Origin of the sequence: Photobacterium sp. 53610, from assembly GCF_036409375.1 — a bacterium.
In the GTDB taxonomy this organism is placed as follows: domain Bacteria; phylum Pseudomonadota; class Gammaproteobacteria; order Enterobacterales; family Vibrionaceae; genus Photobacterium.
This window is the reverse complement of the sequence record NZ_JAXOFS010000005.1, coordinates 115,344-173,014: the sequence shown is the minus strand read 5'-3', so window position 1 is coordinate 173,014 and position 57,671 is coordinate 115,344. Positions and strand designations below refer to the sequence as shown.

Sequence of the window (57,671 nt, the reverse complement as noted above, 5' to 3'; positions counted from 1 at the left end):
CAACCGGAGAAACGCCCATGCCCTCCTTGTCAGGGCACGGACATTTGGATACATTGCAATTTCAGCTCATTTGAGCCAACATCTTAAGGTCATATGGACTCAGACGTGGAGAATGACAATGGCGACTGCTGAATTGAAAAGTTTCAAACCCACACGCGGCCACAAAACGAATTTTTGGGTGAACCTTGGAATTGAAGATGCCAAAACAGCCCGAACTGAGGCCGTTCATCAAGGGTTTAAGCCGCAGGTATACCGAAATATCATCGATATGACACAGCTCTCACAAAGCGAGTTTCATCACGTCACGCATATTCCTGTCAGTACGATCAAACGCAGACTGAAAAACGGAGAGCGTTTCAGTACTCAAGAAAGTGACGCAATCTATCGGCTGGCAATGCTCATAAAATTAGCCACTGAATTATTTAAAGATGAAAAACGCGCGCTGGAATGGATGCGTGAAAGTGTTTACGGTCTCGGTGGAAAACGTCCGCTTGATATGGTTTCCACGACGGTTGATTTTGAAATTGTCAAAGACCTGATTGGAAGAGTTGAGCACGGCGTTTTCTCATAATGAAACTGTACCGTCTGGCTCAGAAAAAATTTGCTGACACACCGTTTAGCCCTGTTGGTGCAAAACTGTATGGTGGCCGATGGAATTCTAAGGGCACAGAAGCCTTATACTTTGCTGAGTCTGAATCTCTCTGCGCCTTAGAGGTTTTTGTTCACGTGAATAATGACCCAAACATCATCGATCAGTATGACCTCTATCGTATCGACATTCCTGAGGACTTGATCGCCAAACTGGAAAAGGAAGATTTACCTCAAACATGGCGGGATATTCCAGCAAATGAGGAAACCCAAAATATTGGCGATGAATTCCTGAATGACGCAGAACCTCAATTTGCGGCATTACAAGTGCCATCGATAATCTCACCGCGAGACAACAACTATGTTGTCAATCCAAACCACCCTGCAATGGAAAAAATTTTCGAAGCACATGAAAAACTCGACTTTGAGTTTGACCCAAGAATTTTCAAATAATCCCATGAGCCATAATGGCTAAAAGCCATCCCTCCAAACACCCGACTCTTCTGATCGTCGCTGAAAAAACACTAGGGATTAATCGATATGAAAACGTCAATGTCACTCCTCATCGTCACAACAATTTTTCTTTGGATTGGTATCCTAGAAAACCCTGAATTCTTCAGCTACGCGTCATTTATCAAAGCCAGACCTTGTCCAAAGTTTATTTTTTATTCACCTGTCGGCATGCAAGATCCTGAAGATGTTCATCTCACTGAAAAGGAAAAGTATGAAGAATTGATATTTGAACAATATTTTGGGGTAAATGGCATTCAAGCAAATAGTTTTCGTTTATCCTTCTGTGCCATGTCACTTCCCGAGCATGACTGAAGCGTAGCCTGAAGTTCATTTATAGAGTAACCGAGGCAAGAGCAGATGCATATAATACTCTAGGGCAAACAGAAAAGAATAGTAGGTTTGCCCCAGCAGCATTATTAGCAACTTGTTTTTTGCCACGCAGACGCAGCACCTCTTCTTCCGGGTATAGGTTCTATCAGCCCTCTATCTTTAAGCCTTAAAAAAACATTTTTCATAGTGTTCTCACTCTTAATCCCGGTTATATCCCGAGCAAGCCGATTAGTAATTTCCACATGCGTTTTCAAGAAGTCCATGACAAGCTCCTCTGGGGACGCTAAAGATTCATGTGGTATTACTACTAATACGGAGCTTTCCTTTTCATGAATTACCGGCGGCTTTAGCCTTAGAGCTTCCATTGCACTAAAAGCGGTATTCAAACCCTCCCCTACATCCTGATTTGGCGGATTTGGGAACTTGTTAATTAATCTAACTATAGTTGGATTTCTAGCGCTTTGAGTATCAAGAATATTCTCCCTAGTTACATGACCTGGGAGTTTCCCTGGGCTTTCGACTTCAATTCTATTGTCAAATATTCTAATTTGAATATCTGCAATTACACTGTAATCACGGTGTAAAATAGCATTCGTTATAATTTCATGAAGAGTTTCATGAGGGTATGTAATTGTTTCCAAACCATCAGAACCAAGCTTCTGAATAGTTTCTATTATTTCTATTGTTTTATCAACCGCATTATAAATAACATTATAAGCATCACCCTCGATAGTTAGAGGTACTCCATCTAAAAACTCTCGTCCAATATCATCATCTTTTGTCCTATAGCGCATAATTTTTACACTGCATCTTTTGGGAAGATAGATTGCAGGCTCATCACAAAACAATAAAACTCCAGACACTTTACACTGGCCGTCTTTAATAAGCTCCTGATTATTTAAATAAGTAAGTGGCTCGGCATTTGGAATGACATTGACCAGAAAGTTTATTACAGAAAGACTATTTTCAACCTTATCAATTGTTACATTTACCCATTCATCTTCAAATGTAACAATACCCTTATCAAATTCAAGGCGTTTGACTTTTTCATCTGTATCAAGCTTTACCTTTCCCGCATTGACTCGGATGAAAACCTCACCTTTCGTAGACCGAACTATCTCTTTAACTTTTTTTACGGTGATATGTAATACATAACCTGAAAAATCGTCGCATTTGAGAAACTCAAAAATAAGATGATTCCCAAAGGAATGAGCCTGAAAAAGAATTTGAGCTATATCATTTGCTTCTTCTACATCCTGAAATCCTTCCCATGCACGCTGCTTATCAGTGCCATTTTCAGAAATACCTATATATATATCACCGCCACCGGCATTGGAAAAAGCAGAAACTGTCTCAGACAATTTTGATGGCTTAATTTCTTTTGCCTTGACATCATTAAGATAGTTTTCTTCAACATTTATAATTTTTTCAGCTTGCTCTCTGTTAATTTCATATATAGGGTACATGAATACCTCCAATGTAAAATGACGCTGAGGTTTTATAGCTAATTATTTATCCAACACCGCAGTGCCATACCCACCTCTCGCTCACATTCAGCTGAATCTATTAATGAATTTAACTATTAAGGTGTATTGTCAAACAAATCAGTAATTCTTACTAAACTATTTGATGTATCTTACTCCAACATCATATACCATCAAACAGTTCTGCTTTATTTTTATCGCATATCATGACTCACTCACAAAAATCAGAGACAAACATTCTGATAAAAAGGCAGCATCACAATGTTTTTATTAGCCGAGCGTCACCAGCGTGATCTGCAAACCAATCTTTCATGGCTTGTCGTGACACTTTGATGCCCGCCTGCGGCAACTTGGGCATGGGGTAGAATGCATCCGGGATTTTGAAGCAGTCGAGTTGATTAGCCAGCCAGTGCGGCAGGTTCAAAGTGGACGGGTCTTCAGCGGCGTCGATCAGGGCGATCGGACGTGCGCCGTATTCGTCGCATGCAACCGGAATGACGATACTTTGATGAATCGCAGGGTGGCGATTCAGCACAGCTTCAATTTCTTCGCAGTGGATATTTTCGCCGCCGGAGATGAACTGATTATCGGCCCGGCCAATGATACGGAGTTCGCCGTCGACCCACAGCCCCAGATCCTTCGTATCAAACCAGCCCTGTGCATCGTTCAGCGGAGTAAGTTGGCCCTGATGATAATAGCCACTGGCGAGTGTCTGGCCGCCAATATAAATCCGGTTGTGTCTCAGTTGCACCAGCCGGTTTGGCAAAACCCGTCCGGCACTTGCAACCGCATCGACTTGCTTGGCGGTAACGGTGGAAGCGGCTTCTGTCATGCCATAGCCCAGCCAGGTCTCAATGCCCCGTTGCGCGGCCTGCTGACACAGAGGCAGAGGAACATCACTCCCGCCCAGCAGCACATGGCTGAGTTTCAGTCGCTTGGGCTGCGGCTGCTCCAACTGATCCAGCAGCCGTTTGAGCTGCGTCGCCACCAGTGAGGCATGGGTAACGCCCTGAATATCATCCTCCAGCTTTCCGCAGCCGATTTTCAGACAGGCACCGGCACTCAGCCAGCGATAGAGAATCGATAATCCGGAGGCGTGATACATCGGCAGGCTCAGCAGCCAGCAGTCTGTTTGCTGAAACGAAAACACATCCAGCAAACCACGGGCAGAAGCCAGATGCTGCGCCTGCGTATGCGCGACCGCCTTCGGGGCACCGGAAGAGCCGGAAGTGAAAATAATGGACGCGATGGCGTTCACATCCGAAAGGCTGAGAGCACAGTCGGCTTCAGGCTGAATCGCCAGATCCAGCAGTGTGGCGTCTGTCGTCAGCGCTTGCCAATCCGGCTCAGAAAAACGATGACGGGCCTGCTCGCTGAACCACAAAAACCGTACCCGTGCTTTTAGATTTGGCCCTTTTTGATCCAGCTCTTTTGGATTCAGCCCTTTTGGATTCGGTTCAGTTGCATACAGGACATCCAGCTTCTCCCGCAGGGGCAACACAGGCTGTGGCATGGTCAGCGCGGTGATGGCGCCCAATTGCAGGCAGGCCAGATGCAGCAGCACCAGTTCCGGGGCATTCTTTCCGACCGCCGTCACCACAGTGCCGGGTTGCACGCCCTGCTGCGACAAACTGTTTGCCAGCGCATGAATCCGCACCGTCAGTGTCTGCCAGCTATATGCCGTATCCGGCGTGATCAGTGCGATCTGATCGGGCTGAACAGTTGCCCATGTCTGCCAGAGAAAATGCTCACTCATGACTGCCACACCAAGGTTTGATCATCCAAGCCCTGAAGGGGTAACGGGCTGCCCGGCCAGGAAATTTCAAGTTGTGCCTGAAACAGGTGCAGGGTATCCAGTCCCGGCGTGCTGTCGGGTAACAGCCAGTGCGATAAACGGGCAAGCTGGGTTAAGCCAAGGCTGGACTCGAGACTCGAACTGATGACGGCATCCATCCCCAGTGTTTTCGCCTCACGAATGATCGCGGCGCACTGCTGCACCGAACCGATCAGACTCGGTTTCAATACGATGGCAGCCGCACCGGACAAATCTTCCAAGCGGAAATCCGGTTGTCTCACTACGTGCTGCAAAGTTTCATCCCAGGCCAATGGCAGACCGCTGTCTGACGTAAATGCCAGACTGTCTTGCGGCTGTCGGCAAGGTTCTTCGATGAAAACAATATGAGCAGCAGAAAATGGCGTCAGATGGCTGGCAAACTGCCGTGCCTGTTCCGGCAGCCAGGCACGGTTGGCATCCAGACGTAACGTCAGATTCGGATAAGTTGCCAGCAGCTGATTCACCCGGACTGCGTCCTGAGCCGGAGACTCCCGACCCACTTTCATTTTGGCAACCCGGTGTTCCGGTGTCGGGCAGGCATCGGTTTGTCCACTCAGCAAAGGCGCAGTCCTGAACTGGCCTTGTGCAGGCAGCTGCCCCGCACAGGTCAGTTCAGCCATCGACAAGCCAAAAGCTACCGAAGGAAAAAGTCCGGAATCCAGCAAAGGCAATCCACGGACCCAGCCAGCCAGTGCACCTTTCGCCTGTTGGGCCGCCTGATCCGGTGACTCCGCACTCAAGCCGGACAGCGGGGCGATTTCCCCGAGGCCGCTGCATTCCCCCTCTTGCAGCGCGACAACATACCCACGTCGTTCAGTCAGATGTTTACCCCGGAGCACGACCCCGCTGTCCATCGGCAGTTGATAACGGTAAAGTTTTGCCGAGCGCTTCATCATGTCTTCTTCCCGTGCAGTTACGGGTTTCGTTTAAATTTGTTGAAATCCGGCTGACGCTTTTCATTAAAAGCGTTCCGACCTTCCTGACCTTCTTCCGTCATGTAGAACATCATGGTGGCATTCCCGGCCAGCTCCTGTAACCCGGCCTGACCATCGCAGTCGGCGTTCAGCGCTGCTTTCAGGCAGCGCAGCGCCATCGGGCTGTGCTGAAGCATTTCGCGGCACCAGCGAACGGTTTCTCTTTCCAGTTCAGCAAGCGGAACCACGGTATTGACCAGGCCCATATCCAGCGCTTCCTGCGCATCATAGAAACGACACAGGAACCAGATTTCACGTGCTTTTTTCTGGCCGACGATCCGGGCCATGTAAGACGCGCCCCAGCCACCGTCAAAAGAACCGACTTTCGGGCCCGTCTGGCCGAATTTGGCATTCTCCGCCGCAATGGTCAGGTCACACATCATGTGCAGTACATGACCGCCGCCCACGGCCCAGCCTGCCACGGACGCCACAACCGGTTTCGGACAGGTGCGGATCTGACGCTGAAAATCCAGCACATTCAGATGATGCGTGCCTGCGTCATCCTGATAACCGCCGTAATCGCCCCGCACTTTCTGATCGCCGCCGGAACAGAACGCATCTTCACCCAATCCCGTCAGAATGATCGCCCCGACTTTGTCGTCATACCGGGCATCTGCCAGTGCATGCATCATTTCTTTCACGGTCTGGGGCCGGAAGGCATTGCGTACCTGTGGCCGGGCAATCGTGATCCTGGCAATCCCATCGTCAGATTTGTGGTACTGGATATCCGCATACTCATGACCACAGTTGATCCATTCAATCGGTGCATACAAGGCTTGTTCTGAAATGCCTGTGGTGATTGTCATATGTACTCCAAAAACAAAGAAAATTTTTAAATTCGCCTGTCCCTGTACGGCGATACTGGTGGTGAGCATAGCACTGCCACCAATCCCCAAACTTTGTTTTTGCGCATAGTTAGAACCAGTTCGTAAGTCTGACTGTATCCACCACATCTTTTTCTGCCTGTTCCAATTAAGGCACAGCCTTTGTACGAGTTTTGTGATCGGCCTGATAAGCGCCCTTCGCATACTCAACTACACTCACTTTGTGGTGCATTCTGCTCTCTGTATCAACAGGTTCACACTCTGTCCCGCCGCAGGATGAATCACATTGCGGGTTCAATCTGGTCTTGCCGGAAGACACAGGTTCAACGGTCGCAATTTCAGCAAACAGAACCTGCCGATGATGCCGTTCGGTAACACGCACAATCTGATGAAGGCGTGAACAGCATGAACCCCGAACGCCGACGGAGAACATTCAGGATGAACCGCATCTCACTTCCGAATACTCAACTGAAAGAAAAGCACCGTTATCAAGTCATCGTCATTGGTTCTGGTTATGGCGGTGCAATTTCTGCCTCACGACTCGCCCGGGCCGGCATGTCGGTCTGCCTGCTGGAACGCGGTAAAGAAATACTTCCGGGAGAGTTTCCCGAGACCAGAGAACAAGCACTCGAAGCATTACAGTTTGATACCCCGGACGGCAAAATAGGCTCCGCAACCGGCCTGTACAACATCCATGTGAATCGGGAGCAGAATGTCGTGGTGGGGTGCGGATTGGGCGGCACCTCACTGATCAATGCCAACGTGTCATTGGAACCTCAGCCGGAAATTTTCGACGATCCCAGATGGCCGCAAGCCCTCAGAGCCGACAAAGACACGCGCTTAAAAGAAGGCTTCGATTTAGCCAGAGACATGCTGAAACCAACGGTTTATCCGGACGATTACCCGAAGCTCAGGAAAATGACTGCACATCAAAAGAGTGCCGACGCGATGGCTCAGCAGTTCTACCGCGCGCCGATTAATGTCACCTTTGCCACACCGGAAAACGGCACCAATCACGTCGGGGTTCCCCAGCAAGCCTGCAACAATTGCGGAGACTGTGTTTCAGGCTGTAATACCGGCGCCAAAAATACAACGCAAATGAATTACCTGCCCGATGCTTTCAACCATCAAGCAGACATTTACTGTGAGATTTCCGTCAGCCATATCGAGAAAAGCGAACAAGGCTGGCTCGTGCACTATCATCTGCTTGAAAACAACAAAGACAAATTTGAACCGGAAACCCGCACCATCGGAGCGGATATCGTGATTGTTGCAGCGGGTACCATGGGCAGCAACGAAATCATGCTGCGCAGCAAACACCGGGGACTCAGTGTTTCCGGTCACTTAGGCAAAGGTTTTTCCGGCAACGGCGATATTCTGGGATTCGGTTATAACTGCGATGACATCATCAATGGTATCGGCTTTGGCGACCGCGACCCCAGCGAGATGGCTCCGGTGGGCCCTTGTATTACCAGTGTCATCGACATGCGTCACGGCGATGACAGGACAAGCCGGATGGTGATTGAAGAAGGTTCAATCCCGGGGGCACTCGGCAAATTCATGACGCCGGTTTTAGCGGGTGCGGATGTATTTATGGGCAAAGACCCGCACCGGAGCGTGGCGGAGTGGCTGAAGAAAGAAGGACAAAAACTGAACAGCCAGCTGTTCGGCCCGTACCGGGGAGCGATGAACCGGTTGCAGACCTATCTGATCATGAGCCATGACAATGCCGCCGGTGAACTCCGGCTGAAAGACAACAGACTGCGCATCAAGTGGAAAAATGTGGGTGAACAGCCCAACGTCCTCAAAGGGAATCAGAACTTGCATCAGGCCACCCAAGCCCTGGGAGGCGATTACATTCAGAACCCGATCTGGACCAAATTACTGCGCCACAGTCTGGTGACCGTGCATCCGCTGGGCGGATGCAACATGGCGGATTCGGCTGAACAGGGTGTGGTCAATCATAAAGGGCAAGTCTTTGACTCAAGCCACGGCACTTCCGTGCACCGCGGCCTGTACATCTCCGATGGTTCAGTGATCCCCATGTCGATTGCCGTGAACCCGCTGCTGACCATTTCTGCGATCACAGAGCGTTGCTGTCAGTACATTGCCGCGGACTACGGCCAGAGCATTCAATATGACTTTTCAGATCAGCCACAGCGCCCGCCCGTTTCGCGGGATTTCCCAACTGCGGCACAAACCCCAGGCATCGAATTTACTGAGACCATGAAAGGGTACCTCTCCGCCGAAATATCCGGTGACATAGATGAGGAAAACACATCGCTCTACCACGATGCTTATCAGCTTGGAAAACAGCAACAACAGCCCATCACGTTTACCCTCACCATTCGCTCGGACAACCTGAAGGAAATGATTGCCACTTCAGCACACAAAGCTGGCATCACCGGGACGGTCATCATACCTCTCTTATCAGAGAACCCCCTGACGGTGGAGCAGGGCTCCTTCCAGCTGTTCGTGACTTATCCGAAAATGCCGAATGCCAAACACATGGTGTATTCAATGATCATGTGCAGCGAAACAGAGGAGCGTTTTCTCTTCAGCGGCTACAAAATGATCCGAGATGACCCGGACTCGCTGGACATCTGGCAGGACACCTCCACCCTGTACGTCACCATCCGGCGGGGGACACAGAAGGATTCCCCGGTGATCGCGACAGGCGTCATGCAACTTGAAGCCGCCGATTTTCTGAAACAGATGACGACGATGAAAGTGCTCAATGCCCCGGACAAGCAGTCCCGGCTCCGTGCACTGACGAAATTTGGCAAGCATTTCGCAGGCGCCTTATGGGAAAGTTACGGCAGCATTTTTGCGAAACCATATCGGTTTAACCCCGAAGCACCCCCGCGACAAAAACGGCCGCTGAACGCGCCGGCACCTCAGGTGCATTTCTTCAACACGGAAGATAACGTCACCCTGCGCCTGACCCGTTACCCTGCAGGCAGCAAAGGACCGGTCATGCTGGTGCATGGACTGGGAGTGAGTTCAGACATTTTTTCGACCGATCTGATCGACACCAACCTGTTAGAGTTCCTCTGTGCGCATCAATACGATGTGTGGTTACTGGATTTCAGGGTCAGTATTGATCTTCCGGCCGCCCGTCAGCAATCGAATGGTGATCAGGTCGCGCAGTATGACTTTCCGGCCGCAGTGCGAAAAATTCAGGAAGAGACCGGCAAAGATTCCATTCAGGCCGTTGTGCATTGCTGGGGCGCTTCAACCTTTTTCATGGCTTTACTCAGCGGGTTAACCGGCATTCGCTCCGTTGTTTGCTCGCAAATTGCAACCGACGTCGTGGTTCCCACGGCCACACAGGTCAAAACGGGGCTGCATATCCCTGCATTTCTGGAAAAACTCGGAGTGGATTCGCTCACCGCCTATGTCGACAGTCACGAAGGGTGGAGCGAGCGGCTCTGGGATAAAGCGCTGGCGGTTTATGCGCTGGCTGAAGCTCAGGGGCAATGCAGCAATCCGGTCTGCCACCGGGTGACCTTCAACTATGCCCCTTTGTACAGACACGCTCAATTAAACGAAGCACTGCACCGCAATCTGCATGAATTGTTTGCCGAGGCCAATATCGGCGCGTTTCAGCATCTCGCCGAATGCTGCCGGGCCGGTTTCCTGACGGATGCCGAAGGACATAATCGTTACCTCCCTCATCTGGAGCGGCTCCGGCTGCCGATCTGTTTTATTCACGGGGCCATGAACGAATGCTACCTGCCCGAAAGTACGGCGCTCACCTATCAGACGCTGGTGAACCGGTTCGGACCGGAGCACTACACACGGCATGTAATTCCCGATTACGGACACATTGATTGTATTTTCGGGCGCAATGCCAGCCGGGATGTCTACCCGCTCATCGTGAAACACCTGGATCAGACCGCATGAAAGCTGTCTGAACATACTTTATTCAGCACTCATAACGGGGACAATGATGGACGAATCAGCATTAAAGCAGCGCCTGAAAACCGCTTATCAGAACTTTAAAAATCGGGTCTCGGTTGAAGTTCATGATGCAGTCATGCAAAAACTGAACGACATCCACATGCAAGCACAGAGACTGGTTGATGGCCAGGACGGAAAACTTGAGGGGCATGAGTTCGCACATGTCCTGAGTTTGCTGGATCTGGTGCCGGAAGGGGGGCACAAGCTGCCAACCGACAAAAGTCTGTTCCCGACACGAGTCGAATCCGATGGTGAACTGCTCGGAGTCGGTCAATGGGAATTACTGGATCCGGACTGGGCTATTTCATTCGAACAATGGCTGATCCACATTGACGACAAAGCCTCATTTCAAGACCAGCCCCAAAGAATTCCTATTCCCGATGATATTGATATTGCGATTTGCGGCGACTGGGGAACCGGGCCATGGAAACCGGATGCCCCGAGTACAAAAGTTGCCACACAAATCGTGAAATGTGCCCCGCAGCTCACGATCCATCTGGGCGATGTTTATTACGCCGGTACAGCTCAGGAAGAAACGGACAACTTAGTTGAATGCTGGCCCATGGGCAGCATGGGCGGCTTCACGCTCAATTCAAATCACGAAATGTACAATGGCGCACATTCTTATTTTGAAATCGCTTTGCAAAAGAAATTTGTACAGCAACGCGGCTGCAGCTTTTTCTGTCTGGAGAACAGCCACTGGCTGATTGTTGGTCTGGATACAGCGTATGACGCCGATACCTTTGATTTCTACCTGAAAGGCAAAGTCAACCAAACTCAGCTGACCTGGCTGGCACAGCTGCCCAAAGATAAAAAGGTCATTGTGCTATCGCACCATGAAGGACTGGCGATTGATGGCCGGAATCACGGCTCCTGTTACCAGCCGGTGGTCGATGCACTGGGACGTGCTCCCACCTTCTGGTTCTGGGGACACCTGCACAACGGGATTGTTTATCAGTCGCAGGCTGGCATGCTGGGTCGTTGTGTCGGCCATGGCGCAATTCCCTACGGAAACGCCAGAATGCTGCAAGGGAATCCGGACATTGCCTGGTACGAAACCCGGAATGCCAACGACCCGAACATCCCGCTGCGCGTGAAAAACGGATTTGCGTTGGTGCAGTTACAGGCCGCACAACTGACTGAATCCATGATTGATGAAGACGGCGGAGTGCCCTTCCATCAGGTCCATGCCTGACCATACGTACGCGTGACTATTTGTATGCATGACCATTTGTATGAATGGCAAAGCGGCCATCATGTGTCGTGACATCACCCCCAAACGGGTGCATGTCACGACACCTCTGGCTTATGCCTGTTCAGATTTAGGCAGCAGAATCCGCCGGTCGATAAGGTCCCGGAGCACCCGGGCAAACACCTGCGGCTGTTCATGATGGGCATTGTGCCCCGCCTCTGGAATCCGGGTCGACGGTAACCCGCTCTCCAGCGCCAGCCGGGTAAATTTACGGTCCTGCGCGCCAAACAGGTAATGTACCGGCACCGGCTGTGCTTTCAGCAGTGCCAGCAGGTCATCCTGCCGGGCCAGAGAGGTTGCCAGCAGCATGTGCGCAACGCTGTCACCACGATTCTCACTTCGCTGAATCACCAGATGCTGTTTTTGTGTCGCCTGAAGAGAAGTAAACACGGGCTGCTGATACCAGTCCTTTAATACCGTACTCACGGGCTCCCGCCTGAAACGGCGTGCCCAGCGTTGATCATGCCGCCAGCGTAAGGCTCTGCAACCCGCTGAAGCCAGCCCGAAGTGCCCGCCTTCGACCACCAGCCCCCGGATATCCAGCGGCGCAAACAGCCCGTTGGCGACCCCGTGCATCGCAATCCGGCCCCCCAGTGAATAGCCGACCAGCACGACAGGACGGCCCGATAAATTGCCCGCAAGCAGCGTTTCCCTGACCTGAAGGACTGCCTCATCGAACGAGCCACACCACACGCCATGGCTCTGACCATGACCGGGTAAATCCACCGCCACACACGTGTGCGTCTGCAGATACGCCGTGCAGGAACGCCAGTCATCGCCATTTCCCAGCAGACCATGCAGAAATACCAGAACCGGCTGTTCCGGGTCACTGCCTTCAGCATGAAAACGGCTAAAGAGCATGCAGCCTCCGGATCAACTGACTGAGCTGTCCGGCTGCCTGTCCCGGCAGCGTTTGCACCTCGACCAGCAAAGCCCCTGTTCCTGAACTGCCTGTCCCCGAACTGAGGTGTTCGCTGACAACCGACTGGTACTCCGCCAGCGTCTCTGCTTTGCAGTAACCTAAACCAAACTGGCGGGCAGCATGCCCAAATGCATAGCCATGGGGCATCTGATATAACCGCTGCTTGTCGTCTTCCGGTACCGGCAGCAAATCAAAAATTGCCCCTCCGTCATTGTTGGTAACCACAATCACGACAGGAACCGTACAATGGCTCAGTAATGCCAGTGAGTTGAGATCGTGCAGCAGCGCGGTATCTCCCAGCATCAGCATCAGGGGCGTACCGGTGGCCCGCTGCACACCAGCCGCTGTGGCGACCAGCCCGTCGATCCCTGATGCACCGCGATTGGAATAAACCGCGCGTCCCCCGAAAACGGTCAGCATGTCCACCAGCCGGGCGATCAGGCTGTTGCCGAGAAACAGACTGGCTTGCTGCCCGCGCTGACTCAGATCCATCGCCAGTGCCATTTCAGTGAGACCCGGCTGTTCTGTACGATCCTCATCCAGCAGCGAGCGGATTTTCCGGGCAGCACTTTGGGTCAGCCCGCTCCAGCTGTTTCGGGCGGCATTTGTGTGTTGTGAAGACATATCCGCCGGTAATACCGCCAGAGCTGCGCGGATCCAGTCGGAGATCTCCGCAACCATCTGTCGCTGCGGCAGGTGACTCTGATTATTCCTGTTGCTATCCGGCGACACATACCAGTAATCACAGGTGCCTTTTCTCACCTGACCGGCCAGCCACTGATTCAGACGCTTGGAAATCAGCCGCGGACCAAATTGCAGGATCAGCCGGCAATCATTCAGCGGCGCTGCCAGCTCAGGGTGCTGCAGCCAGAGATCGTAATGGGCCCAGTCACTGCTGATCCCGGATTGCGGATCACACAGCAGCGGACAACCCAGTTTTTGTGCCAGTTCCGCCACAGCCCGGGCATCACTGGCGGACAAATCACCGGCAATCATCACCACATTTCCGTCCGCCAGTGCAGAGCAATCCGGCGGCAACGCAGGCGCGGCTTTGCCCATGTCATACTGCACATAAGGCGCGGCCTGTGTCAGCCAGTCACCCAGTGCACGCCCGTAAGCGCTGTCTTCTGCCAGCCCGGCATCTCCGTAAAGCGGTTCCGGGAAAGGACAGTTGAGATGCAGCGCACCGCCTTCACACCGCTGTCGATGCATCAGCGCATCCACTGAAGTCAGCAACCAGCTCAGCGGCACGTTTTGCGACGGACTGGGCAGTTCCAGGCTGGCCGTCACATGACTGGAGAACAGCCCCGGCTGATAAATGGCCTGATTGGCACCACAGCCAACCAGTTCAACCGGGCGGTCTGCGGTCAGCAGCACCAGTTTTTCCCCGGTCAGTCCGGCTTCAACAACGGCAGGTAACAGATTGGCGACAGCCGTGCCGGACGTGACCACCACCGCCACGGGCTGACCACTGGCCTTCGCCAGACCAAGTGCCAGAAAACCCAGTCCGCGTTCATCAAAGTGGGTATGCAAGGTCAGCTTTGGGTTCGCATCGGCTTCCAGTGTCAGCGGCGTCGAGCGCGATCCCGGCGCAATACAAATATGGGCAACACCCTGCCGGGTCAGTTCTTCCAGCAGGATTCTGGACCAGAGGCGGTTCAACTCAGCCTGCGCGATTGGTTTATCGCCTGAAACTTCTGCCACCATCAGGCCACCTCCGATACAGTCAGATCAGATCGTACATCCGTGAAAAGCGCCAGCAGGGTCGACATTTTCTTATCCACTTCCTGCCATTCGCTGGCTGGATCCGAACCCTGCACAATGCCAGCCCCGGCAAATAATTGAAGTTTTTCGTCAATCAGGTACGCACTGCGCAGGGCGACACAGAATTCTGCTTTGGGCAGGCTGACATAACCCAGCGAACCGGCATACCAGCCCCGCTCAAATGGCTCATGCTTCAGAATAAACTGCATTGCTTTGTGACGCGGTAACCCCGCGACAGCTGCGGTCGGTTGCAAGGCATGCAGCAGTCTGACGCCGCAAACGTCAGGTTTCAGAACGCCGCTGATGAGCCGCTTGAGGTGCTGCACCTGACGCAGCCTGACCAGACTGACCGTATCTTCGGCGGACAGTGAATCGGTATAAGGGCGCAGACGATCAAGAATATCGTCAACGACATACTGATTTTCCTGCAGATTCTTGGCATCCAGACAAAGCCACCGGCCCAGCCGCTGATCGTGGGCTCCGCTTTTGCCCCGGCCAATGGTCCCGGCCAGCGCTTCGGTCTGCAGAGCACGATCTTCCCGGCGGTACAAACGCTCCGGCGTCGAACCGAGAAATGCCCGTCTTGCATCGAATGCCAGCAGGAAGTGAAAACTGTCGCGATTTTCCTGCTGGCTGGCTTTCAGAACCTGAGCTGCGGAGCAGGCCGAATCGAATCCGACTGTGGTCTGACGCGCCAGGACCACTTTATCCATGAACTGTGCCCGGATGTCGCTCAGCGCCCCCCTGACCAGTTTGTGCCAGCCGTCTTGAGCGGGTGCGTGCCGAACCGACACAATCTGCGAGACAATCGGCGGTACCGACGGGTACTCACTGACCAGTTGCTGTAATACCTTGATTGCTGCGTCTTTGCCCGCGTGCAGGTTCACCGCCAGCGACCATTGCTCACCCGACCGGAGCAACTCAAGATGCGGCAGAAAAAAGAAAGAAGACTTCGCAGGATCAGGGTTGTCAGCCTGACCATCAAATGCCCGGCATCCCCAGATGCGCTGCTCTCCCTGCAGCAGCGCATAGGCGGGCATCGGGTCTGAAAACGTTGCTTGCTGCCCCAGCGCGACCACTTCTTCGACGCCATTCCGGGAATGCCAGTACAGTTTCGGGTAAACCGGCTGCGCATCAAACCAGTCAATGCAAGGATTGACCGAGTCGCCCGTCCGGGATCGTTCACCCACAGGCTCAACCAGACGTACGACGTCTGCAGAAGCCCTTTTGATACGTTCAATCAATGTGGCCGTAGCCTGACAGAAGTGAAACATCTTGACCTCGCTGAACAGATAATCCGACCGATCCATCCCTGCATTCTATTCACAGAGAAAGTTACAAGGCTGAACCAGATCAAAGTTGGCCGTATTTCCGGAGGGAATAAATAGTGTGTCCCGGAATCTTGAAGTTTTTTTCATCGTCCTTATATCCCTGATCAGAAAGCCCCCATTTTCAGCCCGTTTATTTTTTTAGGGATAACAGGAACAGTGTTCCTGCCTGATGAAAGAGGTGAGCATGCTGATGCAATTTCCAAGGCTGCATCTGGAACTGACAGAAAGCCGCCAGACATTCAACCCGGCTGGTCAACCCAAACTCAGTCAACACGCTTGGCCCGCATGTCAGACCTTTCCGGCAAGACCGGTCAATGACAGCACATTTCGTCTGCCCCGGGTACAATTTGTCATGGTCATTGCTGTAAAACGCGAGACGGAGCAACTGAAACCACTGAACAGTCAACCGCCTGTGCTTCATTAACAATTCGCACAATGAACGACTCTGGTTTCAGGAGAAAACGTTCAGAATGCTGCTGCCGGATCAAAGCCATAAAAAACCGGCGCATCATGCGCCGGTGTCAATTTGAAAGTTCTGAATCCGGACTCAGCCGGAATCGGCTCAGTTAATCACAAACAGTGACATGAACTCATGAACCGGGGTGGCTTCCAGTTTGGCCTGATCGCTGCAAAGTTCGAAAATCTTGTCGCAGCTGCCCTGCGGGAAGCGGGTTTGCAGATTCCGTTTAAATTTACGTTCCAGTACCGGAATCCCTTCTTCACGGCGACGGCGGTGACCAATCGGATACTCAACCGACACTTTTTCCGTGCTGGTGCCATCGTTAAAGAAGATCTGAATTGAATTCGCGATCGAACGCTTGTCAGCTTCCAGATACTCCGCGCTGTAGCGTTTGTCTTCAATCACTTCCATCTTGCTGCGCAGCACATCAATGCGACTGTCACCCCGGTGGAATTCGTCTTCATAGTGCTCGGCAATCAGATCACCGTGAATCAGCGGCACCGCAATCATGTACTGCAGACAGTGGTCACGGTCGGCCGGGTTCGCCAGATCGCCGGATTTGGAAATAATCCGGATGGCAGATTCATGCGTGGTCACTTCAATCCGCTCGATATCATCCAGACGATCTTTAACCTGATGATGCAGTGCAACGGCACATTCAACCGCTGTCTGAGCGTGAAATTCTGCCGGGAAAGAAATCTTGAACAGCACGTTTTCCATCACATAGCTGCTGAAATCCTGATTGACCTTGAACGGCTGCCCGTTAAACAGCACGTCGTAATAACCCCATTTCGGCGCGGTCAGTACAGACGGCAGTCCCATTTCACCTTTCATCGTGATCATCGCCAGACGCACCGCACGGGACGTCGCATCCCCCGCAGCCCATGATTTCCGGGAACCGGCATTCGGTGCGTGACGGTAAGTCCGCAGCGAACACCCGTCGACCCAGGCCTGAGACACCGCATCAATGATCTGATCCCGGGTGCCGCCCAGCATTTTGGTGACCACAGCCGTTGAGGCCACACGCACCAGCAGCACATGGTCCAGACCGACCCGGTTGTAACTGTTTTCCAGTGCCAGTACGCCCTGAATTTCGTGGGCTTTGATCATCGCTGTCAGTACATCGCGCATCGTCAGCGGCGCTTTGCCTTCTGCGACCGCAACACGGCTGAGGTAATCTGCCGTGGCCAGGATACCGCCCAGGTTATCCGACGGATGGCCCCATTCCGCTGCCAGCCAGGTGTCGTTGAAATCCAGCCAGCGAATGATACAGCCGATATTAAACGCCGCGGTCACCGGATCCAGCTCATGCGACGTCCCCGGTACCCGCGCGCCGTGACGCACAGTCGTGCCCGGAACCGTCGGCCCCAGATGCTTGGTACACTCCGGGAAACGCAGTGCCAGCAGACCGCAGCCTAAGGTATCCATCAGACAGTTCCGCGCCGTGTTATAAGCTTCCGCTGAGGTGATCTCGGTCTGCGCGACATAATCGGCAATTTTTACCAGCAGTTCATCAGGTTGCGGGCGTTCATTCAGTTCAACGTTGAGGCTCATTCATCTTTCCTTTTACTTCAGAGTCTTAAATTAGGGTCTAACTTATTTGCGTTTATCAATCGGCAGCCATTCCTGATGATCCGGACCGATATAATCGGCACTCGGACGGATAATCCGGTTGTTGGCGCGCTGTTCATACACATGAGCCGCCCATCCCGTGACCCGGCTCACCACGAAAATCGGGGTAAACAGCTTGGTCGGAATGCCCATAAAGTGATAAGCCGAGGCATGGAAAAAATCGGCATTGGCAAACAGTCCTTTTTCGCGTTTCATTACGGCTTCCACCCGTTCAGAAACGGCATACAGACGGGTATCACCCACATCCTGAGACAGCTTGTGCGACCAGGCTTTGATCAGCGCATTGCGCGGGTCAGATTCGCGGTAAATCGCATGGCCGAAACCCATGATTTTTTCTTTATGCGCCAGCATCTTCAAAATATTGGCTTCCGCTTCATCCGGCGTTTGCCAGTGTTCGATCATCGCCATCGCCGCTTCATTGGCCCCGCCGTGCAGCGGACCACGCAGACTGCCAATCGCCGCAGTAATGCAGGAATGCAGATCCGATAACGTCGACGCACAAACCCGGGCCGTGAAAGTCGAGGCATTAAATTCGTGCTCAGCGTAAAGAATCAGTGAGCAGTGCATCACCTGCTTGTGCAGTTCAGAGGGCGCTTTCCCGGTCAGCATTTCCAGGAAGTAGCCGCCGGTACAGTCCTGATCAGAACCGGCAGTATCAATCCGGACGCCGTCATGGCTAAAGCGGTACCAGTAGCAGATGATGGCTGGCAGCAAGGCCAGAATCGTGTCGGTTTTCTCTGCCTGCTGACTGAAATCCGTTTCCTGATCCAGATTGCCCAGCATTGAACAGCCGGTACGCATCACGTCCATCGGATGGGCATCTGCCGGAATCGCTTCCAGCACAGTTTTCAGCGCATCCGGTAAACCGCGTTTGGCTTTCAGCGTTGCTTTGTACTGATCCAGCTCGGCCTGTGTCGGCAGCTTGCCTTTCAGCAGCAGATAAGCGACTTCTTCAAACTGCGCATGGTTCGCCAGATCCGTAATGTCGTAGCCGCGGTAAGTCAGGCCGGTGCCGGTTTTGCCGACGGTGCACAGCGCCGTACTGCCGGCACTCTGACCGCGCAGTCCTGCGCCGCCCAGGGGTTGATTGTGTGAACTGTCCTTGTCTGCCGTGTGTTGATTATCCGCTGTCACTGAATGTGTCGCAGTCATTACAGGCTCCTTTCTTCACGTTGTGTCACGTTATGGATTTGGCCCGGTTCCGGGCAGAGACGCTTACGTCATACGCCTTCTCATGATGATGTTCTTTCTCTGTTGTTTATTCGCTGATGTTCTTTCGCAAATGCTTTGCCGCTGATGTTGCCCGCTTCTCACACCCCGTGAACGGCGAAGCGGCATGTCTCAGGCCTTACCGGCCACTGAACAATTGATCCAGTTTTTGCTCATATTCATGGTAGCCAAGATATTGATACAGCTCCTCACGGGTTTGCATTTGATCCACGACGTTGCGCTGATGTCCGTCTGTCAGCAAATGCTGATATACATTCAGTGCCGCCTGATTCATGGCCCGGAAAGCTGACAGCGGATACAAGACCATCTCCACACCCTGTTCTGCGAGCTCATCACAGGAAAACAGTGGTGTCTGGCCAAACTCGGTGATATTCGCCAGTACCGGAACTTTGACCGCATCGACAAACTGGCGGTACTGCTCCAGGGTGTTCATTGCTTCCGGAAAAATCATGTCGGCACCCGCTTCGACACAGGCAATCGCCCGTTCAATCGCCGCATCCATCCCTTCGACCGCCAGTGCATCGGTACGAGCCATAATGACAAAGCTCTCATCCTGACGGGCATCCACCGCAGCTTTGATGCGATCCACCATCTCACTCTGAGACACAATCGCTTTATTCGGGCGATGGCCGCAGCGTTTTTGAGCCACCTGATCTTCCATGTGCACCGCGGCAGCACCTGAGCGCTCCATCTCCCGAATCGTCCGGGCAATATTGAACGCACCGCCAAAACCGGTATCAATATCCACCAATAGCGGTAATTCACAGGCTGCGGTGATCCGACGGACATCTTCCGTCACATCGTTGAGGGTGGTAATGCCCAGATCCGGCAGCCCGTAAGATGCATTGGCTATGCCGCCGCCGGAGAGATAAATTGCCTGATGTCCCACCTGCTGAGCCATCATGGCGCAGTAGGGATTAATGGTGCCGACCACCTGCAACGGGTGATTGTCGGCCACCGCCTGACGAAAACGCTGTCCTGGTTTCATGAGTAACTCCTTGTTTGATTTGGTTCATTCAGCGCGCTGACGATTCATCCTTTCTCAGCTGGCTTTCAATCAGTGTCCGGCTGCGCATGATGTGGCGACGCATCAGCATTTCAGCCAGTTCGCCATCACGGTCCCGGATCGCAGACAAGATCTGAACGTGTTCGTTGAGTGCGCGCTCGGGACGGGCATGTGAGCGGGGCGACTGATACCGGTACATACGCAGCAGATGATAGAGCTCATCACACAGCAGACTGATCAGCTTGCTGTTGCGGCTGGCCTTGATGATTCGGTAGTGAAAATCAAAATCGCCATGCTGATGAAAATAAGAAGCGCCATCCACTTCTTCGATATGTTCCTGATGCTGTCTGAGCAGATGATCCAGCCCGTCCAGTTCTTCTTCCGTGATGTGGGCGCACGCCTGACGGGCAGCCATGCCTTCCAGCGCTTCACGAACCGCATAAATCTCTGCCAGTTTGCCCGGGCTGAGCGCCACCACTCTGGCCCCAACATGCGGTATCCGTTCAACCAGCCCCAGTGCTTCCACCCGCATCATGGCTTCACGCAGCGGCCCGCGACTGACGGCAAACTGCCGCGCCAGTTCAGGCTCAGAAATTTTGCTGCCTGCCGGGAATACGCCCGTGACAATCCGTTCTACCAGCACTTCCAGCAGGCTGTCCGATTTGGTTGGCTCTTTGGTGTTCTCGGCTTTTCCTGAAGCACCCACCGAAACGACCTTCACATTGTCGACAATATCAATACTCACTGCACTTACCACCAGGCTATAAAAAGCTCAAAACCACACATTGTTAACAATTAGATGTTGATAGAGCAAAAATAGACCGGAAAGTGCAATCCAACAAGTTGATTGTTTAAAGATAATGAATTGCTGGCATTGAGATTGTCGACAATGTGACAGACATCGAGAAAGAATTGAGAAAAGTTCAAGAGAGATTTCAGAAAGGGAGGTTCGCGATATCCGGGGGCATGCACGCCCCCGAATCGGTTAACGATAGCTCGTTTTTGCAGTCATCATGTTAAACAGCTGCGGGAAAAATCGTTTGATGGTCGGTGCCCAGCCACTGATCCCTTTGCCGATCACCACCTCATCTTTCCGGGCGGCAATGGCTTTCAGCATCTGGCGTGCTGCATCCGCCGGATCCATGCCATTTTCAATGGAAGCTTCCGGCTTGTTTTGCGCAACGCCCTGTCCGTTCAGCGAATTATGACCAATCGCCGTTTTCACGGAGCCCGGGCAAATCGTCAGGCAATGAATACCGTGCTGACTCACCTCAGCCCGCAAGCAATCCATAAAACCGACCACGGCATATTTCGAACCGGAATAGCCCGTCCTGAATTTCGATCCGACTTTTCCGGCCACACTGCTGATTGCCACGACACTGCCGCCCCCGGTTTCGATCATCCGCGGCAACACGGCTTTGGTCATTGCCACCAGACCGAAGTAGTTCACCTCCATCAGCTGGCGGTACACTTTGAATTCATTTTCCAGAAACAGGCTGCGTTGTGAAATCCCGGCATTGTTCACCAGAATGTCGACACGACCCACCTCGTCCAGCACCGCCGGAATGTCCTGCATCAGCCTTTCCGGCTGCGCCATATCCAGCGGCACGACTTTGTGATTACCCGGCGCAAGATCGGCTTTGATCGCCGCTAACTTCTCTGCATTCCGGGCCGAAAGAATGACATTTGCCCCTTCCTGAGCAAACTGCACCGCTAACTCGCGTCCGATTCCGGAAGAAGCACCGGTGATCCAGACGGTTTTATTCTTAAACAGCATGACATCTCCTTGTCTTGATTTGCTATTCAGAGTTTCAGGGTCTGATGACCCTAGCCTTTATCCTCGATCATGGCTGAACAGGACCTGCATGCTGATCAATATAATCGGCTAAAGACTGGTAATAACCCAAAAGAAACAGAGCCTCGGCCAGTACAAACAACGGACCAATGATCAGTCCGACAAGATCATCCACAAACGCCGGTTTCCTGCCTTCAAAATAGTGCCCGATAAACTGAAACACCCAGCGACAATGAACAGGCTCAGACTGATCCCCAGCCAGCCCGACATTGGCAGCGACGCGACAGGCATCGCTGCTACCGTCATGACAATCAAAATGGCAGCCATGATGGCTCCCAGCGACCCGCTGAGACGGAGATAAAAAATCACGCACAGTGCCACAGCAATATAGGCGCCATTCAGCACCACGGTACCGAGAACAAACTCGGTTCTGGCCAAGAGGCAAATTGCCGCAAATACGATGGCAGGAATCCCGACAAAATGGGTCAGAATATTCCGCCTGGAGCGGTGATAGCGCGCGTAATTCGTCAATTGCTCTTCCAGTGTCTTCATGCATCCTCCATGGCGTTTACTGTTACTTGAGCGTCCGCTGCCTTTAAGCTTTTACTCTAATGCCAGGTAAACAACATGTGAGAGTGCCGATTCTGTGATGCCGCCGATAAAGAAAGAGACAAAAAAGCCAGCCCGCAGGCTGGCTTCAAACGCTGGCACACTCGCAAGCTTATTTCACTGATTCAGAAGCCAGCTTATTTTTCCGCCATGATTTCAATTTCGACAATTTCACTTCATGAATCAGAATCGCGGCCAGAATGCAGGCACCACCCAGCATCTGCATGGACGTGACCAACTGCCCCAAAAACACAAAACCCAGAATTAAGGCAAAAATTGGCTCAGATAATTCGACCAGCTGGACGGTCTGGCTTTTCAAAATGGTCAGTGATTTGGTGGTACACCAGAAGCCGCCAATCGTCGGCAGCAAAGCCAGCAGCAACAGTGTCAGCCAGACATCATTTTCCACACCGACAACACCAGACATGGAGAATGGAATCATCAAATAAACCAGACCAAACATCAGCAGACCACAAACCGGAATCAATCCGCCGCCAATATCCAGCTTTTTGTTCAGCACCAAGAACAGTCCGTAACCGACACCCGCCAGCACCGCAAACAGGAAACCGGTTTGATCTGAATTGGCAATATTTTCATTTTCCAGAAAGATTAAATACAGACCCAAAACAGCAAACAGTACCGACATCCATTCCTGACCTGTCAGGTTTCGTTTTTCAAACAACGCGTTCGCAAAAAAAGTCACCAGCGTCGAAACACCAAACAGTAAGAAAACGACCACAGCAACATTGAGCGTTTCATAAGAAGCCGTTTCGAAAAAATACAACATAAAAAAGCCGAAGAAACTGCACACGGCCAGGGATTTCCATTTCGATTTCAAATATGTCATCAACGCCGGTAATTTTCCGGTCACGCCAAGCACCAGAAGAATGATCACAAATGCAACCACGCATTTATAAAATGCAACCGCTTCAGAGGGCAGGCCAGACTGAAACAGATTAACACTCAAAATACCAACCATGCCGTTAAAAAATGCCGCCAGTAATGCCAGAACGACACCAAATATGTGTTTCTTATCCATTAGAATTTCCTGTTACTGCGAGTGGAGTAATTGATGAGCTTACCAGAGACATACATTGAACAATTGCGTCCCGGACTTCAATAGAATTCTCTCCTTCGAAGTGAACTCTTGCGGGTATCTCATCATAGGAGAACTCCGTACTTTCACCACTTGAATTAAATTCCTGGAATGTAACATTCGGATGTTCTAACTGAAATCCATCGGCCAACTGATATCCGGATTCAAACGGATTCGGAACCATCAGAAATCCGGTTACTTTCGTTTCTACCGCTTTCACGGTCTCTCCAAGTGAAGCCTTCGTCCACAAATCGAAGAGATCTACCCCTTCATTATTGTAGGCAACAAATGGTATTTCACCACCGCCCACTCTTCCGCCAATTTCCAAAAAGTAAAAATCATCACCATTTTCAATGACTTCTAAGTGGACGGCTTGATTTTTTATGTTCAGTAAGTCCGCGACTTGATACGTAAATCGTTTTAATTTTTCATTGACGGATTTATCGTCAATGGTAAATGAGCCAAGCGGGATTTTATTTCTAAAATCAAGGCAGGTATTGATATATTTAGAAACTTTGAAATATGGCATCTCATCATGAGAAAGAACGGCATCAACATGATATATCTCACCTTCTATAAACTGTTCAATCTGATACCCTTCAAAGCGCTCCAGAGATGGAATATCTTCGCTTGAAAAAATCTTCTGAACACCTTCAGATGCAGCACCGACTTCCGGTTTGATGATGCAGGGATAACCATATTTCGAGATGAAATCCGTGATATCCTCATGCCGCTTCACCGCCTGAAACATCGGGAACAGAATATCCGACTGCATGAGTGCAGATTTCATCAGTACCTTATTTCGATACAGATCATTATCTTCAACTTTAGCGCCTGGTATCCCTAATGCGTCCCTGATCATGGAAGCACTATCCAGATCATACTCTGAATGTGCGATAACCAAATCAATCCGATCAACCTGATTCATTTCAATCGCAGCGGATAAAACATCTTCACTCTTTAATGCGTCCAGCGCCTTAACATGCAAACAAGTCTTCGGATCGATATATTTTGTTTTATTCTTCAAAGTCACGAATGACACTTGAAAATCATTGTGATCAATATATTTTTTGTAATCTGAAAACATATCATCATAACGATTGATAACTAAGACATGTTTCATAATAATCCCACCTCAGTATTCACTTCATGTACGACACTTTTGATTTCATGATAATCATCGCCGGAGAAAATAAAGTAACCAACGCGTGAGGTCCAATCCTGATGACTACCTAATACATCCCCATGATTAAAGTATATTTCATGCTTTTTGAAAAACTTATGACTCATATACTTTTCAATCGAACTCAGCTCAGTGAAAACCTCTTTGTTCCCTCTGGGGATAAATGAAATTGCAGAAACCACTTTCGGCAAATCAGATCGGGTAATATTCCGGTTTGTATAGGCTGCAATGGTCATCTGTGCTAAGTCGACACCATAAGACTGCTTGATTAACTCGACAATCTTGTCGCCAGGCATCCTCGCCGCCATTTCGATAGCCACAGGCTGACCTTCTGGGCGAACTCTCAGTTCCAGATGGAAAGGACCAATATTGACACCGATAGCGTTCACAACCGCTTCCGCATACTGGCGGATTGTACTCGCGATTGATTCACAGATGTCATGCCCGACAATATGGCCAAACTCGACAAAGTAAGGCTCTTGTCCCAGTACTTTTTCAGTAATGGATACAATTTCTACCTGATTATCAATGACGACACCTTCAACACTGAATTCATGCCCCGGAATATATTCTTCAATAATGAATTTTCCGGACGATACAAAATCCAGATCGTTAAGCGCAGACTGAGACAACCTTGTGACCACTGCAACGAACTCATCAATATTGTCCACTCGTCTGACTTCGGTACTTCCCGACATATCAACCGGCTTGATAACCGCAGGAAAAGTAAAACCATCCGGCAATTCAAGCGGCTGAAGCTCCGTCTCTTTATCGATTGAAAAGTAATGAATATGGCTCAGCTGAGTTTCTTTCAATTTAGTTCTGAAAGCATACTTATCCCGAACGAAATCAATCACAGCTTCGTCCAGATGTGGTAAACCAAAATATTTTGCTAACTGAGAACAGACCGGAACTGTATATTCAGAACCAGGGAAAATGGCTTCAACATTGCCAAGTTCTTCAATGGCGTCCACCAGCGCATTCATATCCCTGGAGTCGACTTTAATAACCGATTGAACCAGGCTTCTTAAATCGTGGCTTAGCTTTCTTTCTCCTTCATCAATACAAAGGATATGTAAATCGATTCCCATTTCTGCTGCCGCATGGATATATGCGGTTCCAGATGATACTGGATCTATGACGACAATACTCACATGACCTTCCTGCTAACCAAAATATTCGATTTCTTTATTATCAAGTATTGAAACTTTCTCTGTCACAGCCGTTGAGCCGACAGAAACTGTAAAAAATTCTTTCGAGATAAATCTATCAATATCATTAGCATCCCAGTCAGGAAAACGGACATTCTGAACATGAACACTGCAATCAACTCTGCTTGTGAACTCGCGAATGCAATTTTCATGATAAAAACTCAATGACGATCTGTTGATTGCAATCACATTGATGCCTTCCAGTGCGTGTTTCTCTGAGAGTTCTAATGCTCTGGAGAGAGCGGCCCCCATCCCACTCCCACCGGATATAACATTGATAGATCGACTCATTTCCTCATACCTTGGCACAGGAATATTCACGATTTGATATCGAACTTCATCACCGGGATTTAATGTTAAGAACCAGTTCGAAAAAACGCCGTCTTCTTTTAACTTCACATGGATACGTAAAAGATCAAATCCATCTTTATACATAGTGACCAGAGAATAACTTCGGGTGACTTTCAAATCATGACTAAAAATATTCACGATAGATTTAGACGTGAAGAATTGTTTTTTTATTTTTATCTGAATTTCTATGATTGATTTATCCAAATATTCAATCTGACGAATAGTACCAATTGAATAATTACTGACATAAGGTTCAATCGTTATATCAGTCAAGGCTTTGCTGACACAGGGTAAAAACATGTTTGGGGTGTTTACCATCTTACCGTTTTCCATCACTTGTCCAGCAACCAGCTTACAGCGACAGACCCGGCATACACCATTTAAACACCCCTTTGTGATGTAATCACTTGGGATATTATTGATTAAATTATCTTCAATGTCAGAAAATATCTCGATGTCAGATATTTTAATTTTTATCTCAGGCATATTACATCACTATTGATTAACAACTATAGCGTATTTGCTCTTAGCTCTGTGAAATATTCACCGACCATAGGAATAAAGGCTTCAATATGTTGAATTGCCAGTTTTACATCATGATCGTTTTTAATCACAGTTGACAGCATCTCTGTCATCATACCGCTATGATCTTCTGCTTCATCAAAGGCAACGTGAGAAGCAGCACCACTGACTTCTTCCTGCCCCAAATAAGAGCCAGCTTTTTGAGTGATGAATGGATTATAATTATCGCCATAATACTCCAGGAACCAATCCCAGATAATCGCGGCTAACGGGCCAAAACGCTCGACACTATAGGTCAGATAACCCATTAATTTAATTGTTGATGGAAAAGCATTTTCATCTTTTACATCTGCCATTGTATAGCCATATTTGATCAGGTCTTGAGAAAACATCTCATCATGACCTAACTCATCATACAGATAATAAGACAATTTCTTTGCCGCTGGAATATTACCCTTACATGCAATCGTAATTGCTCTCGCATCCAGCTCATTATTCATATTAATGCGGATGACACATTCAAGAATATGACGTTTATAATATTCTTTGTTAAACCAGTCGCTTTGATGAAACTCACCCGTTACAGAGTCTTTTTCAAACTCTTTCTCCAGAAGTTCATTGACTTTATTTTCTAAGCTTTTAATAACATTTTCATTGATAAACATGATCATGCTCACTATTTGTAATAAAAGTTACCACTTTCAAAAACAAAATTTTGAAAGTCACTTATGTAACAAAAGAATCACAATGCAACAACATACATATGACCTGCACGCAAAGTATCTAACAGTTTATTGCCAAACAACGCACTAATTATAAAACCTCGAGACACTTCACAGTCCTGAAAAATTTAACTTTCTATGCTTTTTATTGATATTCAATTCAGTAACAAGGGAATCAATCACTTGAAATATCTTTCAGGTAAAACCCGGGAAATATAATGCTTAAAAGGATTTTTAAACCATTGAAAATTCATTCGGATGTCATACTGAACAGCAGGTATAGCAACACAAACATCCGGCATCCGTTTATTTTCGAAAAAGAAAAGCTCTCTTTTTAAATGAGTCACTGATAACCCATCACTTCCCGTAAAAGCAAAAAGACAATATTTACAGAAACCGATACGATGGAGCGCATTCAACTGTGTAAAGGATATATAAAAACGCATGGACATCATCTTTCTCAACGGCCCCAGCAGCTCAGGCAAAAGTGCAATTGCCAAAGCGTTACAAGGCGTGATGGCGGACGATTACCTTCATATCGGGATTGATACTTTCATCGCAATGATGCCTGCCAAAGCCAATACCCTGAATGAATCCGACACACCGGCTCATGGCTTTTACTGGCGGACCACCCTGCTCAATCAGCAGCCCGTCAATCGCATTTCCTCGGGTCCGTACGGCAAGGCTGTCAATGATGCCTATCGCACCACAGTCAGGCATCTGGTTGATGCCGGACTGAAAGTGATCGTGGATGATGTGCTGAATGGTTCGGAAGAAATGACTGTCTGGCAATCGGTGCTGGCTGGCAAAAACTGTCTGTATGTCGGCGTGACCTGTTCAGCAGAAACCCTGATTCAGCGCGAACAGCAACGGGGAGACAGACACACCGGCTCGGCCATTGAACAGGCATCCCGGGTGCATTGCGGCATTGAATATGATCTTCTCATTCATACAGACGACTGTTCCCCGTATGACAGTGCAAAACAAATTCATGATTTCATCGTCAGTCATGATTCAGCCCGATGAGATTGACTGATATATTTCAGCAAATCGCTCGCCTGCCTCTTGATAATATTCGCAACCATCTTCATATCAGAAAGATGTTCATTCTCTGAGCAGTCTCAGCTGCGTTTTTATGCCAACCCGTTATGCATTCACAGTATCGCTGAGAGACATTCGCTGACAACCGAACCCAAGGAGCGCTCTCACATGGATTACCTCTACGCGATGATACTGTTCGCCGTTTCATCCTCTGTCACCCCGGGCCCGAACAACATCATGGTGATGACTTCGGGTCTGAATTTCGGCGTCAGAAAGAGTCTGCCGTTGCTGAGCGGCATTTGTATGGGCTTTGCCATCATGCTGTTGCTGGTTGGCGTGGGGTTCGGACAGCTGTTCGAACTGTTCCCCAGCCTGCATTTCATCATTAAATGTTTAGGTGTGTTGTACTTACTGTATCTCGCCTGGCTGATTGCCCGTTCCGGCGACATTGGATCATCAGATGCGCAGGCAAAACCGATGGGCTTCATGAAAGGCGCCCTCTTTCAATGGATTAACGCCAAAGCCTGGGTGGTCGCAACCGGGGCCATCGCCGCATTTACCACCGTGGGTGCCGACTTCCACAACCAGAACATGATGCTCGCAATCACGTTTCTGGTGGTGTCTTTTCCCTGTGTCGGCGTGTGGTTGATGTTCGGATCCCTGCTGAAAAAAGCGCTGACCCAGGCAAAATACCGCCAGTGGTTTAATTACACCATGTCAGGGCTTCTTGTCGTTTCAGTTTTACCTGTCATTCGGGAAATCCTGAATCATTAAGAGGCCGTGCGCTCATGACAGAACTCACGCAAATGGGTCATGCGCAGGTCTTTCTGAAAGAGACCCGCGGCGTGCCCTATATCGAAAAAAGCAACGCGACAGATGTCGAGATGCATTTTTACCGCAACATCGCGCCTCAACTGACCATGCTGGGCGTACATACCCCACGGCTCTATCATTGCGACACGAAAAATCACGTGCTGCATCTTGAATACATCCCGACGCCAGTCACACTGGAAGCGTTGCATGAGGATCCACGCTGTTTTCAACAGTTAGCCGCGATTCACCACTTTTCACGGCATTCAGATCATCCCAGATGCGCTCACCAATGGACAGAACAACACACCATTCAGGCCCTGAACCATCTGCAACTGTCGGGCAATGCAGAAGCACATCTGCACCAGCTCAGAGAACAGTCCGAAGGGCTGTTTTATCCGCATGCCTGCCTGTCGGGTGACAGTAACGCTGGCAACTGGGGAATTCGGGACAACGGTGACCTGGTGTTATTCGACTGGGAACGGTTCGGCGAAGGCAGCCCGGCCATTGATCTTGCACCCCTGGTCAAAGGCATGGGCGATCGGATGTCTTATCAAGCCATCGCAGATCGCTATCTGGCGCATTCGTCTCTGTTACCGAAACAGACCCTGCTCCGACACCTCATTCTGGCGAAAGCCTGGATCGTGGTCGACGTGGTCAATATTCTGAAAGACAGAAACAAACCCGATACTGAGACCTATCTCAACTGGTTCCGACAGGTGTTTCCTGCATGGCTCAAAACGCACAGCAGTTACCTCTGACTTCACGACTGAACACCAGATATCAAAAAGCCCCCGGTCGGAGACTTTGAATTGCAACGATCAGCATCTGCAATCGGATCAGAGTGAGTTATTCTCGGCGTTCCAACTGACGCCGCAATCGCTCGATTTCATCCAACAGATCAAGCGCCACAGCAATGCCAGCCACATTCAACCCTAAATCTTGCTGCATGCGACCAGCGCGCAGTGCCCGGCGCAGGTTGACGGTTGCAAATCGCCAGTGAATGGGCCGATCTCCCTCAGGGTCGAGGACGCCTTCTTCAACGAGTGTGATAACCCATTCAGCAGGCTGGTCACAGGCCCGGCAAAACTCAGCCATACTCAGCGTTGGCTCATGCTCTGAAATCACAGTAATGCTCAGCTGATCTGAAGTAACTTTCTTCTTCATGACTCAAAACCAAATTGGCTGCGGGGGTTAAAGGACATCAGCTCCTGCATCTGACGGTACAGTGCTTTTTCCTGCTCAGTTTCCACCTTCGGTTGGACAATATTCAGGGTGATCAACATATCCCCGGGGGTGGTTCCGGGAAGGCCCCGTCCGCGAAGCCGGAGTGTTTTTTCAGAATCTGAATTGGCCGGCACCTTCACCTCAATAGGCCCCGTGGGAGACGGTATCTTTATTTTAGCGCCCAGGGCCGCCTCCCATGGCGTGACCGGAAGCGTCATGCACAGATTTTTCTGTTCGAGACGATAGAGCGCATGCGGACGAAAACTGACTTCGAGATAAAGATCGCCTGCTTCACCGCCTGAGTGACCTGGCATGCCCTTTCCGCGGAGACGAATGTGCTGGCCTTCTCTGACGCCTTTGGGGATTTTTAAATTCACCGTCTGAGGTTGCGTGCCGTCCATTCGAGATGACGGCAGGGTGAGTGAACGCACCGCGCCATGAAAGCTGTCTTCAATATCAATCAGCACCTGAGCGTGTATATCTTCGCCCTTAGCCTTGAAATGCGGGTTTGCGCCGTGAGCCCTGTGAGCGCGCTGTGCCCGATCGGGCCGGTGACCAAAGTGACTGCCAAACAGCGATTCAAAAAAATCAGAAAACGCACCTGCATCGCCCCGGGTGAAGCTGTCACCGGAAAACTGAAACTCACGCTCCCAGTCTGGCGGCACATCAAAGCTCTCCCCGGTATGCCAGTCTTTGCCCAGCTGATCATAAGCAGCCCGCTTCTGGGGATCTTTAAGCACTTCGTAAGCTTCTTTGGCCTGAATAAATTTCTGGTGAGCATCCGTTTCCTTCGACACATCCGGATGAAATTTCCGCGCACTTTTTTTATAAGCACGTTTGATATCCGCCTGCGTCGCATCGCGGGGAATCCCAAGAATGGCGTAATAATCACGATATTCCATAACACCACGATCCAGGCTGAGAATTGAAATGGGCTCTCCGAGCTGTTCGCCATACGCTTTACCAGCAAACAGCTTTAACTTGCGGTTCGGCGCGACAGGAGCCCATATCAGTATAGGCAAGTGAAAAAAACATGGGTTTCAATGGAAAGACTGCACACTTGATTATGCTTAGAAGCAATCATGAGATGTTCATTCATTATTGTCCGGCATCGGAGGAGACGACATTTTGTCCATTACCGCGACACTACAACCGCTGATACTCCTGATCATCAGCTCTTTAATCCTGATGACAGGTCATGGATTGAGCGGCATTCTGCTGCCTGTTCGACTCGCAACCGACAACATCAGCCTGCCCGTCTCCGGCTTCATTTTATCCATGTACTCCTTCGGATTCCTGCTCGGGGCAACGGTTGCCAAACGCATCCTGAAACAGATTGGCCAGGTGCGCACCTTTGCCATGTGTGGCAGCCTGACAGCCACCGCGATTTTGCTGATGGGATTGCGTGATGACATGTTCATCTGGGCATTGATGCGTGGCCTGATGGGATTCTGTATTGCCTGTGCCTGCGTGACCCTGGACTCCTGGTTCGGCAGTGTTTCTACGGAAGAAAACCGCGGACGGATACTGGGTATCAATCAGGTCGTGATCTTATCTGCAATCACCCTGGGCCAGTTTGCCCTGCTCATCGCGCCCCCAACCGAGAGCACCCTGTTTGTCCTGTGCGGCATCCTGTTCAGCCTGTCGATTACACCGCTGGTGTTTGTATCTCATTACGAACCCAGCATTGAGCAGACCCCGCACCTCCCGCTACGACAACTGTTTGCCTTGTCCCCTCTGGGGGTGGTCACCGGATTTTTATGCGGCATGCTCTACTCATCGATGGTCAACTTGCTGCCCTTGTATGCGAGCAGTGAACACATCACCGGACTCAGGCTCTCCCTGTTCATGGGCGCCGCGATGGTGGGTGGCATAGTGCTGCAATTTCCCATCGGCTATTTATCCGATCGGTTCGAGCGCAGAAAAGTGATTCTGGGCTGCTGCCTGCTCCTGTCACTGACGACCATTGCTTTGCCGGTGACCGTCACAACAGGGCAATTTGGCGCCATGCTTATCTGCAGTGCATTCACCATGGGGATCATCGCCTGCCTCTATCCGCTCAGTATCTCAGAGACCTTCGACCAGGCTCAGAAAGGACAACTGCTTTCCGTGCTGTCCGGGCTGCTCGGTATCTATGCCGCAGGTGCAATGATCGCGCCCTATACCGCGACCGTGGCAATGCAGCATCAGGGAGAAGTAGCGGTATTCGGATTCATGCTGGCCATAGAGCTGCTCCTGATCGGCTTTACCCTGTACCGGATGAGAGTCGCGCCCCCTATTGCGGTGGAAGCGCAAGAAACCTTTGTGATGCACACCCCCAATATGATCTATGAAGAGCTGGATCCGCGAACAGCATACCGGGAAACATCCCCAGACTTCGAACACGCTATGAGTAAATTCGAAAAACTGGCTGCCGAACATCCGAACAATGCCATTGCTTTTGTCCGCGCGATATCGGCAGCCCATCCGGACTGGGCAGCCATGCTGGCAGAAAAAGCCGCTCAGTTCCCTGATATTGATACGGTGCTGCTGTTTCGTGCGCTGACCATGCTCAATTCTGAGCTGGCCGTTGATATCGCCAGCCGTCTTGCTCAGGGAACACCGGAACAGGCCGAAGCTCTGGTGGACTGGCTACTCGACAAAGAGCCCGAGAATGCTTTAACCCTGCTGGCGAATATTGCCTTCATCGCGCAAGAGCAACAGGCAAAAGTTGTCGACGCCCTTGCCCAGAGCAGCCCGGAAAAAATACAGGCATTCAGCCAGGAATATGTCGACTCAATGACTGAAAATCTCGCGAGCCTGCGCGCCCCGGACCGGGAAGAAGTCAATATCGAACACTGTGTCACGGGATTGCTGGATTCCGTCACAGCCGCCGCCCCCGAGCAGATGAAACAAGTCGCAGCCATCGTCGACGAAGGTGTGGGTGACTGGATGACGGAACAAAATGAATCCGAAACAAAAAAGGAATAAGCCCGGGTCGGGGCGGGCCGAGTCTTGATGGCAGTGGAACCGTCTGAAACAGAAACACACCGATCCTAAATTCTGGGCTGGGCTGGACTGGGCACAGACTAGTAAAAAGCCTCCGGACGGAGGCTTTATCAATCGCCAAAGATGACCAGCCGTTAACTGAAAAATCGGGCCAGCGTCGGTACCCGGGTCAGGACCAGACGGTCAGCCAGCAACACCGTCACCATCGCGATACCCGCCAGCGGGAAACACACTCCCAGCACAGCAATCACGACCGTCGCGCCCTTCCACAAGGCCATATTTTTCGGTGCCGGCGGTGCGGAAAGCACTACTTTTCCTTTCGGACGGCGCAGCCACCACATCACCACCCCACTGACACTGATCAGAATAAAGGACAGGCAAAGCACGGTATTCACCGCTTTGTTCCAGCCGCCAAAATCGCCCTCGTGTAACGCAATCCCCCAGGCCATCGCTTTCGCCATGGGCGAATACTGACTGTATTTGATGTCCGCCAGCACTTTGCCTGTGTACTGGTCGATGTGCAGGGTGCGATCCTGCGTTGCATCCGTGGTGTCATTCCCCATGGTGCTTTGCAGAATGCTGTAGGAACCCAGCTCTCCTTTGGGCAGATTCACCCGAAAGGCGGTGAAACCCTGCTGCTTAGCAAACGCCACCACGGAATCCAGATTCACCTTGCCCTGAATTCCTGTTTTTTGAATCTCCGTGCCCTGAATCTGTGCTGGAGCCTCATGATGCCCTGCATGCGAACCGGACATCGGTTGTGATACCGGCATCGCTGTCTGTTCCAGATTCCACGGCACTTCTTTCAGATTGCCATGGTTCATCTCAGCATGTTTGACATCGGACAAAGGCACATCCCCAAAGACACCGGTCGGGAACGTGTTCCACGCCTGCACCATTTTACTGCCCCAGACACCGGACCAGGACAGACCGGACAGCAAAAACAGCAACAGAAACACCGCCGTGACCACGCCCAGATTGGCATGGAGGTCGCGCCAGAACGTGCGTTTTCCGCTCGCCAGACGAACCCGGAACATCCCGGCTTGACTGGCATGGTCCCGCGGCCACCACAGGTAGGCACCACTGACAATCAGGATCACAGCAAAACTGGCCGCCAGTTCAATCAGGCGATCGCCAGCATCTCCCATCAGCAGCGTGCCATGGATCGACTCTGCCCACGCAGACAGGTTGTTATCCCGGTCCAGACTGCCCAGCACCGCTGCGGTGTAAGGATTGACGGTCACAAAAAGTCCCTGTCCTTCAGCGGTGACTACCGCAAAACGACTGGCATCTTCGGGTTGTTTCGGCATCAGATATTGCTTGATGGTGGCATCGGGATACGCCTGCTGAACGGCGTTGAACTGCTGCGAGACAGAGACTGACTCACCCGCCGGTTCCACAAAAAGGAGGTCTTTCAAACGGATTTGATCGAGAGATCCGGCATACATCATCATCAGGCCGGTCACCGCCAGCATGATTAAAAAAGGCACCACATACAGGCCCGCATAAAAGTGCCAGCGCCAGGCCGTCATATACCAGGCCCGCTGTTCCGTGCACTGTTTTGGCAGCTGATCCTGCTGCGATATTGAATGGTTCTGATGTTTCATGGTCTTCCTTCCGGTGCGCAAATCACGCGCACAAACAAAAAGCCGCTGTCCGCAGACAGAGGCATCAATATGATTTCTTACGATTCTGAGAAATGCAGAGACGGTTTACGCGCGGGCGAAAACCGGTAACGCCAGCGGCGGCGCACGGGAAGGAAGAAGAAAGTAGTCCCACTGGCGTGGCGAGAACTGATAGGCGCTGAGCGGGTGTTCGCGAAGTTGAGTGCCCAGGCCCAGCCATCGGTCATCAGTATGAGCCAGGCTGAACATTCCGATGGGACAGTGCCCCTGAGGATCATGCTTAAGCTGATCCTTGCCATCGGCCAGTTTGACCAGTTTGAAACCACCGAGTGTACAAAGGCTTGCCCAGGTGCCGGCCGGTTGGTTATGAGCATTCACCACCGGCATCGCAACGATCAATAGCCAGCTCAACAGGCTGGCGATGATCATCATTCTGTGCAGTGAATTCCCTGGGCGCATTCGTTTCAGTATCCTTGGTTGCGCGAGCATACTAGTGCTTTGCGCATGGATTCACAAGATCATTGATAAGGGTATTGATTAAGATAGGGTTGGTATGTCGCGCTTGCGTTCAGTGCACATCTCAACATTTTCTCATGCGCGCCAGATACGCTTTGCTGGCACAAAGAGTAACCAGAAATGCCTTTTGTTCTCTGGTGTCGGCCGGGCCGCTTGTAGACGCTCCCGGCGTCGACAACCTAAAAATTCATCCATGAATTTTTCCCTGGGATTGAGATCAATTTTACTTCGCAAGAAATTGGCTACCGCAATCCCGTGTTGGTAATCAATCCAGATGATGGATGCAATCATTCAGATGGTATTGGTATGTCGCACTTGCGTTCAGTGCACATCTCAACATTTTCTCATGCGCGCCAGATACGCTTTGCTGGCACAAAGAGTAACCAGAAATGCCTTTTGTTCTCTGGTGTCGGCCGGGCCGCTTGTAGACGCTCCCGGCGTCGACAACCTAAAAATTCATCCATGAATTTTTCCCTGGGATTGGGGTTCATTTTTACTTCGCAAGAAAATGGCTACCGCAACCCCGTGTAAGGCAATCCCATGTAAGTAAGAATTCCAGATGATGGATGCAATCATTCAGATGGTGTTGGTATGTCGCACTTGCATTCAGTGTAAATCTCAACATCTTTGATGCGCGCCAGATACGCTTTGCTGGCACAAAGAGTAACCAGAAATGCCTTTTGTTCTCTGGTGTCGGCCGGGCCGCTTGTAGACGCTCCCGGCGTCGACAACCTAAAATTTCATCCATGAATTTTTCCCCTGGGAAAGTGGAAAAGTTTAGCGTTGAATTCGTTATCTCAATCTACTTCTGTCAAGAATTCTAAATACTTTGATTGTTCTTGAGCGAGAAAAAATGAGTGAGCTGTGACAGCCAATGTGTAAATAAGCTCGTGACGAATTACCCGAATTTTATCCCAAAATCACAGTTCACAAACATGCTGTTGTTTCTTGATTTTCCTGTACTAACTTTACGCTGACTCGCTTAGATTCATCGCCAGTCAGTGCTTCTGAGATGTCAGCGATACCTCTAGGCTCTTCACTCAATTGCAATTTAAGGAGCTCTTCAATGGCTTACGCACAATGGGTCAGCTATACCGTCATCGCAGATAATTGCACCCTGCAAGTGAAAAACGCACAACACAGCTGGGGCAAATTCTATTTATACGACAATAAAGATCATGAGCTTTCCCCAGAGGAAGTGGATGGTCAGATTGTCGAGATTGGTCAGGAAGGTTTTAACATCGTCAGCTCTTGCGGTCGTTCTGACGCGTCTTCAGGCACACAAGGTTCTTTCGACCTGTACGACGGTTCGACAAAAGTTGTCACTTTAGTGTGGGATTGTCCGTGGGGCAGTAAATCGAACAGCTGGTCTCAAACGTCTCAGAACCGCAACTATGTTGTCTCTGTGACTGGTGGCTCGATGAATTCAGGCGCCATTGGTGTATTGACTGTAGAAGTCATTAAAAAACACGTCGGCTAACAACGTAGGCAGTGCGGGATTATCATCCGCACTGCTTATTTCTTTAATAAAATACATTTAATAATCATTAACTCACAACGCTTGCAGAAACTCTATTAAGTCTTTCAACTCAGATTCATCAATCCTTATCCATCGAAGCAAATCACTTCTACTTGCAAATGACTCGTTATTTTTAAGTATCATATTTTCTGAAACCTCGGAATTTCTAAAATAAAAAATTGGGCTAATATGATATTTTACAACGCCTTCTAACGTAGAAAAAATTCCATTATGTCCATAAGGTTCAGTCTGAGAAACGCTAACTAATGAAGGGGTTCTAAACTTATATCTGTCCTTGGTATCTAAAGTAACCATAGCTCGACCGAGATCTTGTCCAAACATATGAGGGCCTTGTAGTCCTTGTGGAATACCAATCGAATGAAAAGACATGTCGCTCATTAAATCACCAGAATGACAAGAAGCACATCGTGCTTTTCCATAAAATAGCAAAGCACCTCTTTTTTGTCTCAAAGATAAAGCGGATGTTTTTCCTAAAATATACTTCTCCCAAGCAGACTGCTGACAAAGATCTTGAGTTTTTTTCCTAATGAAGCTAGCTAATGCATTACCGACTGTAGGTAACGTCAAATCTTCTTTAGGCATTCCTATATTTTTTAGAGCATTTAATAATTTTAATACATCTTTATCATCGATTTCTTTCAACCTTTCCTGAATAAAAATGTTCTGTGCAGCAACTTTATCGTGATAATACTGATTTTCAACTAGTTCTACATGGCGGTTAGAATCATACAGTTTACTCGTCCCTAAAAATTCATCACGAGCAAGCAAAGGCAAAACAGAGGCGACAGACAATGCAGAGTCAAAGCCCATTGAGAATCCTTCACCTATAGGAGAGTAAATCTCGTTATCTACTCTCTGAACTTTTCCGTCCCAAAAAAAAGTAGTAAATCGATTATCACCTCGCGCAAATACAGTAAATGCATTCCTTGGAACCACAGCCCCTCCACTCGCTAAACGCTCGGAACCTTCTCCTTTACCACCAACTCCAATAGCCAGTGAAAGACCATCAGCCAATGCTTTGTTGTCAATGTGACAATTGGCACAAGCCGTATCTTTATCACCGCTTAATACGGGACGTTCAAATATAACTTCACCAATCGATGCTAATGGAGAAAACTTGGTTAATTTATTTTTATCGCAAACATTTCCTTTAAGCTGAAATGCATCAATAGCAACCTTAAGTGAATCATCAATATTTAAAGCATTAGCCTGAAAAGCTACAAAAAGTAAAAAATACCACGCTCTCATTTACCGCTCCCTAAACCTATGCTGTTCTGTTAACGCCTCAATTGAACGTTGATGCAATTCTATTGCTTCCAAACCAAGATATTCCAAAACAGGTTCTGGTACTCGCAATGACAACATAATTTTTCTTGTTTTATCATACTCGTGACAGGCCATTAGATGAACTTTCGTGGTTTTTTCTAATTTTTCTGAACCTACTTGCTCAATGTACCAAGTTTCATCCATAGCTAAAGAACATTCAGCCGTTTGAACCATAAACTGCTTCTTATAATAGAAATATGCAGATACAGGTGCTATAAAATTAATTCCTAGCCATACTATACAGAAGACAGTGATAACCAAGATAAACATATGTTTCATCGAGCTAATATTCCCAACGAGTTAAGGGTCTGGGCATCGAGAGTCTGAGACACTGGGATATTGTTAGCACGACGATAAGCATTTAATGCTACACGAGTTTGGCTGCCCATTATTCCGTCAATGTTTCCTTTGTAGTAACCGTTAGTATAAAGCGCAAACTGAACCCTAAGAATTAAATCCTTTCGCTTTGCTTGATCTGTGGATGTCACTGTAGATGATTTTACAGGTGGATTAGAATAACTCGGTTTTACTGGCTCACTTAAAGGCTGAGAATTATATTTTTTTGTAGGAATTTGGTAAGTGCCTCCAGAAGAAGAACGGTGAGAACTATGACTTCTGTGACTACTATGGCTTCTGTGCGCTGCAATATATAACGGAATCTCTTCGTTGAGCGGAGCTAAAACAATACTGTCTAAAGAAAGCTCATCATTAATGTTATAGTCATTATTTGTTATTCCACTTGCTTCAGCACTAGAATTCATTGCAAAAAAACCTGGAAGCAATGCAGCTAAATTAAATTTTCTTTTCATATTATTCTCCTAGGGTTTTGATGATACTTTCCTCTGGACGAAGAAAAATACCCACCGCAGCTATTTTTCAACTGACATAGTGAGCATTCATCAGGATAATAATTTTTCCAGTCTGATATTGATTTCACTGCATAAGACCTCAAACTATCAGGCAAATGACAAAGAGGGAAGTTAAACAATGTAGGGTTTAGACCCATAATATCTGCGGATAGCACTCCCTCCTTAAGTTTTTCAACATACTGCTCTGTGTCGCATTGTAATTTGAGCCAATTTCTTTTCGCCCACCCTGTAGCCTCTAAGTTCATTATTGAGAGCTGCACTACTGATGAGAAAACTCTACTAATAAACTCAACAACCATTGGTAACTCAAATGCATTCAGTTGAGTTGGAATAAAACGAACTTCCATCCCAATCCCTGAATTACCAGCATTCACCATCCCTAAAACTGTTTCAGAATAAGCACCACTTGCGCCAACCAATCCATCATGAACACTAGGTTTTACTGAATATAAAGGAACTCCAAATGTAATCTGCATTTGACGTGAACGTATAGCTATTTGCTTAGTGAATGATAAATCAGAAAATGCACGTCCATTAGTTAGAATGTGTAACTTTGTTTTAGGGGCGTGTTTCGCGATAAATTCCAAGAAATTCAAAAATTCATTTCCATATAAAAGCGGCTCACCTCCACTAATTCCGACTTCGCCATCAAAATCAAATGCAGCTAATGCTTGTGCGCTGTAAGTTAATAGCCAATCGTCTCGTTCTTCCCGGGGTGGTTGAGAACAAAACAAACAGCGATTGTTGCATCGCTCTGTCACCAATAAAGTATTGTGATTTGCCCGTCTAGATAGAATGACTCTCAATTGTCCAAACTTATTAATAGTGACGATATCGCCATCTTCTACGGAGTTGTACAAGGAATTATTCGTTATTACACCAACAAAATTATCAGATAGCTGTTCTGAAATTATTTTCTTATCATCGACCAATAAAATCTGTTCTAAAAATCTCGTCTCAATTATCCGTTCTGATTTACGAAGTTGATAATATCCTGATTGTGTAAAATCATCATCATTCAGTGAAAAGGTATCAGGTCTAAGCACATCACTCATACATCCACTCCCTCATCATCAAACCAATACCATCATTCTTATAAAGATGCCGGAGTATTAAAGTAAACATAGCTTTATGGTATTGGCAGAAACGCGAAAGACTTTTGTCTCCTATCGGCTCACCAAAAATGCTAATATTTTGACAGGGGTCAGATCCGCAATAAGGTTGATAAGCACATGAAGAACAACCAGGATGTATTGATGAAAAGGATTGTGACAGCACTCGTTGATACAATTCGTTTGTTGTAAATTTAGGGGTTTCAATAGTCCCTAAAGAAAAGTCCATATTAGGATTAGATTTTTGAAGCATCCTAGCTTCATCACTCCCGTAAATACGGCCATCATAATTATAGAGAATGCTATTCAATATCAGTCCACTAGGTGATTTTAAGTCAGCGTATCCATTATAACCCGCGCTTAGTACCCTTTTTATGTGTATCAATGCAGAATGCTCAATTATCTTTTCTCCAACACGATATTTCTTATACAAGACATACAGAAGCTTTTCATAAAATGCTATGTAATCTTGAATTTTATAATTTGATTCTATTTCGGGTTGAGCAAAACCGTAAGGACTTATTGGTCTGATAAACATATCTGACAAACCAAGTGAAATGTGAGCTTCAACAATATCTTCTGGATTGCTAAGCAATTTATTTGTTACTGTTGTTACTGTTGCGATGCGGTTATTCCCAATTTGACGCTGAATTTTCTCAATTCCCTTTTTAACTAGTTCAAATGAATTCCCATTTTTTAGCAACCTGTTAGCGTTATGAACAAACTGACTACCATCAAGAGATGTTGAAAAGTGAACAGACTTGTCCTTCCCCCAAATCAACACATCATCACTCAAAAGCGATAAGCTTGTTGCTATTACAAATTCAAATTGATTAACACCAAGTATATCCGATGCTTCAGCATATATTCGCTGAACGAGATCGAACCTTAGCAGAGGTTCCCCTCCCTGAATTTCTAACTTATAAGGTGGGGAAGAAAGTGACTTTATTTGTTTCATTATTAACGGAATCAGGCGTTCATCTAAATCATAATTACTTGCATTAATAGATGCTCGACTAACTTGGCAATATCGGCATGTATGATCGCATCTTAATGTAGGCACAATCATAAATATTGGATTGAATCGTAGTGCATTCATCAATCGTTTTGAAATACCAGAAGCCAATGCACTACTTGCTACCATATTATATTCAGGGTCAGTTATGAAAAGTTTCCGCTCAAGTGAATCATCTTTAATACGACAACCTGTAGAATTTTCACAAATAAGATTCTCTAATTCTTTTCTACTAAGGTATTCATAAAACCCCGATTGATTACTCAAAAAAGCCAAATCTTTATCAATAAACTCGAAGTTAAAAGGAAGAATATTCATTGTGATAGCTTCCTCTCAACTGACTGAAGTACTGCGCGAGAAATTGCATCTAAATGAACACCCGTTTTACCAGAAATCTTTTCCCTGAGCACATAGTCATTTATAAGCCGTTCAAATTCAAACAGAACTGATTCGTCCTCTGAAGAGAATGTAATTAACCACTCTTCATTTTCTTCATTTAATTTCCAATGAGTTAAAGGGGACATCCAATATAAAGAACTTCTTACAACCATTTCTGAGAAACTGTCTTTTTTCAATCTACGTATCACCACGATTGCACCTTTTTATTAACATTTACCAAAATTTAAAACTTCCATTAATAGTGAAAATTAGAAAATGGTAATATCACGATTTTTGAACTGTTTTCTAAAAAACGTATGAGGGAATTGTGAATTTCAGCCTAATTATCCCCAACCCCAGGGGAAAAATTCAGGACGAATTTTTAGGTTGTCGGCGCAGGGAGCGCCTGCAACCGGCCCGGACACCACCAAAAAATCAAAAGGCATTCCTGGATACGCTTTGGGCCAACAAAGCCTATCTGGCGGGCATCAGAAAATGCTGAAGGACATTCCGAATTGAAAGCGCGACATGCAGCGTCTCCCAAAGACTGCATTCCACGCTACCGCCGAAGCGTCCAAACGAGCCCCCTGAAACCTTACTGTCATCAATGCTAGAACAGGGTTTCAGGGTGACTGCATTCAATCCGTCACAGTGTGACTTCAAGCTACAAATGGTTGCGACTGCATTGTTTTGATTAGCCTTTCACACAGACGATCTGCTTGAGGGTGTGCACCACTTCGACCAGATCTTTCTGGGCGGCCATGACGCAATCAATATCTTTATAGGCCATGGGAATTTCGTCGATCACGCCTGCATCTTTGCGGCATTCCACGCCTTGGGTCGCCGCGACCTGATCGGCGATGTTGTACACCTTCTTGGCTTGTGTCCGGGACATCACGCGGCCTGCGCCGTGGCTGCAGCTGTTGAAGCTGTCGGCATTGCCCAGCCCGCGGACAATGAAGGATTTGGCGCCCATACTGCCCGGAATGATCCCCATCTCCCCTTTCTGAGCGCGCACGGCGCCTTTTCGGGTGACATAGCAATCTTTCCCGAAGTGATGTTCCCGCGAGACGTAGTTGTGATGACAGTTCACCGCCAGTTCAGCCGCAGAGAAATGCACACCCAGTGCCTGTTTCAGCGCGCTGATGGCGTTCATCATCATGATTTCCCGGTTCTTACGGGCGTAATCCTGCGCCCATTCGACGGCTTCGACATAATCGTCAAAGTATCGGCTGCCTTCTTTTAAGTAGGCTAAGTCCTGATCCGGCAAGTGGATCTGATGTCGGGTCATTTCTTGCTTTGCCAGTTCGATGAAATAAGTTCCGATACGGTTACCAACGCCGCGGCTGCCGGAGTGCAGCATGATCCAGACGCTGTCGTACTCATCTAAACACAGCTCCAGAAAGTGGTTCCCTGTGCCCATGGTGCCCAGATGATGAACGTTGTTGGTTTTGCGGATCGCCGGGTGTTTTTCACAGATGCGTTCAAACCGGCTTTGCAGGGTCAGCCACTCACTGGCGACTCGATCAGGAATTTTGTCCCACGCACCGATATCTTTTCGTCCGCGTCCGATGGTGCGGCCATGCGGTACCGCGGCTTCAAAAGCACTGCGCACGCCTTTTAAGTTATCGGGCAAATCGCTGGCCTTCAGGCTGGTTTTGGCTGCCACCATGCCGCAACCGATATCGACACCTACTGCCGCCGGGATCACCGCGTTCACGGAAGGAATCACACTGCCAATGGTGGCGCCTTTGCCCAGGTGAACATCCGGCATCACCGCAATATGGTGATGCACGATATCCATGGCCGCAATGTGCTTCAGCTGTTCCTGCGCCTTGGGGTCAAAAGGCACGCCCCGGGTCCAGGATTGAATCGGCACATGCCCTTTGCTGGTCAGGGTGTCGTACTGCTTTTCGTGTTTCCCATTGTGTTTCATGGTTTCGTTCCTTCTGCTCTGTGCGAGCAACAACAGGGGCGGAATCAATTCGAGCAGCTTGCGCAAAACGATATCTCACCCGATCCCACTTTAGAAATTATCGTACTGATCTCATCTGACGGTCTGGGCTTTCAAGGACGGAAAAACAAAAAAGGCAGCGTTTCCGCTGCCTGAAAATAAGAAAAGGTTTAGATTCGATTTGACTTAAGCCGCCACCAGCTTGCTACGGCGCGCTTTCAGTTTAAGCTGCGCAACCGCAACACCACAGAGCACCATGGCGCCTCCGATCAGATGCACCGCTTCCAGCTGTTCGTTCAGTGTGATGCTTGCGATGGTTGCGGTAATCACCGGCATCAGGTTCATGAACATCGCCGTTTTGTCTGCACCCAGCATTTTGATGGCTTTCATCCAGCACCAGGGCGCAACCACGGAAGCCGGAATTGCAGCAAACATAATCAGTGGCAGCGACTCGCTGGTGACTGAAATCCGCTGGCTGATAAACAGCATCGGCATCAGGAACAACACGGCAAACACGCCCTGAACATACACCGACTGCCAGTTACTCAGCGGCATGTCCCAGTGCTTGAGCAGCACGCAGTACAGCGCATACACAAAGGCCGCCAGCAACAGCAAGCCATCCCCCTGATTGATCCCCTGCGCCATCAAGCGGGCCGGATCCCCGTGGCTGAGCATCAGCACTAAACCGCCCAGCGAGAACACCGCGCCGATCACCGCCATAGGCGACAACTTTTGCTTCAGAATCGGCACGCTCAGGAACATGCTCATCAACGGCACCAGCGAGGTGATCAGCGCCATATTGGTGGCGGTTGTTGTCGAAGCAGCAAAATAGCCCAGCGACTGGTTGAGTACCATGCCCAGCAAGGCCAGAAATGCCAGTTTGGACAAATAAGGTCTGATGCTGGCCCAGTGACGAATCACAGATTTCAGGACAAAAGGGGTCAGTGCCAGCATGGCAAAAAACCAGCGATAAAATGCGATCGCTCCCGGATCGATTACGCTGTGAGAAAGTTTGTTTACAATGGCATTCCCTGCCCAAATTGAAACGGTCAATAAGGGTAATAAGTAGATCATGCGCTGCCTTAGATTAAGCTCGTAGAAAAATACGCTGAACGTATGTATTCATTGTCTCAGGACAGCTTAGAAATACATATCTCTAATCGGACATCCGACCCTTACTGTCGGACATATCAGCCAACCAAGGGTGATAACTCAAAGCACAAAAAGTTTGTCTGGGTTTCTTCATTAAAATAGTGCTTCAGCAAACGTCCCCCGTTCCGCTCGATCACCTGACGGGAAAAGATGTTTTCCGCATCACAGGTAATACGCACAGGTGCTTTGATCACATGCCTGCAAACCCATTGCAGCATCTGACTGGCCACTCCCTGACGCCTGGCGTTCGGCTGGGTTTCATACCCGATATGGCCCAGAATATTCTCGACACGTTCATTCGTACCGGTCCTGACCCGGATCGTTCCCAGAATTTCGCCATCCCGGATGCAGAAATAGGTGGTTACAGGTACCCAGCCTTCAGGCAAATTTCGCCCCTCTGCATAATCGACCCAGTTTCTGAAATACGCTTCCGGTGCATCCGCAGCGGACTGATAGTGTTTGATGCCACTTTCGGCACACGCTTTCACATAAGGAACATACATCTGCTCATGCCGCATGGCTGCCTGGACGATTTCCATCCTTTCTCCTTTTCAATCCGCTTTATTCTGAATAAAATCAGTCAACTACCGTCCTTAATCTAACATACTCATTTTATTGCACTAGCCTCTGAGACAAAGGGGGTGATACATTGAGTGAAGACTTAATTTCAAGGGACTCAGTGGCAATGGATACTGCCAACCTCAATGAATCACCGAGAGATATTTATTTCCTGCTGACGCCGGAAGTGCACCTGCTCGATCTGGCGGGCCCCTGTCAGGCATTCCACGAAGCCATGAACTACGGCATGAAGCTGAACTTACATTTCATTGGCGATCAGTCTTCTTTCAGCAGCTTTCAGGGATTAACCATTGGCGGTATTCAGCCGCTGCCACCTGCCTTGCCGGACCATGCCATCGTCATCGTCTGTGCTTCGAAGTATCACAAAGCGATCTATCAGAATCAGGCCAGTCAGACCTGTATTGAATGGCTCCGGCGGATGCCGAAAGACAACACGCGCATTCTGGGGATTTGTACCGGCGCTTTCCTGCTCGGACTGGCCGGATGGCTGGATGAGCGGGAATGCACAACCCATCACAAACTGACGCAGGCGCTTTCAGATCAATTCCCGGCGGCCAAGGTGATTCCGGAACGTATTTTTGTCCGCGACGACCAGATTTACACCACGGCAGGTGTCACGGCCGGGATCGATCTGGCGCTCCAGCTCATTGAAGAACTGAACGGCAGTCCGTTGGCTCTCGAGGTGGCACGTGAACTGGTAGTCTACCGGCGCAGAATGGCCAATGACCCGCAAATTTCCCAGCAATTGTGTTACCGCAGCCACATCTCACCTCTGGTGCATTCCATTCAGGATTACCTGCAAGCCCGGTTAAACGAGAAACTGACATTAACTGATATTGCCGAGGTGTTCCGGGTTTCTTCCCGCCATATGCAGCGGGAATTTAAAAATGCCACCGGCGTGACGATTCGGGACTATCTGGTTGAACTCCGGCTGGAAGAAGCGAAAAGCTATCTGGAACACGGTGAAACCGTTGAAGTGGCAGCGTTCAAATCCGGCTTTCCGCAGGCCAGTTCTCTTCGGGCGGCCTGGAAGAAAAAGTATCAGTCCCTGCCAAAAGAATCCGCCGCTAAGGGGCACGCGGCGGCCGAAAGTACAGGGAGATACCTGTTTAGTCGCTCAACCGACTGACAAAAAACTGAGATGCCAGTTGGAGTGCATGCTGGGTTGCTTCCGGGTTATAGCGGATCGGCACATTACCGCCCTTCCCTCTGAAAGCGTACGGATCAAAGAAAAGGCTGTCGGCTCTGGGCAGTTCAAAGGCATGGGTAGCCCCGGCCAGCGTTTCCAGTGTCACCCGGGACTGACTGTCGGTGGGTAATTGCTGCACCAGATGCTCACAATCGTCCGGCCCATCATATTTATCCTCGACGCCGGACAGAATCATCAGCTGGCGGCCTGCCGCAATCCGGGTAAACGGATACCCCGGTACCTTGTTATACGCCCAGCAGACCGGATAATTCGCGACCATTGCTTTGAGTGGCGCGGTCTGTTGTTCTCCGGCCATCAGCATGGCGACGACCCCACCCCAGGAAAACCCGATCAGGCCGATATGGTCGGCATCAATATCCTGACGTGATTTCAGATAATCAATCGCCGCATAAACATCCGGCAACGTGTCTTTGACATGCTTGGGCCGGGAGAGACCGCCGTCCAGACCGCGGGCCGCCCACATATCGATTTCCAGTGTTGCAAGTCCCCGACTGCTCAGCGCCTGACTGTAAAGTGTCCCGCGCTCATCCACGCCACCGGAACCATGCACGATAATCACCGCCGGCACCGGCGCCTGAATCCCTGCCGGTCTGGTAAAACGGGCGGCGATGGTCAGCGGTGCCGTGGTCCCGGAGACTGACGGGAATGCGACATAGTTCTGTTTCAGTACAGTTTGCGGATCCAGTTTCGGTCCGGCATTGACAAGATTCGCAGCCAGCAGACCGGCGATCCAAAACGAGGTGTATAAAATACGGTTCATCATGACTGCAATACCACTTCCTTGGGTAACAGGTCTTTTGAGGATTGCTGATTCTGAGAGGCGGCCAGTGCCTGTTGCAGATCGGCGATGATATCTTCACTGGCTTCCAGCCCGACACATATCCTGACGAGTCCGCCACAGATCCCGTATTGTGCTTTCTCTTCAGACGAATAGCGGCAGTGCGTTGTCGATGCAGGATGCGTGACCATCGACTTGGTATCGCCGATGTTGGTACAGCGCGACACCAGCTGCAAAGCATCGATACATCGCCAGGCTGCTTCCTGTCCGCCATCGACCACAAAACTCAGGACCGGACTGTGTCCGCTTTGCTGTCTGGCGATCACCGTGGCCTGCGGATGATCGTCACTGAATGTGGCGAAGACCTGCCGCACACAAGACTGCTCGCGCAACCATGCCGCCACCGTTCTGGCATTTTGCTCATGCAGCGTCATTCTGGCTTTCAGAGTATCCAGCCCATGACTGAGGACCCAGGCAGTGAATGCATTCATGCAGGTGCCAGAGCTGCGCAGATAGCCTTTCAGCGGCTGAATCATCGCTTTGCGTCCCGCAATCACACCGCCGACGGTCCGGCCCTGCCCGTCAATGAATTTCCCGGTTGAATGCAGTACCAGATCCGCGCCATGGGCCAGTGGACGCTGGTTCACCGGAGACAGCAACGTATTGTCCACCACCAACAGGGCATCATGATGCTTCGCCAGGGTGGACAGCCAGGATAAATCCGCCACCTTCAGCAAGGGATTGGTGGGCGATTCCACCAAAATCATCCGGGTATTCAGCTGCATCGCATCCTGCCAGGCATGCGGGTCATCCAAATCCACACAGGTAGCCGTAATACCGAACTGTCCGAAATACTGTCGGAACAGATGCGTCGTGGTGCCGAAAATACCGCTCGCCAGCAGGACATGATCGCCCTGTTTGAGAAACGTGATTGCCAGTGCCAGATAGGCAGCCATACCCGAGGCAAAGGCAACCGCAGCTTCTGCATTTTCCAGGGATGCTAGCTTCTGTTCAAAATATTCCACGGATGGATTCGTAAACCGGCTGTAAATGTTGCCTTCTGTGACCCCATTGAACCGGTCACTGGCTTCCTGCGCGGAGTTAAAATCATATGCCGACGTCATGGCAATGGCAGCGGCATGCGAATCTTCCAGCGACGGAAAACCCATGTGAATTGCTCGGGTGGTTTGTTCCATGCGTAATAGTCCTTTCATCCTTGAAAAGGTGATTAAGATGGCGAGGCCATCTGAGATTGCGGCTTCTCTTTCAACACATCAGAGAAGTAGAAAACCAGCCCGGTTGCCACAGACACAAAGCAGAGCCCGGTTACCGCCAGCGTGATCAATGAATAACTTTGTGTCGCATCAAAAGACAACCCGCCCAGCCAGACCGTGCCGAACACAAAGACCTGATGGACTGTGAACAGGCAACCGAAAATCTTACCTTTCACTTTCTCTCCGTAAGCTTTGAGACACATCAGCGAGGTGACAATCACGGTGCCCATGTACGTCAGCCCGAACAGAACAGCGAAGATCATGCACATGATGAAGTTATCGGCGGCCAGCACAATCAGGAGTGATGCACCGCGTACCGCATACAGCAGGGCAAGCATCAGCGCGGGCGCGGAAAACCGCAGCAAATAGCCCACCACAAAAGCACCAATCAGTTCCGCAGCACCCAGCACACTCAGCGATGATGCAACCAGAGCGGCTCCGCCCTCACCCTCGGTAAATCGCTCTTGCAGCATGGGCACCAGATGCACATCAATGTAAGCCATGGATGCGCCACAGCCGCCAAATGACAAAGCGAGTAACAGAAAAAGCGGTTTTCTCAGGTGCTGGTGCCACTTCAGATCATCGTCAGCTACGTCCGCCGCCTCAGTCACGAATTCCCGCCGCGGAAAAACACTGCACAGCCAGATACAGGCAGGCAGTATGACCAGTGTAAAGACCCCGAAAATAATCAGACTGACGTCCTGCCAGATCAAAAACGTATTCAGCCAGACCCAGAATGGCGACAGCACCACAAACCCAATCGCCGTGCCGTTCGTGATGGCCGCATAAGCCATCCCTTTCTGCTGGTGATCAAAAATCCGGTCAACCAGCAAGGCCAGCGGTACAAAAGTCATTGCGGTTAAAGCGTATGCAGCCAGCACACCGAACAACACCAGAAACAGCCAGAAATTGAACGACAGCATCATCAGCATATATACAAAGGTTGCCACGACGGCGCCGGATAAAATTGTCAGCGCCGGGCCAATCCGGTCACAGATCCAGCCCACCACAGGTGAAAGCACCCCGATCGACAGGCCAAACAGCGCGCTGGTAAGCGAGAACACACCTCGCCCTAGTCCACACATGCTGGCTAAATCCAGAAAATAAACCTGATAGCTGCCTTTAATTGATGACGCCCAGAATGTCACCAGCACGCCAACCGAGATGGCGATGACCTGCTTATTCCGTGAGATTTCCATCAGACCTCCCCAATCAGCTCCGCCTTCGCAGCCTGATCTTGCTTATCGTATCCAAAGTATTCATACACACCCTGATACATCTGATAGAAAAGCTCACAGGTGGTCTCAATCGCTTCAATGGCTTCCTGTTGCCGCTTAGGCGTATCACATAGATCCGCCAGCAAGGCCAGCCCCTGCTGAACATGACCGACATCCTCTTCCTGATGCACGGAGAAGAACAGCAGATCTGCCTCTTTCAGGCCATACACTTTGCCCAGAATATTGTGCCGGGCTTCGTCGCCGACACTTTCCAGATTCTGCCCTTCACTGGCCACCATGACTGCTGCCGCCCCAATGTGATACAGGTCGGGGTTTTTACAGGCAATCATCCGGTAATCAATCAACGCCTGCGTCTGTGGCAAAGCGGTCGCAGCATCGCGCTCTGCATCGGAAATCCCCAATGCACGCACAAAATCCTGCATCAGTTCCACATGATTTTTGGTGTTGGATAAGCGGCCGGTTTCTTCTTCATACATATTGTGCAGCAGTGCACGTTTATGTTTTGGCAGCGGACAGTGAAAAAATAAATGCTCGATATAAGTCAGAAAGTTCTTCGTAAGCTGATAACCCTGAAGCGTGGTGAATTTTAATAAATCAGAATTCGGATGCTTTTCATCCAGCAGATATTTAAATAAGGGATGACCTAAAGTCAGATGTTTTTCTAATGTTTCTCGCATCTGTGTACGAAATTCTTTTTTAGGGATAAGTTCAGTGCCAACTGACATTTTTTCACTTCCTTGTGTGTAGAATATTTTAAATCGATTCCAGAGATCCTGGGTTCGTTGTTTCATGAAATAGCCGTCAAAGGACTTGCCCTGAAAACGGCTGTAGTCATTCAGGATGCCGTATGTTTCAAATCCGCATTTTTCCCAGATCCGGTGAGCTTTTGTGCCGCCCCGAACATCCAGCGTCAGCAGCTCTACGCCTTGTGCCATGCACTCACAGGCGATGGCTGCCAGGGTTTGCTCAAGCAACCCCTGACTGCGAAAATGCGGGTGAATCATACCTTTTTGAAGATCACAGAGATGTCTGGTTGTCTGCTGATGACTTCTCTTGAAGAAACAACAGACAACCAAAGTTTCCTGATGCTGACCGACCAGGATTTGAAGGCTCTGACTGGCAATCTCTTTTTCCAGTGAAACTAAGTACTGAATTGCTTTTTGATCATCAAACGTTGTATCAAAACCTAATATCGCATCATCAGCAGAACTTAATTTCAGCAACTCAATCAGTTGCTGCTGATATTCAGAAAACAGATCAACGCGATGAATCAGTACATAAGATAAAGGTTCAGCCACAATAAGTCCCTGTAAGCATGGGAATAAACCCGAAGAAGAAAACGGATTCAATCTTATTAAGCACTGAATCAATTTCATAGGTTAAAAAGTGACATTTTTTCACCAGAAAAGTGACATATCAGTAAAGTACAGACAGCACTACGCTTCTGGTTGACTTGCTTACAGGGTGAAGAGACCGTTGGCGACAGCTGAACTTACTGACTCACCGCCCTGCGCTGCAACTTGAGCAGCTGGCCGATCAGTACCATCACGACAGCCCCCAGAAGCACCGGCGTGAAGAGAAATGACCAGCTTTGTCCGGTCAGCATGATCAGTAACGGGTTTGCTCCGGCAGGCGGATGGGTTGTTTTCGTCACCAGCATCGCAGACACCGCAAGGCCGGAAGCTACAGCCATCGTCAATGGCGTTACCCCGACAAAACTCACGAAAAACACACCGATAAATGCAGTCAGCAAATGTCCGAAAATGACATTCTTCGGCTGGGCCAGCGGGCTGTCCGGTACACCAAATACCAGTACTGCCGTCGCACCGAAAGGCGCCATCAGCCACAACCCTGACGTCGTCATACTGTCTGCCAGTGACAGTAATCCAATCGCGACCGCAGCGCCCAAACCCGATATCAGTGCAAAACTATATTGATTCATTTGTTTCTCCTTGAACAGACAAAGTAGACCGATCTGTCTACCCCACAAACAGAGTAGACAAGTCGGTCTACCTGTGTCAACATCTTTTCAACGGAAGAGGAATCGTGATGAGCCAGACATCTGAGAAACAACCATCGGTGAAACAAACACCGGTTCAGCAAACGCCAGCAAAGACAGACAAAAAACAGCTGCTCATTCAAACGGCGCTGACCCTGTTTTACCGCCAGGGCATTCATGCGGTCGGAATCAATGAAGTTCTGAAAGTTTCAGGGGTGGCGAAGAAAACGCTCTACAGCCATTTCGCCAGCAAAGACGAGCTGGTCCTTGCCGCACTGGCAGCACGTGATGACATTTTCATGAGCTGGCTGGAAACATTGCTGTCGCCGGCGCAGGATGACATCGAACTCATCACTCGTCTGTTCAATGGCCTCAGTGACTGGTTCCACAACCGCGTGCCAGCTCTCAGTCCGTTCCGCGGCTGCTTTTTCATCAACACCTCGGCAGAATTCAGCGAAGAAAATGCTGCCATCATCGCCTATTGCCGCGACCACAAACACAAAGTCAGGGCTTTAATCCAACAACATCTGTCGTGTCAGGACGAAGCGTTGCTGGATACCATCTGCCTGATGAAAGAAGGCGCTATTGTGTCGGCATTTGTCGGGAAAGATCTGGATGCTGCTGAGAAATGTATCGGTGTACTGGTGGATTTAGTCCACAGGAGCAGTGAAATTCATCAACCCTGAGCGATCTGATCCTTGATAGCAGTGTTGACTTTGTGCTGGGAAAATCTGCCAACCAGCCAGCGCACAGGCTGGCTGGTTCAAAGCTGTGGTTTCAGTTCCCTTTGTCTAAGGCTTCCTGAATGGTATAAAGGTTGCCGCCACTAAAGCTCCAGTCGTCCGGGTTTGTAAACTGAATCACAACCATGACATCGTCCTGAGAGATCCCTGTCTTTTCGGAGATTCTTTGCGAAAGCACTTGATAAAAACGCGCTTTCATTCCCTTATCTCTGGGCTTTCCCGCAGTAATCAAAAATAAAATATAGTTCGATGTTCTTTTGCCGGACAAATAGGTCTCATCATATATCAATCGGCCTTCTGGATATTCATCAATGACCTGAAAACGATCCTCTGGTGGGACATTGAATTCATCGACAAGTGTTTGGTGCAGTGTATCTGAGATGATTTTCAATTCTTCTTCAGATCGGCCGGTCTGAACCATAATTCTGGTAAAAGGCATTATTCATCTCCATCATTCAATGTTTGCAAAGCAGTCACCGCACTGGGCCAACCGACATAAAAAGCAAGATGTGTAAACACTTCAATGATATCGTCTTCAGTCAGTCCATTTTCCCGGGCAAAATTGATATGCCAACGTAACTGTTCGTATTTATTCATCGCAACCAAAGCACTCATCGTAATCAGGCTGCGTTCTCTGAATGTCAGTTCTTCTCTCTGCCAAAGATCGCCAAATAATGTATTCGTTGTTAGCTCTGCCAGTTTCGGTGCGACTTTACCTAATGAGTCTTTATCAAGCGTTTTGCCCATGTGTTTCTCCTTCGGTTCAATTCAATCATTGCATGTTTTCAGAACATGACAGCGATTGTTACCGAACCAAAAGCCTTATAAAATCAAAACATTCTGAAGCAATCTTCCCGAAAAACAGGAATATTATGAAGCGTCCTGAATCCATTGATTTAGATGCATTGAGAACGTTCGTCGTCGGTATCGACTTAGGCAACTTTACCCTTGCAGCCAATCAACTCTGCCGATCGACTTCAGCAGTCAGCGCACAATTGAAAAAATTGGAGCAGCAATGTGGGGTCAAACTTCTGTCTAAAAGTGGCAGAAATTTGCGGTTAACCGAATCAGGTGAGTTATTGCTGAGCTACGGAAAGAAAATGTTATCAATCAATGATGAAGCTCTTCAAGCGATTCAGCAGCAAACCATTCATGGCGCTGTCAGTATTGGATTACAAGAAGACTTTAGTGAGCGACTACTGCCTAATTTATTAGGTCGGATCGCCAGAAGTTTCCCAAACATTCAGATTTATGCGCAATGTGGCCGAAACAACACGCTCAAAGAAGAGAGCCTTCACAATAAAATTGACTTTGCTTTATGTTGGGAAAATCCGCTTGAAATGAATCAGGAACGACTCATCACGGAAGTCCCTCAGCATTGGATTGCCAGTCCATCTTTTGACCTGTCATCCTATTTGAGTTCAGGGAAACCTCTTCCGCTGATTTTATTAGAAGCGCCATGTATTATTCGTGATGCCGCAATAAAGATATTAGACCAAGAAAATATTCCCTGGAAAATTGCCGTCTCCGGAGGCAGCCTCTCCGGAATCTGGGGAGCAGTCAATGCCGGTCTTGGTATCACCGTCCGTACAGACTTAGGCATCCCAAACTCATTAGCCGTGATTCATCATGAGCTACCCAAATTACCGACAATCGGATTATCTTTACTGGAATCATCACTGAAAAAAGAAAAATCTCAGATACTCATCAAAGAACTCCTTCTTGATGAATTGCAACGCTATATTTTCAGTTTTCGATACGATGAAAAGACGAAGGGCTCCAGAGAGCCAATACAGCCCTAATCCCATCCCATTAAAATTATGTTGCTGATTTTAATGATTTCCAGTGCTTGCTTCATCAATCGGTTGAAGCATCCTTCCAAGGTATGCCCGCGCTCATTTCCCTTCTTATCATGCAATCTTGCGCTTACCCACAGATATGCAACCCCAAACGCATCACTTAGTGAAACGTGATTCTTATCTGCCTATCATGTACGGCAATTTACAGCACGTGACTTGATTGTCAGGGGCGGTAGCGTGCTTGTGTGAATGTTGTTCAATCGGTGGTGGTATATCGGTCATCATTTCACAAAAACAGTTGAACAGAAACGGGACTATCGTATGTCGCATTTTCGATTCCGAATCACTGCCCGCTGATATTCGATGCAGTGAGTAGAAATCGTAAAAATCTTGATAGAACAGTTACATAGAACCGTGTTCAGAGTTAAGATATACGACATTATGTCTTCGAATAAAATGTTATACATCATTCAAAATGTGGAGGTTAAATGAGAAGGTTACTTTAATTGTCATTTTTTGTGTTATCAACAAATACGTTTGCAGCGTTTAATTGTGAAGTTGAAGTCGAGCGAGTCTTGGTTTACGGAGATGGTGGTGTAAACGTTTTACACTCTGGTAGAAATGATTTCACTTACATATGTAACACAAAGGGAACATGGAAGGGGATTGATACCGTTACATGTTCATTGTGGGTAGGAATGCTTCAAAGTACACAAAACAATAACAAGAAAGCAATCTTTTACTATGATGGACAGGGATCGTGCGCTAGTTTAGGAACTTACGGCAATGCTCCAGCTCCTGTATATATTGGTTCAATAAAATAGGCAAGAAACGCGTAACAAAAGCTCTAAACCAACAGCCAACATGTGGCACTTTTGGTTTGCCTGATACAAATAAGCATTCATAGGTTGCCTTAATATAGGATTACTTTGGATAGCAAACATCATAGTCATGTAAAGCATGTTCCTTACCTGTAAATGCCCACCTTGGATGATTCTTTTACCTTTGAATCGGCCACTTTCTATGGTGATAAGAGCGACACCAATGAAAGATGCGGCTTGTTTATGCTGATATAACCAAGCTCTGGAACATGACAAATCAGAGAAACTACGACGATTTTCCACACACCAGGTATGCCCTGCAATAAATCATTTAACTTGGTATTCAGGGCAAGTATCTATTCAACAGGCAATCTTGGATTCGACTCTATGAATCTGGTTTTTGAGAGGCGTCAGGATTGGTTTAATCGATGGTACGAGAGCTTTGGGTAAGACTTGTAGTCTGTTCTTTTGCATTTAAGAGTGATTTCGGTGGATTTTCTTGGGTGTCGTGATAGTTAACTGCACCTTTGAAAAACTTTATGTTACTATCTGCCGTCATAATTTATGAATTTATTTATGTAATAGAAGATGGAAACTAAAGTGGAAAAAGTAACCAATCAAAAAGGCAGACCGATTAAATCGATAACCCTAGCACTTTTGATTGATCTCATTGGCACAAGTATTGTGTTTATAGCAGGTGGTTTTGCGTATGTATATTATCTAAAGAACAGTGGATTAAAAAACAGTGAAGTAATCGAAGCAATTAATCACATATACCCGATGTCACCTTTTCTTTTAATTAGCATTTTTCTTGCGAGCTTAATCTCTTGCTATGCTGGGTATTTTTGTGCAAAGACCTCTAGAACAAATGAATATAGAAATGTAGCTGTATTGGCATTGATTAATGCCGGGCTATGCTTTTCTTTATCAGGTAGCTATGGCTTAGCTCATATTACAATATTATCAGTTGGCAATACCTTGGTGTTTTTTCTGGGGGCTTATTTATGGAAAAGAAAAGCCTCGAAAGAATGTCACAATTTGTAATTCAGACTTGGCATAATATATAAAATAATTTAATAGTGATTCCCAACGCATGGCATTTTTGTCTCAAGTTGGGTTTCTTGTTTACGGTGCAATGTTTAAGGTGAGGTGGAAGATTTGCTTCTCCCTTACCTCGACGTAATCGTTCATGAGGAACTTATGATTGGAATCCAATGTCACATAAAGTTGATATTCATTGTCCATCTTGTGGTAAACATGGAATTTTGAATTTGCAGAGTTCGTGCGGATTAAAATCAGGAATGATATTCAATTTTTTAAACATAGTGACTTGTTCGAGTACAGGATATTCAAAATTCTTGCGACCATAAGTGGTATGGAGCACTCTATTTTTCCAATCTTCATGGCGGTACAGTAAATACGCTAAGAGATTTACCAAAAGGTAATGGCCCAGAGATCTGTTATCATTCTAAATATTTATCAGTCGTCATGGAACGGATGTCATTGCATAGTGTTGTGAACACTGTTTTTTACGTAAAGTGTACGTTTTAAATTGGCCTGAAGATGCTTTTTATTCAATCTGTTATAAAGGTGAAATGCTTTGGGGATTAAACCGTGAATCACACGGTAGAACTTAGAGATTTTATTGCTTCGAATAACAGACAAATAAAAAATCATGCATGGTCAATTTTCAGCTGCATGTGCCAACAATTTTCAAAAAGCATAATGCGCGCAGAGCTGTAGTGAAGGCTCTAAACAGCAAGCTGAATCTATAACGAAGACTTTATTAGTAACGCCTAACGCTTGGCATTTTCAGTTCAAACCTGGGTTTGGCACTTAAAATACAATGTCTTAGACTTTGTGGTAACTTTGCTCACACCTGAATGTGCGCTCTATTTTGGGGAGAGATTTTGGGTAAATGGGACTCGGCAATGTTTCGGAGCATCGCAATTGTCGGTGCTTTAGCATTTTTATACATCACCCTTCTGGCGGTCATTGATGGTTATCAACGCCACGAATTCATGATGCTGATCACGCTATACGGGACAAGCTATCTCGTTATATCCTTGCTTGGTTGGTTT

Annotated in this window: 57 protein-coding genes (1 of these 57 only partly in view); 16 read left to right on the top strand and 41 right to left on the bottom strand. The window is 48.8% G+C overall.

The window, feature by feature from the left end:
* The first annotated feature begins 118 nt into the window (after window positions 1–118).
* The 3 genes from parS (at window position 119) to SPK40_RS14780 (ending at window position 1,413) form a co-directional block, all read left to right on the top strand.
* Window positions 119–571 carry a type II RES/Xre toxin-antitoxin system antitoxin gene (gene parS, locus SPK40_RS14790; protein WP_330960968.1) on the top strand — a complete coding sequence of 151 codons (453 nt, stop codon included), beginning with the start codon at window positions 119–121 and terminating at the stop codon, window positions 569–571.
* A complete protein-coding gene (locus tag SPK40_RS14785; RefSeq protein ID WP_330960967.1) occupies window positions 571–1,041 on the top strand; it encodes an RES family NAD+ phosphorylase in 471 nt (156 codons plus the stop codon). The genes parS and SPK40_RS14785 overlap by 1 nt, the downstream gene beginning before the upstream one ends.
* Window positions 1,042–1,128: 87 nt before the next feature.
* Window positions 1,129–1,413 (top strand): hypothetical protein, encoded by a 285-nt coding sequence (locus SPK40_RS14780; protein WP_330960966.1) that lies wholly within the window; start codon window positions 1,129–1,131, stop codon window positions 1,411–1,413.
* Between the two features lie 104 nt (window positions 1,414–1,517).
* Here the strand turns inward: SPK40_RS14780 and SPK40_RS14775 are convergent, their stop codons facing one another.
* From SPK40_RS14775 to menB, 4 genes are all read right to left on the bottom strand, one after another.
* Window positions 1,518–2,897, bottom strand: a complete 1,380-nt coding sequence (locus SPK40_RS14775; RefSeq protein WP_330960965.1) for an ATP-binding protein — start codon at window positions 2,895–2,897, stop codon at window positions 1,518–1,520.
* A gap of 274 nt (window positions 2,898–3,171) precedes the next feature.
* A complete protein-coding gene (gene menE, locus SPK40_RS14770; RefSeq protein ID WP_330960964.1) occupies window positions 3,172–4,671 on the bottom strand; it encodes an o-succinylbenzoate--CoA ligase in 1,500 nt (499 codons plus the stop codon).
* Complete coding sequence (gene menC, locus SPK40_RS14765; RefSeq protein ID WP_330960963.1) at window positions 4,668–5,645, bottom strand: o-succinylbenzoate synthase; 978 nt, start codon at window positions 5,643–5,645, stop codon at window positions 4,668–4,670. Before menC ends, menE begins: the two co-directional genes overlap by 4 nt.
* 17 nt (window positions 5,646–5,662) lie before the next feature.
* Window positions 5,663–6,529: a 1,4-dihydroxy-2-naphthoyl-CoA synthase gene (gene menB, locus SPK40_RS14760; protein ID WP_248143352.1), complete on the bottom strand. Its 867-nt coding sequence runs from the start codon at window positions 6,527–6,529 to the stop codon at window positions 5,663–5,665.
* A 456-nt stretch (window positions 6,530–6,985) separates the two neighbouring features.
* On the opposite strand from menB, the gene SPK40_RS14755 reads away from it, so the two are divergent.
* Window positions 6,986–10,453: an alpha/beta fold hydrolase gene (locus SPK40_RS14755; RefSeq protein WP_330960962.1), complete on the top strand. Its 3,468-nt coding sequence runs from the start codon at window positions 6,986–6,988 to the stop codon at window positions 10,451–10,453.
* 43 nt (window positions 10,454–10,496) lie between these two features.
* Complete coding sequence (locus SPK40_RS14750; protein WP_330960961.1) at window positions 10,497–11,705, top strand: metallophosphoesterase family protein; 1,209 nt, start codon at window positions 10,497–10,499, stop codon at window positions 11,703–11,705.
* Between the two features lie 111 nt (window positions 11,706–11,816).
* On the opposite strand, the gene menH is transcribed toward SPK40_RS14750, so the two are convergent.
* From menH to SPK40_RS14735, 3 genes are read right to left on the bottom strand one after another with little or no spacing between them, the layout of a single operon-like run.
* A complete protein-coding gene (menH, locus tag SPK40_RS14745; RefSeq protein ID WP_330960960.1) occupies window positions 11,817–12,623 on the bottom strand; it encodes a 2-succinyl-6-hydroxy-2,4-cyclohexadiene-1-carboxylate synthase in 807 nt (268 codons plus the stop codon).
* Window positions 12,613–14,391 (bottom strand): 2-succinyl-5-enolpyruvyl-6-hydroxy-3-cyclohexene-1-carboxylic-acid synthase, encoded by a 1,779-nt coding sequence (menD, locus tag SPK40_RS14740; RefSeq protein ID WP_330960959.1) that lies wholly within the window; start codon window positions 14,389–14,391, stop codon window positions 12,613–12,615. The genes menH and menD overlap by 11 nt, the downstream gene beginning before the upstream one ends.
* Window positions 14,391–15,722, bottom strand: coding sequence for an isochorismate synthase (locus SPK40_RS14735; protein ID WP_330960958.1), 1,332 nt, complete (start codon window positions 15,720–15,722; stop codon window positions 14,391–14,393). The genes menD and SPK40_RS14735 overlap by 1 nt, the downstream gene beginning before the upstream one ends.
* A gap of 241 nt (window positions 15,723–15,963) precedes the next feature.
* Here SPK40_RS14735 and SPK40_RS14730 point away from each other — a divergent pair, with 241 nt between their 5' ends.
* Complete coding sequence (locus SPK40_RS14730) at window positions 15,964–16,203, top strand: hypothetical protein (protein ID WP_330960957.1); 240 nt, start codon at window positions 15,964–15,966, stop codon at window positions 16,201–16,203.
* Window positions 16,204–16,341: 138 nt separating this feature from the next.
* On the opposite strand, the gene SPK40_RS14725 is transcribed toward SPK40_RS14730, so the two are convergent.
* The 13 genes from SPK40_RS14725 to SPK40_RS14665 form a co-directional block, all read right to left on the bottom strand.
* Window positions 16,342–17,793 carry a bifunctional 2-methylcitrate dehydratase/aconitate hydratase gene (locus SPK40_RS14725; RefSeq protein WP_330960956.1) on the bottom strand — a complete coding sequence of 484 codons (1,452 nt, stop codon included), beginning with the start codon at window positions 17,791–17,793 and terminating at the stop codon, window positions 16,342–16,344.
* 42 nt (window positions 17,794–17,835) lie between these two features.
* Entirely contained in the window at window positions 17,836–19,023 is a 1,188-nt protein-coding gene (gene prpC / locus SPK40_RS14720; protein WP_330960955.1) for a bifunctional 2-methylcitrate synthase/citrate synthase, read from the bottom strand.
* 196 nt (window positions 19,024–19,219) lie between these two features.
* Complete coding sequence (gene prpB, locus SPK40_RS14715) at window positions 19,220–20,089, bottom strand: methylisocitrate lyase (protein WP_248142901.1); 870 nt, start codon at window positions 20,087–20,089, stop codon at window positions 19,220–19,222.
* Between the two features lie 28 nt (window positions 20,090–20,117).
* Window positions 20,118–20,840, bottom strand: a complete 723-nt coding sequence (locus tag SPK40_RS14710; RefSeq protein ID WP_330961055.1) for a GntR family transcriptional regulator — start codon at window positions 20,838–20,840, stop codon at window positions 20,118–20,120.
* A 252-nt stretch (window positions 20,841–21,092) separates the two neighbouring features.
* On the bottom strand, window positions 21,093–21,884 hold the full coding sequence (locus tag SPK40_RS14705) for an SDR family oxidoreductase (protein ID WP_330960954.1): 792 nt from the start codon (window positions 21,882–21,884) through the stop codon (window positions 21,093–21,095).
* Window positions 21,885–21,951: 67 nt separating this feature from the next.
* Window positions 21,952–22,125 carry an Mpo1-like protein gene (locus SPK40_RS14700; protein WP_330960953.1) on the bottom strand — a complete coding sequence of 58 codons (174 nt, stop codon included), beginning with the start codon at window positions 22,123–22,125 and terminating at the stop codon, window positions 21,952–21,954.
* Window positions 22,056–22,454, bottom strand: coding sequence for an Mpo1 family 2-hydroxy fatty acid dioxygenase (locus SPK40_RS14695; RefSeq protein WP_330960952.1), 399 nt, complete (start codon window positions 22,452–22,454; stop codon window positions 22,056–22,058). Before SPK40_RS14695 ends, SPK40_RS14700 begins: the two co-directional genes overlap by 70 nt.
* Window positions 22,455–22,623: 169 nt before the next feature.
* Window positions 22,624–23,550, bottom strand: a complete 927-nt coding sequence (locus SPK40_RS14690) for a DMT family transporter (protein WP_330960951.1) — start codon at window positions 23,548–23,550, stop codon at window positions 22,624–22,626.
* Window positions 23,543–24,730: an ATP-grasp domain-containing protein gene (locus tag SPK40_RS14685; RefSeq protein WP_330960950.1), complete on the bottom strand. Its 1,188-nt coding sequence runs from the start codon at window positions 24,728–24,730 to the stop codon at window positions 23,543–23,545. Before SPK40_RS14685 ends, SPK40_RS14690 begins: the two co-directional genes overlap by 8 nt.
* Entirely contained in the window at window positions 24,727–25,944 is a 1,218-nt protein-coding gene (locus SPK40_RS14680; RefSeq protein WP_330960949.1) for an ATP-grasp domain-containing protein, read from the bottom strand. Before SPK40_RS14680 ends, SPK40_RS14685 begins: the two co-directional genes overlap by 4 nt.
* A gap of 12 nt (window positions 25,945–25,956) precedes the next feature.
* Entirely contained in the window at window positions 25,957–26,838 is an 882-nt protein-coding gene (locus tag SPK40_RS14675; protein ID WP_330960948.1) for a 2Fe-2S iron-sulfur cluster-binding protein, read from the bottom strand.
* Window positions 26,839–26,861: 23 nt separating this feature from the next.
* Window positions 26,862–27,539 carry a hypothetical protein gene (locus SPK40_RS14670; RefSeq protein WP_330960947.1) on the bottom strand — a complete coding sequence of 226 codons (678 nt, stop codon included), beginning with the start codon at window positions 27,537–27,539 and terminating at the stop codon, window positions 26,862–26,864.
* 236 nt (window positions 27,540–27,775) lie between these two features.
* Window positions 27,776–28,042 carry a hypothetical protein gene (locus SPK40_RS14665; RefSeq protein ID WP_330960946.1) on the bottom strand — a complete coding sequence of 89 codons (267 nt, stop codon included), beginning with the start codon at window positions 28,040–28,042 and terminating at the stop codon, window positions 27,776–27,778.
* Between SPK40_RS14665 and SPK40_RS14660 the strand changes: the two genes are divergently transcribed.
* The 3 genes from SPK40_RS14660 to SPK40_RS14650 all read left to right on the top strand — a co-directional run bounded on the left by SPK40_RS14660 (window position 28,041) and on the right by SPK40_RS14650 (window position 30,208).
* A complete protein-coding gene (locus SPK40_RS14660) occupies window positions 28,041–28,622 on the top strand; it encodes a chloramphenicol phosphotransferase CPT family protein (RefSeq protein ID WP_330960945.1) in 582 nt (193 codons plus the stop codon). The genes SPK40_RS14665 and SPK40_RS14660 overlap by 2 nt on opposite strands.
* Before the next feature lie 183 nt (window positions 28,623–28,805).
* Entirely contained in the window at window positions 28,806–29,411 is a 606-nt protein-coding gene (locus SPK40_RS14655; RefSeq protein WP_248142910.1) for a LysE family translocator, read from the top strand.
* A 14-nt stretch (window positions 29,412–29,425) separates the two neighbouring features.
* On the top strand, window positions 29,426–30,208 hold the full coding sequence (locus tag SPK40_RS14650) for a hypothetical protein (protein ID WP_330960944.1): 783 nt from the start codon (window positions 29,426–29,428) through the stop codon (window positions 30,206–30,208).
* Between the two features lie 88 nt (window positions 30,209–30,296).
* On the opposite strand, the gene SPK40_RS14645 is transcribed toward SPK40_RS14650, so the two are convergent.
* Window positions 30,297–30,614 (bottom strand): chaperone modulator CbpM, encoded by a 318-nt coding sequence (locus SPK40_RS14645; RefSeq protein ID WP_248142912.1) that lies wholly within the window; start codon window positions 30,612–30,614, stop codon window positions 30,297–30,299.
* On the bottom strand, window positions 30,611–31,696 hold the full coding sequence (locus tag SPK40_RS14640; protein ID WP_330960943.1) for a DnaJ C-terminal domain-containing protein: 1,086 nt from the start codon (window positions 31,694–31,696) through the stop codon (window positions 30,611–30,613). The genes SPK40_RS14645 and SPK40_RS14640 overlap by 4 nt, the downstream gene beginning before the upstream one ends.
* A gap of 106 nt (window positions 31,697–31,802) precedes the next feature.
* Here SPK40_RS14640 and SPK40_RS14635 point away from each other — a divergent pair, with 106 nt between their 5' ends.
* Window positions 31,803–33,644 (top strand): MFS transporter, encoded by a 1,842-nt coding sequence (locus tag SPK40_RS14635; RefSeq protein WP_330960942.1) that lies wholly within the window; start codon window positions 31,803–31,805, stop codon window positions 33,642–33,644.
* Window positions 33,645–33,796: 152 nt separating this feature from the next.
* Here SPK40_RS14635 and SPK40_RS14630 read toward each other — a convergent pair whose 3' ends face one another.
* On the bottom strand, window positions 33,797–35,269 hold the full coding sequence (locus SPK40_RS14630) for a PepSY-associated TM helix domain-containing protein (protein WP_330960941.1): 1,473 nt from the start codon (window positions 35,267–35,269) through the stop codon (window positions 33,797–33,799).
* Between the two features lie 105 nt (window positions 35,270–35,374).
* Entirely contained in the window at window positions 35,375–35,746 is a 372-nt protein-coding gene (locus SPK40_RS14625; RefSeq protein WP_330960940.1) for a hypothetical protein, read from the bottom strand.
* Between the two features lie 1,123 nt (window positions 35,747–36,869).
* Here SPK40_RS14625 and SPK40_RS14620 point away from each other — a divergent pair.
* Window positions 36,870–37,283 carry an aegerolysin family protein gene (locus SPK40_RS14620; protein WP_248142917.1) on the top strand — a complete coding sequence of 138 codons (414 nt, stop codon included), beginning with the start codon at window positions 36,870–36,872 and terminating at the stop codon, window positions 37,281–37,283.
* A 72-nt stretch (window positions 37,284–37,355) separates the two neighbouring features.
* On the opposite strand, the gene SPK40_RS14615 is transcribed toward SPK40_RS14620, so the two are convergent.
* The 9 genes from SPK40_RS14615 to SPK40_RS14575 form a co-directional block, all read right to left on the bottom strand.
* Window positions 37,356–38,591, bottom strand: coding sequence for a His-Xaa-Ser system-associated MauG-like protein (locus SPK40_RS14615; RefSeq protein WP_330960939.1), 1,236 nt, complete (start codon window positions 38,589–38,591; stop codon window positions 37,356–37,358).
* Window positions 38,592–38,948 carry a TIGR03982 family His-Xaa-Ser system protein gene (locus SPK40_RS14610; RefSeq protein ID WP_330960938.1) on the bottom strand — a complete coding sequence of 119 codons (357 nt, stop codon included), beginning with the start codon at window positions 38,946–38,948 and terminating at the stop codon, window positions 38,592–38,594.
* Window positions 38,945–39,478, bottom strand: a complete 534-nt coding sequence (gene hxsA, locus SPK40_RS14605) for a His-Xaa-Ser repeat protein HxsA (protein ID WP_330960937.1) — start codon at window positions 39,476–39,478, stop codon at window positions 38,945–38,947. Before hxsA ends, SPK40_RS14610 begins: the two co-directional genes overlap by 4 nt.
* Window positions 39,475–40,593 carry a His-Xaa-Ser system radical SAM maturase HxsC gene (gene hxsC, locus SPK40_RS14600; protein ID WP_330960936.1) on the bottom strand — a complete coding sequence of 373 codons (1,119 nt, stop codon included), beginning with the start codon at window positions 40,591–40,593 and terminating at the stop codon, window positions 39,475–39,477. The genes hxsA and hxsC overlap by 4 nt, the downstream gene beginning before the upstream one ends.
* Window positions 40,586–41,983, bottom strand: a complete 1,398-nt coding sequence (hxsB, locus tag SPK40_RS14595; RefSeq protein WP_330960935.1) for a His-Xaa-Ser system radical SAM maturase HxsB — start codon at window positions 41,981–41,983, stop codon at window positions 40,586–40,588. The genes hxsC and hxsB overlap by 8 nt, the downstream gene beginning before the upstream one ends.
* Complete coding sequence (gene hxsD, locus SPK40_RS14590; protein ID WP_248142922.1) at window positions 41,980–42,255, bottom strand: His-Xaa-Ser system protein HxsD; 276 nt, start codon at window positions 42,253–42,255, stop codon at window positions 41,980–41,982. Before hxsD ends, hxsB begins: the two co-directional genes overlap by 4 nt.
* A 482-nt stretch (window positions 42,256–42,737) precedes the next feature.
* Window positions 42,738–43,979 (bottom strand): RtcB family protein, encoded by a 1,242-nt coding sequence (locus SPK40_RS14585; protein WP_330960934.1) that lies wholly within the window; start codon window positions 43,977–43,979, stop codon window positions 42,738–42,740.
* Between the two features lie 204 nt (window positions 43,980–44,183).
* Window positions 44,184–45,071 carry a DMT family transporter gene (locus SPK40_RS14580; protein ID WP_330960933.1) on the bottom strand — a complete coding sequence of 296 codons (888 nt, stop codon included), beginning with the start codon at window positions 45,069–45,071 and terminating at the stop codon, window positions 44,184–44,186.
* A 116-nt stretch (window positions 45,072–45,187) separates the two neighbouring features.
* Window positions 45,188–45,688: a GNAT family N-acetyltransferase gene (locus SPK40_RS14575; RefSeq protein WP_330960932.1), complete on the bottom strand. Its 501-nt coding sequence runs from the start codon at window positions 45,686–45,688 to the stop codon at window positions 45,188–45,190.
* A gap of 146 nt (window positions 45,689–45,834) precedes the next feature.
* On the opposite strand from SPK40_RS14575, the gene SPK40_RS14570 reads away from it, so the two are divergent.
* Entirely contained in the window at window positions 45,835–46,857 is a 1,023-nt protein-coding gene (locus SPK40_RS14570; RefSeq protein WP_330960931.1) for a GlxA family transcriptional regulator, read from the top strand.
* On the opposite strand, the gene SPK40_RS14565 is transcribed toward SPK40_RS14570, so the two are convergent.
* The 5 genes from SPK40_RS14565 to SPK40_RS14545 form a co-directional block, all read right to left on the bottom strand.
* The gene (locus tag SPK40_RS14565) at window positions 46,838–47,701 is read right to left on the bottom strand and encodes a dienelactone hydrolase family protein (RefSeq protein ID WP_330960930.1); all 864 of its coding nucleotides are present in this window, start codon (window positions 47,699–47,701) and stop codon (window positions 46,838–46,840) included. The genes SPK40_RS14570 and SPK40_RS14565 overlap by 20 nt on opposite strands.
* Window positions 47,698–48,912, bottom strand: a complete 1,215-nt coding sequence (locus SPK40_RS14560) for a trans-sulfuration enzyme family protein (protein WP_330960929.1) — start codon at window positions 48,910–48,912, stop codon at window positions 47,698–47,700. Before SPK40_RS14560 ends, SPK40_RS14565 begins: the two co-directional genes overlap by 4 nt.
* A 32-nt stretch (window positions 48,913–48,944) precedes the next feature.
* Window positions 48,945–50,189 carry an MFS transporter gene (locus SPK40_RS14555; RefSeq protein ID WP_330960928.1) on the bottom strand — a complete coding sequence of 415 codons (1,245 nt, stop codon included), beginning with the start codon at window positions 50,187–50,189 and terminating at the stop codon, window positions 48,945–48,947.
* A complete protein-coding gene (locus SPK40_RS14550; protein ID WP_330960927.1) occupies window positions 50,189–51,526 on the bottom strand; it encodes an iron-containing redox enzyme family protein in 1,338 nt (445 codons plus the stop codon). Before SPK40_RS14550 ends, SPK40_RS14555 begins: the two co-directional genes overlap by 1 nt.
* Window positions 51,527–51,720: 194 nt before the next feature.
* Window positions 51,721–52,170 (bottom strand): HPP family protein, encoded by a 450-nt coding sequence (locus SPK40_RS14545; RefSeq protein WP_248142931.1) that lies wholly within the window; start codon window positions 52,168–52,170, stop codon window positions 51,721–51,723.
* A gap of 107 nt (window positions 52,171–52,277) precedes the next feature.
* Between SPK40_RS14545 and SPK40_RS14540 the strand changes: the two genes are divergently transcribed.
* The gene (locus SPK40_RS14540) at window positions 52,278–52,913 is read left to right on the top strand and encodes a TetR/AcrR family transcriptional regulator (RefSeq protein WP_330960926.1); all 636 of its coding nucleotides are present in this window, start codon (window positions 52,278–52,280) and stop codon (window positions 52,911–52,913) included.
* 91 nt (window positions 52,914–53,004) lie between these two features.
* Here SPK40_RS14540 and SPK40_RS14535 read toward each other — a convergent pair whose 3' ends face one another.
* Together SPK40_RS14535 and SPK40_RS14530 are read right to left on the bottom strand one after the other, a co-directional pair.
* Window positions 53,005–53,409, bottom strand: a complete 405-nt coding sequence (locus tag SPK40_RS14535; RefSeq protein WP_330960925.1) for a tautomerase family protein — start codon at window positions 53,407–53,409, stop codon at window positions 53,005–53,007.
* On the bottom strand, window positions 53,409–53,717 hold the full coding sequence (locus SPK40_RS14530) for a carboxymuconolactone decarboxylase family protein (protein ID WP_248142934.1): 309 nt from the start codon (window positions 53,715–53,717) through the stop codon (window positions 53,409–53,411). The genes SPK40_RS14535 and SPK40_RS14530 overlap by 1 nt, the downstream gene beginning before the upstream one ends.
* 125 nt (window positions 53,718–53,842) lie before the next feature.
* Between SPK40_RS14530 and SPK40_RS14525 the strand changes: the two genes are divergently transcribed.
* Window positions 53,843–54,772: a LysR family transcriptional regulator gene (locus SPK40_RS14525; protein ID WP_330960924.1), complete on the top strand. Its 930-nt coding sequence runs from the start codon at window positions 53,843–53,845 to the stop codon at window positions 54,770–54,772.
* Between the two features lie 809 nt (window positions 54,773–55,581).
* Here SPK40_RS14525 and SPK40_RS14520 read toward each other — a convergent pair.
* Entirely contained in the window at window positions 55,582–55,893 is a 312-nt protein-coding gene (locus tag SPK40_RS14520) for a transposase (protein WP_330960923.1), read from the bottom strand.
* Window positions 55,894–56,190: 297 nt separating this feature from the next.
* Between SPK40_RS14520 and SPK40_RS14515 the strand changes: the two genes are divergently transcribed.
* A complete protein-coding gene (locus tag SPK40_RS14515) occupies window positions 56,191–56,634 on the top strand; it encodes a hypothetical protein (RefSeq protein WP_330960922.1) in 444 nt (147 codons plus the stop codon).
* 866 nt (window positions 56,635–57,500) lie between these two features.
* Window positions 57,501–57,671: the 5' portion of a hypothetical protein gene (locus SPK40_RS14510; protein WP_330960921.1), read on the top strand. 189 nt of this gene lie beyond the right edge of the window; only the first 171 of its 360 coding nucleotides appear in the window; its start codon is at window positions 57,501–57,503; the stop codon falls past the right edge of the window.

Excerpts from the sequence above, each read along its gene's own strand:
- parS (WP_330960968.1), top strand. The coding sequence starts at position 119 with ATGGCGACTGCTGAATTGAAAAGTTTCAAACCCACACGCGGCCACAAA.
- SPK40_RS14785 (WP_330960967.1), top strand. The coding sequence starts at position 571 with ATGAAACTGTACCGTCTGGCTCAGAAAAAATTTGCTGACACACCGTTT.
- SPK40_RS14780 (WP_330960966.1), top strand. The coding sequence starts at position 1,129 with ATGAAAACGTCAATGTCACTCCTCATCGTCACAACAATTTTTCTTTGG.
- SPK40_RS14775 (WP_330960965.1), bottom strand. The coding sequence starts at position 2,897 with ATGTACCCTATATATGAAATTAACAGAGAGCAAGCTGAAAAAATTATA.
- menE (WP_330960964.1), bottom strand. The coding sequence starts at position 4,671 with ATGAGTGAGCATTTTCTCTGGCAGACATGGGCAACTGTTCAGCCCGAT.
- menC (WP_330960963.1), bottom strand. The coding sequence starts at position 5,645 with ATGATGAAGCGCTCGGCAAAACTTTACCGTTATCAACTGCCGATGGAC.
- menB (WP_248143352.1), bottom strand. The coding sequence starts at position 6,529 with ATGACAATCACCACAGGCATTTCAGAACAAGCCTTGTATGCACCGATT.
- SPK40_RS14755 (WP_330960962.1), top strand. The coding sequence starts at position 6,986 with ATGAACCGCATCTCACTTCCGAATACTCAACTGAAAGAAAAGCACCGT.
- SPK40_RS14750 (WP_330960961.1), top strand. The coding sequence starts at position 10,497 with ATGATGGACGAATCAGCATTAAAGCAGCGCCTGAAAACCGCTTATCAG.
- menH (WP_330960960.1), bottom strand. The coding sequence starts at position 12,623 with ATGCTCTTTAGCCGTTTTCATGCTGAAGGCAGTGACCCGGAACAGCCG.
- menD (WP_330960959.1), bottom strand. The coding sequence starts at position 14,391 with ATGGTGGCAGAAGTTTCAGGCGATAAACCAATCGCGCAGGCTGAGTTG.
- SPK40_RS14735 (WP_330960958.1), bottom strand. The coding sequence starts at position 15,722 with ATGTTTCACTTCTGTCAGGCTACGGCCACATTGATTGAACGTATCAAA.
- SPK40_RS14730 (WP_330960957.1), top strand. The coding sequence starts at position 15,964 with ATGCTGATGCAATTTCCAAGGCTGCATCTGGAACTGACAGAAAGCCGC.
- SPK40_RS14725 (WP_330960956.1), bottom strand. The coding sequence starts at position 17,793 with ATGAGCCTCAACGTTGAACTGAATGAACGCCCGCAACCTGATGAACTG.
- prpC (WP_330960955.1), bottom strand. The coding sequence starts at position 19,023 with ATGACTGCGACACATTCAGTGACAGCGGATAATCAACACACGGCAGAC.
- prpB (WP_248142901.1), bottom strand. The coding sequence starts at position 20,089 with ATGAAACCAGGACAGCGTTTTCGTCAGGCGGTGGCCGACAATCACCCG.
- SPK40_RS14705 (WP_330960954.1), bottom strand. The coding sequence starts at position 21,884 with ATGCTGTTTAAGAATAAAACCGTCTGGATCACCGGTGCTTCTTCCGGA.
- SPK40_RS14695 (WP_330960952.1), bottom strand. The coding sequence starts at position 22,454 with ATGAAGACACTGGAAGAGCAATTGACGAATTACGCGCGCTATCACCGC.
- SPK40_RS14690 (WP_330960951.1), bottom strand. The coding sequence starts at position 23,550 with ATGGATAAGAAACACATATTTGGTGTCGTTCTGGCATTACTGGCGGCA.
- SPK40_RS14685 (WP_330960950.1), bottom strand. The coding sequence starts at position 24,730 with ATGAAACATGTCTTAGTTATCAATCGTTATGATGATATGTTTTCAGAT.
- SPK40_RS14675 (WP_330960948.1), bottom strand. The coding sequence starts at position 26,838 with ATGCCTGAGATAAAAATTAAAATATCTGACATCGAGATATTTTCTGAC.
- SPK40_RS14670 (WP_330960947.1), bottom strand. The coding sequence starts at position 27,539 with ATGTTTATCAATGAAAATGTTATTAAAAGCTTAGAAAATAAAGTCAAT.
- SPK40_RS14660 (WP_330960945.1), top strand. The coding sequence starts at position 28,041 with ATGGACATCATCTTTCTCAACGGCCCCAGCAGCTCAGGCAAAAGTGCA.
- SPK40_RS14665 (WP_330960946.1), bottom strand. The coding sequence starts at position 28,042 with ATGCGTTTTTATATATCCTTTACACAGTTGAATGCGCTCCATCGTATC.
- SPK40_RS14655 (WP_248142910.1), top strand. The coding sequence starts at position 28,806 with ATGGATTACCTCTACGCGATGATACTGTTCGCCGTTTCATCCTCTGTC.
- SPK40_RS14650 (WP_330960944.1), top strand. The coding sequence starts at position 29,426 with ATGACAGAACTCACGCAAATGGGTCATGCGCAGGTCTTTCTGAAAGAG.
- SPK40_RS14645 (WP_248142912.1), bottom strand. The coding sequence starts at position 30,614 with ATGAAGAAGAAAGTTACTTCAGATCAGCTGAGCATTACTGTGATTTCA.
- SPK40_RS14630 (WP_330960941.1), bottom strand. The coding sequence starts at position 35,269 with ATGAAACATCAGAACCATTCAATATCGCAGCAGGATCAGCTGCCAAAA.
- SPK40_RS14625 (WP_330960940.1), bottom strand. The coding sequence starts at position 35,746 with ATGCGCCCAGGGAATTCACTGCACAGAATGATGATCATCGCCAGCCTG.
- SPK40_RS14620 (WP_248142917.1), top strand. The coding sequence starts at position 36,870 with ATGGCTTACGCACAATGGGTCAGCTATACCGTCATCGCAGATAATTGC.
- SPK40_RS14615 (WP_330960939.1), bottom strand. The coding sequence starts at position 38,591 with ATGAGAGCGTGGTATTTTTTACTTTTTGTAGCTTTTCAGGCTAATGCT.
- SPK40_RS14610 (WP_330960938.1), bottom strand. The coding sequence starts at position 38,948 with ATGAAACATATGTTTATCTTGGTTATCACTGTCTTCTGTATAGTATGG.
- hxsA (WP_330960937.1), bottom strand. The coding sequence starts at position 39,478 with ATGAAAAGAAAATTTAATTTAGCTGCATTGCTTCCAGGTTTTTTTGCA.
- hxsC (WP_330960936.1), bottom strand. The coding sequence starts at position 40,593 with ATGAGTGATGTGCTTAGACCTGATACCTTTTCACTGAATGATGATGAT.
- hxsB (WP_330960935.1), bottom strand. The coding sequence starts at position 41,983 with ATGAATATTCTTCCTTTTAACTTCGAGTTTATTGATAAAGATTTGGCT.
- SPK40_RS14585 (WP_330960934.1), bottom strand. The coding sequence starts at position 43,979 with ATGAAACACAATGGGAAACACGAAAAGCAGTACGACACCCTGACCAGC.
- SPK40_RS14580 (WP_330960933.1), bottom strand. The coding sequence starts at position 45,071 with ATGATCTACTTATTACCCTTATTGACCGTTTCAATTTGGGCAGGGAAT.
- SPK40_RS14575 (WP_330960932.1), bottom strand. The coding sequence starts at position 45,688 with ATGGAAATCGTCCAGGCAGCCATGCGGCATGAGCAGATGTATGTTCCT.
- SPK40_RS14570 (WP_330960931.1), top strand. The coding sequence starts at position 45,835 with ATGGATACTGCCAACCTCAATGAATCACCGAGAGATATTTATTTCCTG.
- SPK40_RS14565 (WP_330960930.1), bottom strand. The coding sequence starts at position 47,701 with ATGATGAACCGTATTTTATACACCTCGTTTTGGATCGCCGGTCTGCTG.
- SPK40_RS14560 (WP_330960929.1), bottom strand. The coding sequence starts at position 48,912 with ATGGAACAAACCACCCGAGCAATTCACATGGGTTTTCCGTCGCTGGAA.
- SPK40_RS14555 (WP_330960928.1), bottom strand. The coding sequence starts at position 50,189 with ATGGAAATCTCACGGAATAAGCAGGTCATCGCCATCTCGGTTGGCGTG.
- SPK40_RS14545 (WP_248142931.1), bottom strand. The coding sequence starts at position 52,170 with ATGAATCAATATAGTTTTGCACTGATATCGGGTTTGGGCGCTGCGGTC.
- SPK40_RS14540 (WP_330960926.1), top strand. The coding sequence starts at position 52,278 with ATGAGCCAGACATCTGAGAAACAACCATCGGTGAAACAAACACCGGTT.
- SPK40_RS14535 (WP_330960925.1), bottom strand. The coding sequence starts at position 53,409 with ATGCCTTTTACCAGAATTATGGTTCAGACCGGCCGATCTGAAGAAGAA.
- SPK40_RS14530 (WP_248142934.1), bottom strand. The coding sequence starts at position 53,717 with ATGGGCAAAACGCTTGATAAAGACTCATTAGGTAAAGTCGCACCGAAA.
- SPK40_RS14525 (WP_330960924.1), top strand. The coding sequence starts at position 53,843 with ATGAAGCGTCCTGAATCCATTGATTTAGATGCATTGAGAACGTTCGTC.